Source organism: Acinetobacter sp. KB005, from assembly GCF_049949095.1.
GTDB lineage: Bacteria > Pseudomonadota > Gammaproteobacteria > Pseudomonadales > Moraxellaceae > Acinetobacter > Acinetobacter calcoaceticus.
Genome location: NZ_CP188191.1, coordinates 3228203 through 3285201, shown reverse-complemented (window position 1 = coordinate 3285201; position 56999 = coordinate 3228203). Strand labels below are relative to the sequence as shown.

Annotated in this window: 59 protein-coding genes and 3 pseudogenes (2 of these 62 running past the window's edge); 39 read left to right on the top strand and 23 right to left on the bottom strand. The window is 37.0% G+C overall.

Annotated features, from left to right (window positions below; translation table 11 throughout):
- Positions 1-713 carry the 5' end (the start) of an ethanolamine permease gene (gene eat / locus ACPF64_RS15735; protein ID WP_426454419.1) on the bottom strand. The gene continues 724 nt to the left of window position 1, outside the view, so 713 of the gene's 1437 nt are visible here — the first part of the coding sequence; the start codon lies at positions 711-713; the stop codon falls past the left edge of the window.
- A 221-nt stretch (positions 714-934) separates the two neighbouring features.
- A complete protein-coding gene (gene exaC / locus ACPF64_RS15730) occupies positions 935-2446 on the bottom strand; it encodes an acetaldehyde dehydrogenase ExaC (RefSeq protein ID WP_426454417.1) in 1512 nt (503 codons plus the stop codon).
- A gap of 142 nt (positions 2447-2588) precedes the next feature.
- Between exaC and ACPF64_RS15725 the strand changes: the two genes are divergently transcribed.
- On the top strand, positions 2589-3779 hold the full coding sequence (locus ACPF64_RS15725) for a transcriptional regulator (protein WP_426454415.1): 1191 nt from the start codon (positions 2589-2591) through the stop codon (positions 3777-3779).
- On the opposite strand, the gene ACPF64_RS15720 is transcribed toward ACPF64_RS15725, so the two are convergent.
- Together ACPF64_RS15720 and mdh are read right to left on the bottom strand one after the other, a co-directional pair.
- Positions 3776-4744, bottom strand: coding sequence for an alpha/beta hydrolase (locus ACPF64_RS15720; protein WP_426454413.1), 969 nt, complete (start codon positions 4742-4744; stop codon positions 3776-3778). The two genes, ACPF64_RS15725 and ACPF64_RS15720, sit on opposite strands and share 4 nt — an antisense overlap.
- Positions 4745-4938: 194 nt before the next feature.
- Positions 4939-6111: an iron-dependent methanol dehydrogenase gene (gene mdh / locus ACPF64_RS15715; RefSeq protein WP_086399548.1), complete on the bottom strand. Its 1173-nt coding sequence runs from the start codon at positions 6109-6111 to the stop codon at positions 4939-4941.
- Between the two features lie 230 nt (positions 6112-6341).
- On the opposite strand from mdh, the gene ACPF64_RS15710 reads away from it, so the two are divergent.
- From ACPF64_RS15710 to ACPF64_RS15700, 3 genes are all read left to right on the top strand, one after another.
- The gene (locus ACPF64_RS15710; RefSeq protein WP_426454411.1) at positions 6342-8054 is read left to right on the top strand and encodes an AAA family ATPase; all 1713 of its coding nucleotides are present in this window, start codon (positions 6342-6344) and stop codon (positions 8052-8054) included.
- 52 nt (positions 8055-8106) lie between these two features.
- Positions 8107-8466 carry a 5-carboxymethyl-2-hydroxymuconate Delta-isomerase gene (locus tag ACPF64_RS15705; RefSeq protein WP_005039756.1) on the top strand — a complete coding sequence of 120 codons (360 nt, stop codon included), beginning with the start codon at positions 8107-8109 and terminating at the stop codon, positions 8464-8466.
- A gap of 81 nt (positions 8467-8547) precedes the next feature.
- Entirely contained in the window at positions 8548-9399 is an 852-nt protein-coding gene (locus ACPF64_RS15700) for an AraC family transcriptional regulator (RefSeq protein ID WP_426456159.1), read from the top strand.
- A 32-nt stretch (positions 9400-9431) separates the two neighbouring features.
- Here ACPF64_RS15700 and thiM read toward each other — a convergent pair whose 3' ends face one another.
- The 3 genes from thiM to ACPF64_RS15685 all read right to left on the bottom strand — a co-directional run bounded on the left by thiM (position 9432) and on the right by ACPF64_RS15685 (position 11861).
- Positions 9432-10259, bottom strand: coding sequence for a hydroxyethylthiazole kinase (gene thiM / locus ACPF64_RS15695; RefSeq protein WP_426454408.1), 828 nt, complete (start codon positions 10257-10259; stop codon positions 9432-9434).
- Positions 10260-10294: 35 nt separating this feature from the next.
- Positions 10295-11452 (bottom strand): hypothetical protein, encoded by a 1158-nt coding sequence (locus ACPF64_RS15690; protein ID WP_426454406.1) that lies wholly within the window; start codon positions 11450-11452, stop codon positions 10295-10297.
- Between the two features lie 151 nt (positions 11453-11603).
- Positions 11604-11861, bottom strand: a complete 258-nt coding sequence (locus ACPF64_RS15685; RefSeq protein ID WP_004643236.1) for a hypothetical protein — start codon at positions 11859-11861, stop codon at positions 11604-11606.
- A gap of 318 nt (positions 11862-12179) precedes the next feature.
- Here ACPF64_RS15685 and pepN point away from each other — a divergent pair, with 318 nt between their 5' ends.
- The 9 genes and pseudogenes from pepN to ACPF64_RS15640 all read left to right on the top strand — a co-directional run bounded on the left by pepN (position 12180) and on the right by ACPF64_RS15640 (position 23185).
- Positions 12180-14786 carry an aminopeptidase N gene (gene pepN / locus ACPF64_RS15680; RefSeq protein WP_426454404.1) on the top strand — a complete coding sequence of 869 codons (2607 nt, stop codon included), beginning with the start codon at positions 12180-12182 and terminating at the stop codon, positions 14784-14786.
- A gap of 594 nt (positions 14787-15380) precedes the next feature.
- Positions 15381-15911, top strand: coding sequence for a Csu type fimbrial protein (locus tag ACPF64_RS15675; protein ID WP_056480907.1), 531 nt, complete (start codon positions 15381-15383; stop codon positions 15909-15911).
- Between the two features lie 74 nt (positions 15912-15985).
- Positions 15986-16693: a fimbrial biogenesis chaperone gene (locus ACPF64_RS15670; RefSeq protein ID WP_426454401.1), complete on the top strand. Its 708-nt coding sequence runs from the start codon at positions 15986-15988 to the stop codon at positions 16691-16693.
- Positions 16694-16702: 9 nt separating this feature from the next.
- Complete coding sequence (locus tag ACPF64_RS15665; RefSeq protein WP_426454399.1) at positions 16703-19162, top strand: fimbria/pilus outer membrane usher protein; 2460 nt, start codon at positions 16703-16705, stop codon at positions 19160-19162.
- The gene (locus tag ACPF64_RS15660; protein WP_426454397.1) at positions 19153-20172 is read left to right on the top strand and encodes a Csu type fimbrial protein; all 1020 of its coding nucleotides are present in this window, start codon (positions 19153-19155) and stop codon (positions 20170-20172) included. The genes ACPF64_RS15665 and ACPF64_RS15660 overlap by 10 nt, the downstream gene beginning before the upstream one ends.
- 229 nt (positions 20173-20401) lie before the next feature.
- Complete coding sequence (locus ACPF64_RS15655; protein WP_426454395.1) at positions 20402-21088, top strand: glutathione S-transferase family protein; 687 nt, start codon at positions 20402-20404, stop codon at positions 21086-21088.
- Between the two features lie 7 nt (positions 21089-21095).
- Complete coding sequence (locus ACPF64_RS15650; protein ID WP_426454393.1) at positions 21096-21857, top strand: SDR family NAD(P)-dependent oxidoreductase; 762 nt, start codon at positions 21096-21098, stop codon at positions 21855-21857.
- A gap of 9 nt (positions 21858-21866) precedes the next feature.
- Positions 21867-22550, top strand: a complete 684-nt coding sequence (locus ACPF64_RS15645) for an SDR family NAD(P)-dependent oxidoreductase (protein WP_426454391.1) — start codon at positions 21867-21869, stop codon at positions 22548-22550.
- A gap of 77 nt (positions 22551-22627) precedes the next feature.
- A pseudogene (locus ACPF64_RS15640) lies at positions 22628-23185 on the top strand (chorismate mutase).
- 160 nt (positions 23186-23345) lie between these two features.
- Here the strand turns inward: ACPF64_RS15640 and ACPF64_RS15635 are convergent.
- From ACPF64_RS15635 to ACPF64_RS15620, 4 genes are all read right to left on the bottom strand, one after another.
- Entirely contained in the window at positions 23346-24227 is an 882-nt protein-coding gene (locus ACPF64_RS15635) for a copper resistance D family protein (RefSeq protein ID WP_426454389.1), read from the bottom strand.
- 70 nt (positions 24228-24297) lie between these two features.
- Positions 24298-24669 carry a copper resistance CopC family protein gene (locus ACPF64_RS15630; RefSeq protein WP_419297647.1) on the bottom strand — a complete coding sequence of 124 codons (372 nt, stop codon included), beginning with the start codon at positions 24667-24669 and terminating at the stop codon, positions 24298-24300.
- A gap of 251 nt (positions 24670-24920) precedes the next feature.
- Positions 24921-26297: a heavy metal sensor histidine kinase gene (locus tag ACPF64_RS15625; protein ID WP_426454386.1), complete on the bottom strand. Its 1377-nt coding sequence runs from the start codon at positions 26295-26297 to the stop codon at positions 24921-24923.
- Entirely contained in the window at positions 26290-26970 is a 681-nt protein-coding gene (locus tag ACPF64_RS15620) for a heavy metal response regulator transcription factor (protein WP_056480886.1), read from the bottom strand. Before ACPF64_RS15620 ends, ACPF64_RS15625 begins: the two co-directional genes overlap by 8 nt.
- A 150-nt stretch (positions 26971-27120) precedes the next feature.
- On the opposite strand from ACPF64_RS15620, the gene ACPF64_RS15615 reads away from it, so the two are divergent.
- Together ACPF64_RS15615 and ACPF64_RS15610 are read left to right on the top strand one after the other, a co-directional pair.
- Positions 27121-27387: a hypothetical protein gene (locus ACPF64_RS15615; protein ID WP_426454384.1), complete on the top strand. Its 267-nt coding sequence runs from the start codon at positions 27121-27123 to the stop codon at positions 27385-27387.
- A 665-nt stretch (positions 27388-28052) separates the two neighbouring features.
- Positions 28053-28604, top strand: a complete 552-nt coding sequence (locus tag ACPF64_RS15610; protein WP_426454382.1) for a TetR/AcrR family transcriptional regulator — start codon at positions 28053-28055, stop codon at positions 28602-28604.
- 54 nt (positions 28605-28658) lie between these two features.
- On the opposite strand, the gene ACPF64_RS15605 is transcribed toward ACPF64_RS15610, so the two are convergent.
- Positions 28659-29180, bottom strand: a complete 522-nt coding sequence (locus ACPF64_RS15605; RefSeq protein WP_426456158.1) for a hypothetical protein — start codon at positions 29178-29180, stop codon at positions 28659-28661.
- A gap of 312 nt (positions 29181-29492) precedes the next feature.
- Between ACPF64_RS15605 and ACPF64_RS15600 the strand changes: the two genes are divergently transcribed.
- From ACPF64_RS15600 to ACPF64_RS15575, 6 genes are all read left to right on the top strand, one after another.
- Positions 29493-29717 carry a hypothetical protein gene (locus ACPF64_RS15600; RefSeq protein ID WP_426454380.1) on the top strand — a complete coding sequence of 75 codons (225 nt, stop codon included), beginning with the start codon at positions 29493-29495 and terminating at the stop codon, positions 29715-29717.
- 149 nt (positions 29718-29866) lie between these two features.
- Entirely contained in the window at positions 29867-30241 is a 375-nt protein-coding gene (locus ACPF64_RS15595; RefSeq protein WP_426454378.1) for a TonB C-terminal domain-containing protein, read from the top strand.
- Positions 30242-30533: 292 nt separating this feature from the next.
- On the top strand, positions 30534-30803 hold the full coding sequence (locus ACPF64_RS15590) for a hypothetical protein (RefSeq protein ID WP_426454376.1): 270 nt from the start codon (positions 30534-30536) through the stop codon (positions 30801-30803).
- A 142-nt stretch (positions 30804-30945) separates the two neighbouring features.
- The gene (locus ACPF64_RS15585) at positions 30946-31146 is read left to right on the top strand and encodes a hypothetical protein (protein ID WP_003652344.1); all 201 of its coding nucleotides are present in this window, start codon (positions 30946-30948) and stop codon (positions 31144-31146) included.
- A 186-nt stretch (positions 31147-31332) separates the two neighbouring features.
- Complete coding sequence (locus ACPF64_RS15580) at positions 31333-31845, top strand: hotdog fold domain-containing protein (RefSeq protein WP_132069317.1); 513 nt, start codon at positions 31333-31335, stop codon at positions 31843-31845.
- Between the two features lie 11 nt (positions 31846-31856).
- Complete coding sequence (locus ACPF64_RS15575; protein WP_426454373.1) at positions 31857-32432, top strand: lysozyme; 576 nt, start codon at positions 31857-31859, stop codon at positions 32430-32432.
- A 90-nt stretch (positions 32433-32522) separates the two neighbouring features.
- On the opposite strand, the gene ACPF64_RS15570 is transcribed toward ACPF64_RS15575, so the two are convergent.
- The gene (locus ACPF64_RS15570; protein WP_132070243.1) at positions 32523-32939 is read right to left on the bottom strand and encodes a carboxymuconolactone decarboxylase family protein; all 417 of its coding nucleotides are present in this window, start codon (positions 32937-32939) and stop codon (positions 32523-32525) included.
- Positions 32940-33049: 110 nt separating this feature from the next.
- Here ACPF64_RS15570 and ACPF64_RS15565 point away from each other — a divergent pair.
- Together ACPF64_RS15565 and ACPF64_RS15560 are read left to right on the top strand one after the other, a co-directional pair.
- Positions 33050-33366 (top strand): annotated as a pseudogene (locus tag ACPF64_RS15565) (winged helix-turn-helix transcriptional regulator).
- Between the two features lie 596 nt (positions 33367-33962).
- Positions 33963-34226, top strand: coding sequence for a hypothetical protein (locus ACPF64_RS15560; protein ID WP_426454371.1), 264 nt, complete (start codon positions 33963-33965; stop codon positions 34224-34226).
- Positions 34227-34283: 57 nt separating this feature from the next.
- Here the strand turns inward: ACPF64_RS15560 and ACPF64_RS15555 are convergent, their stop codons facing one another.
- Positions 34284-35138 (bottom strand): DMT family transporter, encoded by an 855-nt coding sequence (locus ACPF64_RS15555; protein ID WP_426454369.1) that lies wholly within the window; start codon positions 35136-35138, stop codon positions 34284-34286.
- A 234-nt stretch (positions 35139-35372) separates the two neighbouring features.
- On the opposite strand from ACPF64_RS15555, the gene ACPF64_RS15550 reads away from it, so the two are divergent.
- From ACPF64_RS15550 to ACPF64_RS15535, 4 genes are all read left to right on the top strand, one after another.
- On the top strand, positions 35373-36242 hold the full coding sequence (locus tag ACPF64_RS15550) for a LysR family transcriptional regulator (RefSeq protein ID WP_426454367.1): 870 nt from the start codon (positions 35373-35375) through the stop codon (positions 36240-36242).
- A 152-nt stretch (positions 36243-36394) separates the two neighbouring features.
- Entirely contained in the window at positions 36395-36526 is a 132-nt protein-coding gene (locus tag ACPF64_RS15545; RefSeq protein ID WP_004643213.1) for a hypothetical protein, read from the top strand.
- A gap of 273 nt (positions 36527-36799) precedes the next feature.
- The gene (locus ACPF64_RS15540; protein ID WP_005039828.1) at positions 36800-37087 is read left to right on the top strand and encodes a hypothetical protein; all 288 of its coding nucleotides are present in this window, start codon (positions 36800-36802) and stop codon (positions 37085-37087) included.
- Positions 37088-37333: 246 nt separating this feature from the next.
- Positions 37334-37696, top strand: a complete 363-nt coding sequence (locus ACPF64_RS15535) for a NirD/YgiW/YdeI family stress tolerance protein (protein ID WP_426454364.1) — start codon at positions 37334-37336, stop codon at positions 37694-37696.
- 87 nt (positions 37697-37783) lie between these two features.
- On the opposite strand, the gene ACPF64_RS15530 is transcribed toward ACPF64_RS15535, so the two are convergent.
- Entirely contained in the window at positions 37784-38290 is a 507-nt protein-coding gene (locus ACPF64_RS15530; protein WP_426454362.1) for a GNAT family N-acetyltransferase, read from the bottom strand.
- Between the two features lie 391 nt (positions 38291-38681).
- Between ACPF64_RS15530 and ACPF64_RS15525 the strand changes: the two genes are divergently transcribed.
- The 3 genes and pseudogenes from ACPF64_RS15525 (at position 38682) to ACPF64_RS15515 (ending at position 40398) form a co-directional block, all read left to right on the top strand.
- A complete protein-coding gene (locus tag ACPF64_RS15525; RefSeq protein ID WP_426454360.1) occupies positions 38682-39794 on the top strand; it encodes an OmpW/AlkL family protein in 1113 nt (370 codons plus the stop codon).
- Between the two features lie 55 nt (positions 39795-39849).
- A pseudogene (locus ACPF64_RS15520) lies at positions 39850-39936 on the top strand (hypothetical protein); the annotation flags it as partial.
- A 33-nt stretch (positions 39937-39969) separates the two neighbouring features.
- Positions 39970-40398, top strand: a complete 429-nt coding sequence (locus tag ACPF64_RS15515) for a DNA breaking-rejoining protein (protein ID WP_426454358.1) — start codon at positions 39970-39972, stop codon at positions 40396-40398.
- A 65-nt stretch (positions 40399-40463) separates the two neighbouring features.
- Here the strand turns inward: ACPF64_RS15515 and ACPF64_RS15510 are convergent, their stop codons facing one another.
- Positions 40464-42050 carry an ATP-binding cassette domain-containing protein gene (locus tag ACPF64_RS15510; protein ID WP_426454356.1) on the bottom strand — a complete coding sequence of 529 codons (1587 nt, stop codon included), beginning with the start codon at positions 42048-42050 and terminating at the stop codon, positions 40464-40466.
- A 257-nt stretch (positions 42051-42307) separates the two neighbouring features.
- Positions 42308-42751 (bottom strand): universal stress protein, encoded by a 444-nt coding sequence (locus ACPF64_RS15505; protein WP_004643207.1) that lies wholly within the window; start codon positions 42749-42751, stop codon positions 42308-42310.
- Between the two features lie 290 nt (positions 42752-43041).
- Between ACPF64_RS15505 and ACPF64_RS15500 the strand changes: the two genes are divergently transcribed.
- From ACPF64_RS15500 to ACPF64_RS15490, 3 genes are all read left to right on the top strand, one after another.
- On the top strand, positions 43042-43269 hold the full coding sequence (locus ACPF64_RS15500) for a hypothetical protein (protein WP_092707156.1): 228 nt from the start codon (positions 43042-43044) through the stop codon (positions 43267-43269).
- Positions 43270-43445: 176 nt separating this feature from the next.
- Complete coding sequence (locus ACPF64_RS15495) at positions 43446-43619, top strand: hypothetical protein (RefSeq protein WP_045430822.1); 174 nt, start codon at positions 43446-43448, stop codon at positions 43617-43619.
- Positions 43620-43887: 268 nt separating this feature from the next.
- Positions 43888-44331 (top strand): RDD family protein, encoded by a 444-nt coding sequence (locus tag ACPF64_RS15490; protein WP_092706924.1) that lies wholly within the window; start codon positions 43888-43890, stop codon positions 44329-44331.
- Between the two features lie 58 nt (positions 44332-44389).
- Here ACPF64_RS15490 and ACPF64_RS15485 read toward each other — a convergent pair whose 3' ends face one another.
- Positions 44390-45565 carry a benzoate/H(+) symporter BenE family transporter gene (locus ACPF64_RS15485; RefSeq protein WP_426454353.1) on the bottom strand — a complete coding sequence of 392 codons (1176 nt, stop codon included), beginning with the start codon at positions 45563-45565 and terminating at the stop codon, positions 44390-44392.
- A gap of 186 nt (positions 45566-45751) precedes the next feature.
- On the opposite strand from ACPF64_RS15485, the gene ACPF64_RS15480 reads away from it, so the two are divergent.
- Positions 45752-46225, top strand: a complete 474-nt coding sequence (locus ACPF64_RS15480) for an Lrp/AsnC family transcriptional regulator (protein WP_004643202.1) — start codon at positions 45752-45754, stop codon at positions 46223-46225.
- Between the two features lie 49 nt (positions 46226-46274).
- On the opposite strand, the gene leuE is transcribed toward ACPF64_RS15480, so the two are convergent.
- The 3 genes from leuE to ACPF64_RS15465 form a co-directional block, all read right to left on the bottom strand.
- Positions 46275-46925 (bottom strand): leucine efflux protein LeuE, encoded by a 651-nt coding sequence (gene leuE / locus ACPF64_RS15475; RefSeq protein WP_003652317.1) that lies wholly within the window; start codon positions 46923-46925, stop codon positions 46275-46277.
- A gap of 74 nt (positions 46926-46999) precedes the next feature.
- On the bottom strand, positions 47000-47989 hold the full coding sequence (tal, locus tag ACPF64_RS15470) for a transaldolase (RefSeq protein WP_426454350.1): 990 nt from the start codon (positions 47987-47989) through the stop codon (positions 47000-47002).
- A gap of 130 nt (positions 47990-48119) precedes the next feature.
- Positions 48120-49013, bottom strand: coding sequence for a LysR family transcriptional regulator (locus ACPF64_RS15465; protein ID WP_005039849.1), 894 nt, complete (start codon positions 49011-49013; stop codon positions 48120-48122).
- An 89-nt stretch (positions 49014-49102) separates the two neighbouring features.
- Between ACPF64_RS15465 and aceI the strand changes: the two genes are divergently transcribed.
- A complete protein-coding gene (gene aceI, locus ACPF64_RS15460) occupies positions 49103-49537 on the top strand; it encodes a chlorhexidine efflux PACE transporter AceI (RefSeq protein ID WP_045430845.1) in 435 nt (144 codons plus the stop codon).
- Positions 49538-49603: 66 nt separating this feature from the next.
- Here aceI and ACPF64_RS15455 read toward each other — a convergent pair whose 3' ends face one another.
- Positions 49604-51175, bottom strand: coding sequence for an acetyl-CoA C-acetyltransferase (locus tag ACPF64_RS15455; RefSeq protein ID WP_416658205.1), 1572 nt, complete (start codon positions 51173-51175; stop codon positions 49604-49606).
- Between the two features lie 235 nt (positions 51176-51410).
- Between ACPF64_RS15455 and ACPF64_RS15450 the strand changes: the two genes are divergently transcribed.
- From ACPF64_RS15450 to ACPF64_RS15440, 3 genes are all read left to right on the top strand, one after another.
- A complete protein-coding gene (locus ACPF64_RS15450) occupies positions 51411-52802 on the top strand; it encodes a 3-oxoacyl-ACP reductase (protein ID WP_017392163.1) in 1392 nt (463 codons plus the stop codon).
- A gap of 77 nt (positions 52803-52879) precedes the next feature.
- Positions 52880-53734: a MaoC family dehydratase gene (locus ACPF64_RS15445; protein ID WP_426454347.1), complete on the top strand. Its 855-nt coding sequence runs from the start codon at positions 52880-52882 to the stop codon at positions 53732-53734.
- 71 nt (positions 53735-53805) lie between these two features.
- On the top strand, positions 53806-55065 hold the full coding sequence (locus ACPF64_RS15440) for a serine hydrolase domain-containing protein (protein WP_426454345.1): 1260 nt from the start codon (positions 53806-53808) through the stop codon (positions 55063-55065).
- Positions 55066-55116: 51 nt separating this feature from the next.
- On the opposite strand, the gene ACPF64_RS15435 is transcribed toward ACPF64_RS15440, so the two are convergent.
- On the bottom strand, positions 55117-55695 hold the full coding sequence (locus ACPF64_RS15435) for a TetR family transcriptional regulator (protein WP_017388168.1): 579 nt from the start codon (positions 55693-55695) through the stop codon (positions 55117-55119).
- 125 nt (positions 55696-55820) lie between these two features.
- Between ACPF64_RS15435 and amvA the strand changes: the two genes are divergently transcribed.
- A protein-coding gene (gene amvA / locus ACPF64_RS15430; RefSeq protein WP_426454342.1) for a multidrug efflux MFS transporter AmvA crosses the window boundary here: on the top strand, positions 55821-56999 show its 5' portion. 300 nt of this gene lie beyond the right edge of the window; the window shows 1179 of its 1479 coding nt (coding positions 1-1179); its start codon is at positions 55821-55823; its stop codon lies off the right edge, out of view.

Below are 56999 nucleotides of genomic sequence, written 5' to 3'. Positions count from 1 at the left end.
GCTAAAGGAACACCTTCAACTGCAAGGAAAAACCAGATTGCAAAAGGAACTGCTGCCCAGATACCTAAGTAACCATGAGGTAGAAAACGACTTGCACCAGCTGCTGTGCCAACAGGAATATCTAACAGGTTTTGTGCATTAAAATGCGGGATCATTGCTGCAATAAATACAATAAGGGCAACCGCTGCGACAAGTGTAATTGCGAACATAATTTTTAAGGCTTCGCCAGCGCCTTTCAAATGTATGCCCATAAAAACGGCATAGCAGGCGAGGTAAATCATCCAGCCATTAATGCCAAATAAAGATTCACAATAACCACCAATAAATACGGCAATAGCAGCAGGGGCAATTGCGTATTCAATTAAAATGGCTGTTCCTGTTAAATAGCCACCAAAAGGACCAAAGGCAGCACGCGCAAAACTATAACCACCACCTGCTGTCGGCATCATGGTGGACATTTCTGACATAGAAAGACATAGGCACAGGTACATGATTGCAGCGAGGGCAGTGGCAATAAACATGCCACCCCAACCACCTTGGGCTATGCCGAAGTTCCAGCCAGCAAAATCACCCGATATCACATAAGCTACGCCTAAACCAATCAGGAGTAACCAACCAACCGTACCTTGTTTAAGTTGACGCTGAGCAAAATATTCTGCTGATGAAACTTCTGCGCTTGAAGCAATAACGGAAGCTGTTTCTGGTTGATTCATACAATACTCCTGCGAGTGGGTTTGTATGAATCAATGCAAAAGCAATGCCTAAATGAAGCACTTTAGATAATAGATGGCGCTTTTTTATTCCAAATGATAAAAACTTGAGAACTAACAGCACTAAATAAAGAAGCCAGTAATCTAAATTACTGGCTTCTTACATAATTAATGAGCTTACTTCTTTCTAATGTTGATAGTCTGGTATCAACTTGGTGCAGAACTTAGAAGAAGCCCATAGGTTTAGTTGAATAACTAACCAACAAGTTTTTAGTTTGTTGATAATGATCTAGCATCATCTTGTGGTTTTCGCGGCCAATACCAGACTTCTTGTAACCACCAAATGCAGCATGTGCAGGGTAGATGTTGTAGCAGTTTGTCCAAACACGGCCAGCTTCAATAGCACGACCAGCACGATAAGAAATGTGAGCTGAACGTGACCATACACCTGCACCTAAACCATACATGGTGTCATTGGCAATTTTAATTGCATCGTCAAAGTCTTTGAACGTTGTCACAGCAAGTACAGGTCCAAAAATTTCTTCTTGGAAAACTTGCATGCCATTGTGACCTTTAAAAATAGTCGGATCGACATAGTAACCATCGCCTACTTCTTTACGGCCGCTACCACCAAGTAAGAGTTCTGCACCTTCTTCACGACCAGTGTTAATACAACGTAAGATTTTCTCTTGTTGTTGTAGAGATGCTTGAGCACCAATCATCGTTTCAGTATCAAGCGGATGGCCAGTTTTAATACGTTTTACACGCTCTACAGCCAACTCCAAGAACTGATCAGCAATACTTTCTTGTACTAAAGCACGAGAAGGGCAAGTACATACTTCACCTTGGTTTAAGGCAAACATCGCAAAACCTTCAAGTGTTTTTTCTAAGAAGTCATCTTCTTTATCCATGATGTCTTCAAAGAAAAGGTTTGGTGACTTACCACCAAGTTCTAATGTCACTGGAATAATATTTTCGGTCGCATATTGCATCACCATTTGTCCAGTTTGAGTGGAACCTGTGAACGCGATTTTTGCAATACGTGGGTTTGTTGCTAAAGGACGGCCGACTTCTGAACCGAAACCATTGACAATATTAAGTACACCCGGCGGTAAAATGTCTTGGATCAGTTCAGCAACCAGTAAAATACCTACTGGTGTTTGTTCTGCTGGTTTAATCACGACACAGTTACCAGCCGCTAGAGCAGGAGCAAGTTTCCATGCTGCCATTAAAATTGGGAAGTTCCATGGAATGATTTGGCCAACCACACCTAATGGCTCATGGAAATGGTAGGCAATGGTATCTTCATCAATTTCAGAGATGCCACCTTCTTGAGCACGAATACAACCTGCGAAATAACGGAAATGGTCAATCGCAAGTGGAAGGTCTGCTGCTAAAGTTTCACGAACCGCTTTACCGTTATCCCAAGTTTCTGCAACAGCAAGCATTTCAAGATTTGCTTCTAAACGATCAGCAATTTTTAAAAGTATATTAGAGCGTACCGTTGGTGAGGCTTTATTCCATGTTGCTTTCGCTTTATGTGCTGCATCTAGAGCGAGTTCAATATCTTCGGCACTAGAGCGTGGAATACGGGTGAAAGCTTTTCCGTCAACAGGAGATATATTATCAAAATATGCACCCTTTACAGGTGCAACCCATTCACCGCCAATAAAATTTTCATATTGTGATTTAAATTGAACTTTTGAGCCTGGTTGATTTGGATCGATATAGCGCATATAAATATTCCTTTGCTTTTTAGGACTAAAGACTAACAAGAACCCTGTCAGTAGGTACTTTCGTACTTTGTATAATTAGGATATAAAGAAGAAGGTTGGAGAAAGGTTGGAATAGAAATGTGGATATATAAGGAATTTACAAATGTTCACAAAAAAGGATTTATTGCAGCAACGGACGTTGATTGATCAACTGCGTACGCAAAATAGTCTCTCTCCTCAAAATGCTGCCAAACTGGGTCAAAGTATTGCAAGCTCATGGGAACGGTCAGCCTCTGCTGCGATTCCTAAAGAGCGTTTTGCGGCTCCATTAGTCGAGAAAAAATCTGCTTCACAAAATGCTTTGGATATGGCTTTAAGCCAGTGTGCCGATGATTTACGTCATATTGCTGAACAATCCTCAATGGTGATTGCCGTTGGTGACATTGGTAGTACGATTATTTGGACGGCAACAAGTGCTCAAATGCAAAGTGCAGCTGAGCGTGTTCACTTTGTGCAGGGTGGGCAATGGCGTGAAGAGTTTGTTGGCACCAATGCATTGGCTTTGTCTTTAAAAACTCAACAATCAAGCTGTGTTTTTTCTAATGAACATTATATGGAATCGATTCATGATTGGGTGTGCTATGCCGCACCAATTATCGATCCATACTCAAAACAAACTCTAGGTGTCGTTGATTTATCGACTACTTGGAAGAACCATAATAGTTTAGGAATATTGGCTGCCGAACGTTGTGCATCCATTATTCAATCTGCCTTGCTAGAGCAGCAGCGTCAGCAATTACATATTCGTGCATTTTCAACGCCACAAGTTAAATTTAATGGCAAAAGTTTGTTATTAACACCGCGCCAAATTGAAATTTTGACGATATTGGCGTTATGTCTACATGGCTTAACTTTAGAGCATCTTTATCAGGCGCTCTATGGCGAACGTAAAGTGAGTATGGGTACGCTTAAAGCTGAAATGTCTCAACTTCGAGATATTTTGGGTGGTTTACTTGGATCTCGGCCATATCGTTTGCTTGTACATGTTGAAGCCGATTTTTTACAAGCTGAACAAGCACTGGATGCGGGATATGCGGCTTCTGCTTTGCAGCTTTACACAGGTGTTTTTCTGGCAAAAACGGAAAGCCCGTTTTTATGTGCATGGCGTGACTGCCTTGAATCACGCTTGAGCGATGCAATTTTTAAAACGCAAGAAACAGATTTATTACTTAAGCATTTAGCTCATTTCCCTGAAGCAATCGATGCAGTAGAACGTCTTATGGAGTTAGTACCGAGTGAACATCCCGCGCATCAATTGCTGATGAAATACCTTGACTCACCTAAGCTCAGTTAAGTGATTTTTTGATCCAGCCACTGGAACAATTGTTGATAGACTTGTTCTCGTACTGGCTGGGCTGAAAGGACCAGATCATGCAAGCCATTGTGAATAGAGACAACAGAGACATCACCTTTGATTTTTTTGCCAAATTTTTCAATGTCTTTAACGTCTAAAATTACATCGCTTTGAGTCGCATCGGCTCCCCATTTTTTAGGGTTTTTAGTCTGATGAGAATGCATAATCAGTGCGGGAACATTCAGTTTAACTCCGCGATGTATTTCTTTTTGTGCTGTATGAATCGCATGTAGAAAGCTGAGTTGAACCGTAGGGGCAGAGGTAGGTTTCCAGTCCAGATTAAAGTCCCATTCGCCCTTGAGCTGTTTGTGAAGGCTCGCGGTGTACCATTTGTTCAGTTGGCTTGGGAATTTAACTTTAGGTAGATATTTTCCTACTCGACTGAGCATTGGAATACCAAACTTCTTTTCGACCAAGCTTAAATTAAAGTCATAAAATGGACTATTCGTCCATAGCGCTTTAATAAGAGGATGGTTCGGGTGATGGGCAGCATAAAGCGTTGCTGTCAAACCGCCAGTCGAATGGCCTGCAAGCAATACTTGTGTGTGCTGTTCTTTAGCAATGATATCTAATGCTTGAGTAATTTCGGCATCGTATTCACTTAAATCAAGCACATTATAGAAGATTTGATGGGGTAGCTTGGAACGACCATATTTTCTTAAATCCAAGGCATAGAAGTCATAACCATGCGCGTTGAATTGTTCAGCCATTTCAGTTTGAAAGAAATAATCTAAAAAACCATGAATATAAAGCACAGCTTTTTGAGTAGATTGAGCGGCCTTTTTACGAACCAATGTGGCAACAACTTTACCTTCATAATCATCAGGAAAGTTGAGTGTGAGCTGTTGGTAGCCAGTACCTAAAATATCTGGAACATAATTTTGAGTAGCTGAAGATGTATTCATTTTTATCGAGCTATTGTAATTAAGACATGCTGAGTATCCTTCAATGAAATGGGCGAATTGTCAATCAGGTTTAGAGGTTGGATTGGAATAGAGGTTTAAAAAAGGGAATACCGCTGGAGCTAAGTATTCCCCAAAAAGTAAGTCAACGGTCGGAGGGGTTTGACTTACTAGAGGGATGTGCCATTACATCAAGATTAAAGTGCTGCTTTGAAAATCTCCACAACTTGTGCATGATTTGCTTTACGTGGATTGGTCAGCATACATGCATCTTTTTGAGCATTATCGGCCATAACCGCAAGGTCTTCAGTTTTTACCCCTAGCTCTGTTAAACCAGATGGAATACCAATGGATGAAGACAGTTTACGAATGGCATCAATTGCAGCATATGCAGCTTCCATCACGGTCAGTCCATGAGTTTTTACACCCATTAAATCTGCGATTTTTGCGTAGCGATCTGGACAAGCAATTAAGTTAAATTCGCACACGTGTGGTAACAAGATTGCGTTACATACGCCGTGAGGTAGGTTATAGAAACCGCCCAACTGATGCGCCATTGCATGTACATAGCCTAGAGATGCATTGTTAAATGCCATACCAGCCAAGTACTGTGCATAGCTCATTGCATCACGCGCTTCGATGTTTTCACCATTTGCTACAGCAGGTTGTAACCATTGACTAATCATGGTGATGGCTTTTTCTGCACAGGCATCGGTAATTGGGTTGGCCGCCGTAGAAACATAGGCTTCAACAGCATGGGTTAAAGCATCCATACCTGTTGCAGCCGTTAAACCAGCCGGTTTTGCAATCATGAGTTTCGGGTCATCAATTGCAATGAGTGGGGTACAACGCCAGTCGACAATTGCCATTTTTACGTGAGTGTCTGTATTGGTAATAATACAGAAACGGGTCATTTCAGATGCTGTACCAGCGGTTGTGTTGACTGCAATCAATGGCGTCATTGGTACCTTACTTTTATCGATACCTTCGTAATCACGAATATGACCACCACCAGCAGTGACTAGGCCAATCCCTTTTGCACAGTCATGAGATGAACCACCACCTAGCGATACAATAAAGTCACAGCCATTGTCGTTATAGGCATTTACACCGTTATGAACATTAATATCGGTTGGGTTGGGTTCTGCACCCGGAAAAATATGGCTCGCAACGCCTGCTTCAGTTAAATAGTTTGCGATAAGATCTGCAACACCAAATTTAAATAAACCTTCATCGGTCACAATTAATGCTTTTTTTGCGCCGAGGTTTTGTGCCTTTGTACCAATTTCTTTGGCACATCCTGGTCCAAAGAGTGATACGCATGGAATATAAAAACCGTTTGTTTGATCTGCAATATTTTTAAAAGCCATGGAGTGATTCCTTCTTCCATAAATCCATTGTTTGTTATTACAGGTGAGCCTCACCATGGCCTTAGTATTGTGATGTGAAGATTATTTTCCTACCTACCAAAAACCTACCAAATATTATTTTAATGTTAATTATTGATTTATATTGATTTTACAGAAATTCTAGCTCATTCATTTAATTTTTTCGGGAAAGTCGTTAAGCTATGGGCTGTTGAAGATGTACTTATGAGATTATGAAACAGGAAACTGCGCTTAAACTGCTTAAAGCAGGTGAAAATGTCTTTTTAACCGGTTCGGCTGGTGCAGGGAAAACCTATACACTCAATCAGTACATCCAATACCTAAAAGCACGTAAAGTGCCTGTGGCTATTACGGCATCTACAGGTATTGCTGCAACACATATGAACGGCATGACGATTCATACATGGGCAGGCATCGGGATTAAAGATCAGTTAACTGATGATGACCTAAAACGTATGAAAGAGCGTAAATATCTCAAGGAACACCTTGAAAATGCGCAAGTTCTCGTCATCGATGAAATTTCGATGTTACATGCGAAGCAGCTTAATCTGGTGAATCAGGTTTTAAAATATTTTAAAGAAAGCGATGAGGCATTTGGCGGTATCCAAGTCATTGTTGCCGGAGATTTCTTTCAGTTGCCACCAGTTGGACGTAATAGTGAAGCCAACCGTGACAAGTTCTGTTTTATGTCTGATGCATGGGTCGAAGCTAAATTTCGCGTATGTTATTTAACAGAACAACATCGCCAAGATGATGAAATTCTTAACCAGATTTTAAATGCGATTCGTGCGCAAAATATTCAATCAGATCATTTACACGTATTACGTCAATCACGCTCGCATGATATTGGTGAGACCTTTACTCGTCTCTATACGCACAATATGGATGTCGACAATATCAATTATCAGCACTTAAATGAAATTGATAATGAAGGGCATCAATTCAATGCGGTTTTAGATGGTAATGAAAAACTGGTAGAAACTTTAAAATCTTCGGTTCGTGCACCAGAAGAACTCACCTTAAAGAAACATGCAAAAGTCATGTTTGTAAAAAACAACTTTGATATGGGCTATATCAACGGGAGTTTAGGGGAAGTCATTGGTTTTGAAGAAGATGATGAAAATGGTTTGCTACCAAAGGTGAAATTGACCGATGGCACGACATTGCTGGTTGCGCCTGAAACTTGGTCAGTTGAAAATGATGCAGGTAAAGTGATTGCCAGTTTCCAGCAAATTCCACTTCGTTTGGCATGGGCGATTACCATTCATAAAAGCCAAGGGATGACGTTAGAAGCTGCCGAAATTAACCTCATGAACACCTTTGAAAAAGGTCAGGGCTATGTTGCGCTCTCGCGTCTGAAATCTTTAACTGGATTAAAGTTATTAGGGATTAACGAGCAAGCTCTAGAGCTAGATAGCTTGGCTGTAAAAGCAGATCGTCGTTTCCAAGAGTTGTCTAAAGAAGCAGAAGACAACTTTGCAGATGTAGATTTAACTGCTCAGCACAAAGCATTTATTCGTCATTGTGGCGGAACTTTAAATGAAACTGAGATTTCTCGTAATGAGAAAAAACTCTCAAAAGGTGCGAAACAAAATTATGCCTCGGCAACTCTAGACGAAACACGTGCGTTGTTTGAAGAAGGCTATGAGATTGAAGATATTGCGCATGAACGTGGACTAACCCCAGCGACAATCATTAACCATTTGGCTCGACTTCATAAAGAACAAAAACTGGATATTTCGGTTGCCCATCCTGGAGAAGAAGTGGTCGAAGAAATCCGAAAAATTTATAAGAAACTGAAAAAGCGCCAAAATCCAGATCATTTTTCTGATGATGGTTCGATCAAACTACGACCAATCGTTGAAGCAACCAGCCCTCGAATGGGATATGATCAGGTTCGATTAGCTTTATTATTTATTGAGTAAAGTTTAATTAGCTTAATTAGCTTAATTACTTATTACATAAATTGAGGTGGCTATGCCGCACATTGTAGTTGATTATTCAGATAACTTAACTGGATTAAACGCAAAACAATTACTTGAAGAAATTAATACAACGCTCATTGAAACAGAGTTGTTTAGCCCAGAAGATATTAAAAGCCGTGCGCGTAAAGATGATGTTTTCCTAATTGGTCTGGGACTAGAACAGGCTTATATTCATGTAAAAGTTTATATTTTGTCGGGAAGAAATGCAGAGCAAAAACAACTGATGGGTGATCAGTTGTTAGCGGCACTCAGCAATAAAAATTATCTACAACAAGAGTTTAATAAAGAAATTCAATTGTGTGTTGAACTTGTTGATATGCCAAAAGAAGATTATTTTAAGCAAGTTGTATAATTTTAAAAAGCGCAATTTCGATCAAGAATAGAGATCAGCACTATGTAAAAGTAGTGCTATCGAATGAACAGACATAAATGTATGGCTGTATATACACAAAAGCTGCAACTGGTTTGCGATTATATTCAAAGACATTTAGATGAAGATTTAGATGTTGATCGATTGAGCCAGATTGCAGCCTTATCCAAATTTCATTTTCATCGTATTTTTGCCGTTCATATTGGTTTAAATGTGATGAAGTTTATTCAACTTTCTCGTTTAAAGCGGGCCTCTTTTCAATTGGCTTTTGAACCCGATCTCAAAATTATTGAGATTGCATTACAAGCAGGGTTTGACAGTCCAGAGGCATTTACTCGTGCATTTAAGCGTTCATTTGATCAAACTCCTCGGGCTTTTAGAGATAAACCGGACTGGGAATCTTGGCACCAGAAGTTTGTTTTTACACTTCCGAAAAGTGAGCTAAAAATGAATGTAAATATTGTTGAGCATCCTGCCCAAAAGATTGCGTATCTGTCGCATCTGGGAAGTCCAGATAAAGTTTTTGAAACTGCTGCACGTTTTATTGCTTGGCGTAAAGAAACGGGTTTATCACCTGTGACTAAATCAAGAACGTATGGCATTCCTTTTTCTGACCCTGAACAAACGCCATCAGATGCGTTTAGATTTGACATTGCAGGGTCAATTGAAACGGCTGTACCTGAAAATATTTATGGCGTACAAACAGGGGAAATTCCTGCTGGACGTTACGCGACTGTAAGACATTTTGGTAGCCATGACCAGATTAAAGAAAGTGTGTATTACATTTTTAAAAACTGGTTACCTGAGCAGCCTGAAGAAGCTGGAGATTATCCAGTTTTCTTTCACTATCATAACTTTGTGCATGATGTGAAAGAATGCGATCTTATTACAGATATCTACTTACTTTTAAAGTAGTCAGTTACCCACAAAGGCATAACTTCTTGTGGTTATGCCTTTAAACCAAACAGCTTGATATTTGCATATTGCTCAATCAGGTTGGCATCTAACATATGAATATAGTCCATAAAAATGGTACTAAAACTTCCCATGGTTTGTGCCTGATTGGATGCAAGTTTACCCGCAATTGCAAAATGTATATGAGCTGAAAGCGCTGCAATGGTTGGAGTCGTTACCGCACTATATGCAGCGATTAACGCACCCAAAGCACATCCTGTTGCTGTAATTTTAGGTTGTAAGGGGCTGCCGCCGTTAATTTGGATAACGACATCTAATTCTTTAGACAGAATGTAATCTGACTCACCTGAAATTGCGATACAGTCTGTATGTACTAATAGCGCGTAAGCCTGTCGATAGACATCATCACTACTTAGGGTGCTATCTACACCTTTAGATTGAACCTGATTACCTGCAAGCGTACTGATTTCTGAAGCATTACCACGAATAACGCTTGGCTTAAATTGCAAAAGCTCATCTGTCATTTGACTACGCCAAGCTAAAATTGGCCCATAGCCAACTGGATCAAGTACCCAAGTAATATCATTTAGCTGAGCTGTTTTAGCTGAGATCTGCATGGCTTGCATTTGCTCAGTGGTGGGCGTACCTAAATTAATGCTTAAGGCCGATGCGATTTTGGTAAAGCTTTCTGCTTCATAAGGATTATCAATCATCGCAGGTGAAGCACCAGACGCGAGTAATACATTGGCCGTATAGTTTGCAGCAACGCTATTGGTAATACATTGTACAAGAGGCGTTTTGGCTTGCATGTTCTGCCAAGCCTCAATGACCTGTTCAATCAAACTAGATGTCGATGTCATATTATTATCCCTAGTAAGCCAAAGTGATTATAAATTTAGTGGGTAAAATAGTGATCTTGATGCTTACATTTTTGGCAAATCAAAGAAACATAATCTGCTGCATCATAGTCAACGGTTAAATCATTTGAACCACAATACATACAACGTTTGACAGAATAAAAGTTTAAACGTGGTTCAATTTTTCGCCATGCTTTCCATACAGGTTGCACAAATATCTGTTCGTCGTAACCCAAGAAACGATTAAGCAAAATATAACTCATTTTACTGTAAGGAATATTGTGAGGACGGGGGAGCATAGAGGTTTCCCACTTTTCGGTCACGGCTCTTTCGCGATATTGTTCTAAAGTCTTCTTTAATAGATTGGTATTAATAAATTTATCATTGCGAGGCTGTAAAATTTTTTGTTTATACAGATATTCGAGTGCAGTTTGTACCAGATAATAAATCTGTCCAATTGCGAGTGAATCCATTAAACGATAGCAAAAGCTTTGAAAATTTGAATTTCCGGCAATCTGGATACCCCAAGTTCGGCAGTAGAACTGCATGAACTGGATAATTTCTTGATAGAGCACCTGAAAAAGTACGTCTTTAACTTCATCTGCACTACGAAAAGGAATACCAAAGCTTAAATTTTCATAGAACCAATTACGTAACTGTTGAGCCACACTAAATAAACTTGGATCGCTGTAGCCATCTAAACGAATATTTAAGTGAAAACATTGTGGGTCATCAGTTTGGTCATTTGCATTCAAAATGCCATCTTTATGCAACTGTTTAATTAAATAGCTCTGAAACATCCAGTTAGGCGTGATGTGATGGTATTTAATTTTGTCCCAATGAATATATTCATCATGAGCGATTTCTTCACGGGCATAGTCGTCTAGGAGACTTAGCAAGAAAAGTTTATGTAAGAAGCTGAGCTGTTCCAGACTACGTTGTGGCTGCTCTTTTGACTTAAATTGGCGTTGTTCTTGTAGACGTGTTTGTTGTAGAAGCTTTTTCCGTTGTTTTGTGCATGTATCACAGTGGCAAGTCATTCTTTGATCTTTAAATAGACGGTGCTGACAATGACTGCATTCATGGAATTGAATGTCTTGTTCAAATTGCTCGGCATCTACCCAGTACATTGAGGCTTGGCAGAGAGGACAATGGCTACTTTCATCTAGCTGTTTCTGTAGAATTTGTAAGGCCATTTTGCTCCGAACATAAAATAAAAATGATGGGGCTATTATACACAGCCGCGCTGTAGATGGCGGAGATTGCTACTTTCGTTTGTTGTTAAAATAGAAAAACCTAAAATCTATGTTTCGATTTTAGGTTTTCATAGTGGGCTAAAAAGTTGAATTAAACAGGGCACGGCAAGCTCTCATCATTTTGGCCAAGCTTTTTGGCCTTAATAAGCGCCTGTACTTTTTTACTTGGTAATTTCAATTTCCCTAACGCATCGTAAGTATTAACAATAGAAGTAACCTCCTGAGTTGTAATAGAAATACCTTCCGCAGATAAGAACACGGCAATCACATGGTGATCGAGTCCTGCTGCTGATAGATCATGAATAGCTTTAATGTTCTCTAGTCGATGAAAATGTGCTTTAAATTCCATGCTGACACCTCTTGTTCTAATTTAGATACCCATATTGGTATATTTAATTAGGCAAGAACCATGCCCAAAATGTAAGCTGACTCTAAAAAATGTTAAAAGCTAAAGGTGTTTTATTTTTATTGTATAGATTGCTTATATAAACAACGATTATAGTAAATTTGGTCTAATCTGTGCTAATAAAACAGGATTCTAATTTGAAATGTATAAATGAAGTCCCATTAATTTCATAAAGGTAATCAAATACAGTGTGTATGACTTGGCGTATGATATTTCATGACGACTCATACTACCGTTTAGACGAGTATATAAGGAATAAAGATGAATATTGCGGCGCAGCCTCCAGTTCAGGCAGATCAGACAGTTTATTTAAAAGATTATCAAAAACCTGCGTTCTTGGTTGAATCAATTAATCTTGATATCCAAGTATATGATGATAAAACAATTGTTGATTCGACATTAGTGATGAAGCGTCAAACTGCTGGAGATCTGGTGCTATTAGGCCGTGACCTAGAATTACAGTCTGTTCAATTAAATGGACAAATTCTCACTCCTGCACAATATTCACTCGATAGTGAACAACTGGTGATCACTAATGCACCAGATGAAGTCATTTTACAAACGCAAGTCATTATTCATCCTGAAACGAATACTCAATTAGAAGGCTTATATAAAGCAGATGACTTGTTTGTAACGCAGAACGAACCTGAAGGTTTCCGTAAAATCACATTCTATCCAGACCGTCCAGATGTACTTTCTGTCTTTACGACACGCGTAGAAGCAGACAAAAAATACCCAGTATTACTTGCCAATGGTAATTTGCTAGAAACAGGTGAGGCTGGTGAAAACCGCCACTTCGCGATTTGGCAAGATCCGACCAAAAAGCCAAGCTATTTATTTGCTTGTGTCATTGGTGATTTAGCAGTTCTTAAAGATCGCTATACGACCTCTGAAGGACGTGATGTTGCTTTAGAAATCTATGCAATTGAGAAAGATATTCCAAAATGTCATATCGCGATGGAAGCCTTAAAGCATTCTATGCGTTGGGATGAAGAACATTATGGTCGTCCTTATGACCTCGACAACTATATGATTGTTGCTGTTAGCCAGTTCAACATGGGCGCAATGGAAAATAAAGGTTTAAATATCTTTAATACCGCATGCGTACTTGCTGATGAAGAGTACACGACTGATGCTGCGATTATGCGTGTACAGTCTGTGATTGCTCACGAATATTTCCATAACTGGACAGGGAACCGTATTACTTGTCGTGATTGGTTCCAGCTCTGCTTAAAAGAAGGCTTAACGGTTTTCCGCGATCAGTCGTTCTCTGAAGATTTACAATCTGCTGCGGTTCAACGTATTGATGATGTAGCTGTGCTGAAATCACATCAATTCCCTGAAGATGCAGGTCCATTATCGCACCCGCCGCGTCCAGATCACTTTGTGGAAATTAATAACTTCTATACGGCGACTGTCTATGAAAAAGGTGCGGAAATTAACCGCATGATGTCGACCTTGTTAGGTAAAGAAAAATACCGTCAAGGGACCGATGAATACTTCCGCCGTCATGATGGACAAGCCGTGACTGTAGAAGACTGGGTTGCTGCATTAACTGCGGGTTCGGGTGTTGATTTATCTGCATTCTTAACTTGGTATAACCAACCAGGTACGCCAAAGCTTGAAGCAAAAGGTGAATATGATGCAGCAGCGCAAACTTATCGTTTAAGCTTTAAACAAAGCCTAAAAGCACATCCTAAATATCCAAATTTAAAAGCTGTTCCGATTCCTGTGGCATTGGCCCTATTTAATGCTAAAACAGGCGAGCAATATACATTGCATAGTGAAAGCTTGTTTGTAAACGATGTTAAAGATGGCGTGTATTTGTTTGACCAAGATGAGGCAACTATTGAGTTTACAGGTGTGACTGAACAACCAGTTGTTTCGCTACTCCGTAATTTCTCTGCACCCGTAAATCTTGTGTTTAATTATACTGATGAAGAATTAGCTTTCTTAATTCAGCACGAAACAAACGGCTTTAACCAATGGCAAGCAACGCAAACTTTGCTTGAACGTATTTTGTTAGAAGACCATTCTGCGGATGCATACATTCAGGCAATTCAAAGTACTTTGCCTGAATTAGTTGGTCACGACCCGCTATTGGCATCGCGTTTGTTTGATGTACCAAGCGAAGGTTATTTGGGTAGTCGTATCGATCAGAACTATGCACCAGCTGATATTCATGTAAAACGTGAAGCATTGCTCAATCGTTTGGCACAAGAGTTGGGTTCATTCTGGAAAGATACTTACCTTACACTTGACCCTGATCTGCAAAAAGAATTTTCTTTGGCAATGGGTGTGCGTGCGTTAAAAAATATTATGCTCATGATGATAGCTCGTCAGGGGGATCAAACTGCATTTGAACTTGCGCATGTGCAATATCAGAACACAGGTAATATGTCTGAACGTTTAGGTGCACTACGTGTACTGGTTTGGCAAAATGCGCCTCAAGCTCAAGATGTACTTGCTGATTTCTATGATCGTTTTAAAGATGAAGCTTTATCTTTAGATCAGTGGTTTATGATTCAGGCTGCAAACCCGAATGCGACAACTGAAACAATTGAATACCTTACTCAACATCCAGATTATGATTTAACAACTCCAAACCGTATTCGTGCGGTGAGTGGAGGATTATCAAATAATCCTGAAAACACGTGGGGCTTTGGTGTAGCTCACTTTATTAACCTTGCACAATATCTAGATGAGAAGAACCCAATTTTAGGTTCACGACTGTTACAGGTATTGTCACGTTGGTACACGTTAGCAGAACCTCAGCGGACTCAAGTGCAACAGGCTTTGCAAGCATTGCAGCCTAAAGTGAAATCGAAAAATGTCTCTGAAACTTTAAATAGTATGTTGAGTGTTTAATTAGACTTAAATATAAAAAATAAAGGCCTCGTAAGAGGCCTTTATTTTTTATATGTCTCTATAGAGATTTAATGCTTTAAAAAATAAAACTTTCCTTATAGTGATTCATCTTTAGCTCTACTACTCATCATTTTACTTTTATTTAAATTATAATCTTTAATAGTTTGTTTGAAATTTATCTTTAAGTAAGCATATACAATCAAAATTTAAGAGAGCAATAATATAAAAATAAGTAAGTAACTCTGTAATTAGTATTTAGTTTCATAAAATTAGCTAAATTTTTGACATATTTATTTAAATTTTACTTAATAAATTTTATGAAGGTTTTATTTAAATTATTTAAATCAATGGGTTGGTTTTTGGGTGTGTTAATTTTTGTATCTATGGAGTTGGTTTGAGTAATTATATTTTGTTAATTAGAAATTAAAATAATAATAAGATCATGCATTTTAATTGTTTTTATGTATGATGTTAAAAAATAGGGTAAAAAAATAAACTTTAAAAGGAGCAGTCAAATAAAAAATGATTGTAAGAATAAGTGATAAATTTTTTATATCTATTAGTTTTAACAATTTAATTTAAAAGGTTTTGACTATGAAAAAGACTTTTTTTCATTTATCAGTAATTGCCGTAGCATTATTTTCTCTCAATTCAGCAAATGCAGCTACAGCAACGGGTACATTAACTGTTAAGGCAACAGTAACGAATAGTTGTGTATTGAATACTTCCGCTACAGGTACAACAGCGAATGCAGTTTTAGACTTTGGGACTTTAAGTTCTCTTGCTAGCAACGTCGATGCAGACACTACAACGACAGGTGGTACCTCAATCAAAGTCCTTTGTAACAACACTGTACCGTGGACCTTGGCTTTCGATGCTGGGCAAAATGCTCAGACGACTCAACGTCGTATGATTGGTGGTGCAACAAGCAACGAATATATTCCTTATAATCTCTACTCAGATTCGGGGCATGCCACAGCAATCGGCATTGCAACGACTGCCTATAGTGGAACTGGTAGTGGTGCAGTACAAACAGTGAATGTATATGGCCGTATTCCTGCTGGTTCAACGCTGCCGAGTGCGGGTAGCTATCTTGATACAGTAACAATAACAGTAACTTATTAATTTTTATAAATTAGAAATATTGTTAGCCCTTTTGAAAGGGCTAACACATTAAAAAAGTTATATTTGAGTAAATCATGAAAAAAAATATCTTTATTATTACGGGATTATTCTTATCTTTATCATCTAGCATTATTAACGCCGCTACAATTCGTCTTTCACCTGTGAATGTAGAAATATTAAGTAATCAAAACGCGTCTTCAATTAGTTTATTTAATCAGTCAAATGAAAGTACTGATTTGCAGATTCGCGTATTTGAATGGACTCAAAAAAATGGACAGGATCAGTTAACACCTACAGATGAGATCGCAATTAGTCCACCATTTTTAAAATTACAGTCTAATGATTCTTATAACTTGCGTGTAGTTAGAATTAATCCAGCACCCGTTTCTGGTGAAAAAACGTATCGCATTATTATTGATGAACTACCAAAACCAATTGATAGCCGTAAAGCAGCTCAAGGGGTTAATGTGCTTTTACGCTCGTCATTGCCTGTATTTGTAGTAAATAAAGACGCGATTACTCAATTGAATTGGAAAATTGATGCTAATCAGGAGGTGCCTTCCTTAAATATTAGTAATATTGGAAACCGGCATGCACTTTTAAATGACTTAACGCTTGTGGATACCACAACAAATAAAAGCTATCCCATTAAAGTAAATACCGTGAATGGTTATATTCTTGCGGAGCAGGCACGAAGCTACTCTATTAATAATTTTACATATCAGCCAAATCATAAATACAGCGTTTCTCTGACAGTTAATGGTAAGAAAACCACACTTTAAGAGGCTTATATGAAATACATTATAGGTGTCTTATGTGTTGCATATCTTCCGGCGTATTCTTTTGCTGAGCAACTCCAAGATAATACGAACACTCCAATTCCCAGTGTTCCTAAATCTATAGATAGCAATAATAAATATACACAGGGGAATATAAATGAAGAGGAACAATATCTTAATTTTACTCAGCTTTTTTTAGTCGTTTCTATTAATTCAAATGCTGCTGAAGACTTGGTTGCTGTGAAGCAATCTAAGGATGGAAAGCTATATATTCGCTCTGGGACCTTAAAAACTTTAAGAGTGAAAATGGATGAGCATGTTGCTGATAGCCAATGGGTGTGTATTAACGAGCTAAAAGGAATTCAGTTTAAATATCTAGAGAATGAACAATCTCTAAACTTACAAGTTCCGTCCAGCATGTTGGCAGGCTATGCAGTTGACTTAAATGGTCAACAGCTCACAAGCCCTCATTTACTGAAAATGAAACCCTTAAATGCGGCCATTTTGAACTATAGCCTGTATCACACCGTGACCAATGACGAGAATGTTTTCTCCGGTTCGGCAGAAGGGATCTTTAACAGCGCAATTGGTAACTTTTCATCAGGCGTTTTATACAACGGAAGTAATGAAACTAGTTATAGCCATGAAAAATGGGTACGTCTGGAAAGTAAGTGGCAGTATGTAGACCCTGAAAAGATCAGGATATATACCTTAGGGGACTTTATTTCCAATAGTTCTGACTGGGGGAATAGTGTACGTCTTGCTGGTTTTCAGTGGTCGAGTGCCTATACCCAACGTGGTGATATTGTCACTTCGGCACTACCACAATTTTCAGGCTCCGCTGCACTGCCTTCGACATTAGATTTATATGTCAACCAACAGAAGATTTATTCAGGACTAGTGCCTTCAGGCCCATTTGACATTAAACAGCTCCCGTTTATTTCGGGTAATGAGGTTACGCTTGTGACCACCGATGCAACGGGTCAGCAGAGCATTACCAAACAGGCTTACTATTTTTCATCTAAAATTCTTGCAAAAGGCATTAATGAATTTTCAGTAGATGTCGGGGTTCCTCGTTATAACTATGGGCTGTATTCGAACGATTATGATGATGCCACCTTTGCTTCGGGTGCGATCCGATACGGCTATAGCAACTCACTAACCTTAAGTGGTGGTGCAGAGGCTTCTACAGATGGGCTATCAAATCTGGGCACTGGCTTTGCCAAGAACCTGTTTGGTTTTGGGGTAATTAATGCTGATATTGCAGCGAGCCAGTATAAAGATGAAAACGGTTATTCTGCCTTGGTTGGTTTAGAAGGACGGATTAGTAAGAATATTTCGTTTAATACCAGTTACCGCAAAGTATTTGATAACTACTTTGACCTTGCCCGTGTGTCTCAAATTCGATATTTAAAAGATAACCAGATTACTTCTGAGCCACAGAACTATCTGAGCTACAGTGCACTGGCAGATGAGATTTTTAGGGCGGGGATGAGCTATAACTTTTACGAAGGGTATAGCGCCTATCTGGGTTATAACCAGATCAAATTTAGTGAGAACTCTTATAAGTTAGTCTCTGCCAATTTAAGCGGAAGCCTGAATAAGAACTGGGGATTTTATACCTCAGCGTATAAAGATTATGAAAATCACAAAGACTATGGCATTTACTTTGCACTGCGTTATACACCATCTACTAGAGTTAATGCGATTACAAGTGTATCTAATGATGGTGGCAGGCTGAGTTATCGACAAGAAATATTCGGTTTATCAGAACCTCAAATCGGTTCATTTGGATGGGGAGGCTATGTTGAGCGTGATCAGGATGCCAATCAAAACAATGCATCGATTTATGGCTCTTACCGTGCTCGGGCGGCTTACCTGACGGGTCGATATAACCGAATTGGAGATAACGATCAGGTTGCAGTTTCAGCGACAGGATCGTTGGTTGCGGCAGCAGGGCGGATTTTTGCGGCCAATGAAATAGGAGATGGTTACGCTGTTGTAACCAATGCTGGGCCACAAAGCCAAATTATAAATGGCGGAATCAACTTGGGCGTAACTGATAATTCTGGAAGATTTCTGATTCCTAGTCTAATGCCATACAAAGAAAACCATATTTATTTAGATCCATCGTATCTGCCTTTGAATTGGAGCGTGAAGTCTACAGATCAGAAAACAGTTGTAGGTTATCGCCAAGGTGGTCTTATTGACTTTGGTGCTCATCAGGTCATTTCTGGATTAGTCAAACTTGTTGACCAGAATAATTCACCTTTATTACCGGGTTATACGGTTCGAATTAATGGGCAACAAGATGGGGTAGTTGGCTACGACGGTGAAGTATTTATTCAAAACCTATTAAAACAAAACAAGCTTGAAGTCGATCTTCTGGATCATGGTTCATGCCAAGTTGACTTCACTTATAACAGTAATCAGTACTCAACTAAGAAATTGGGACCTTATGTATGTCATTAAATATTATGAATAAGGCTCAAATAGAGAGCTATAAGAAATTTTCATTGGCTTTAAAATACTTTATAGGCATTTGCTTATTTTATCTCGTTTATGCTTTTTTTAGTCCAGCACATGCTGCTTGTACAGTAAGCGGAACTACTAATAGTACTTTTACCTACACGGCAGCAAATATTAATAGTGATGCAACTGTAAACCTTTCAGGCACAATTACTTGCACGAATTTAGGACTCCCCCAAATTTCTAATTTCATGTGTATGAAAACCGTATTTACAGGAGCAACCACTGCGAATAATAGTGTGACTTTACCATATACGGTCACTGCAACTGTAGGTGGAGCTGGGTCTTCTACCACCAACCAAACCTCCAATGTGTGGTATGGTCCAGTAGCAACAGTGGCATCAAATAATATTGTGAGTTACTCGGTAAATGTGAAAGTTCCAGCTCGAACGGGGTCACTCATTGCATATCCTAAAGGAACATATACGGCTTCGGTTCGGTTGTATTGGGATATGGATCTTTTGGGTTTATCATGCGGTGATTTAATTGGTGGCTGGGATTCAGGTGATGCATTACTAACAGCAAACTTTGTGGTACCAAGTATGTGTCAATTAAACTCAACCTCAACTGTAGATTTCAGCAATATTAATGATATTAGTACCACTAGTCGTGATTACACAACGCAAGGAGCTGTAAATTCGACCTGTAATTATGGAACACCATATAGCATTTATTTAGGCGATGGCAATAACCGTATTCCTGGCGGATTTAGGCGTATGACCAATGGTAATAATGAATATATTCCCTATCAGTTATATAAAGACTCTAACTATAGTACGGTGTGGGATGCCACAGGTGGCGTAACCAATGTTGGGGGAGCCGGTGGAGTGTCTGGTACGGGAACAGGTAGCGCTCAAAGTACACCTGTCTATGGAAAAATTCCACAAGGTACTTCCATCGCAAGTACACCAGGAAACTATTCTGACAGTGTAGTTGTTACAGTGACTTATTAATTTATCAAATATACGCGGTTCTATTTTAGTAAAAATGGTTCCGCGTAATTTTAATTATATTCATTAAAATTGGCTGAGCATAAAACGATATAAATCAAATGATCTTAGTTTTTTGAAACTTATCCGTCATCAAAAACAGTTTGACTTAAAAATACATACTGTATATTTATTGATTAGTTCCAAAAAAGAACTAGCAAGCAAAACAGGCAATTAAAATAAAGGTGAATAAATGTCGGATATTATTTTGCATCAATGGGAGATTTCGCCATTTTGTCAGAAAGTTTCAAGAATTTTGAAATTTAAAGGAATTTCATTTGAAACAGTTAACTATAACGGTATTTTGGGAGCTAAAGTTCCTTTATTGAGTAAAGTGGGCAAGGTGCCTGTAATTGACCATAATGGTCAGCGTATTCAAGATAGTACTCGAATTGCTCGTTATCTGGATGAAACTTATCCAGATACGCCTCGGCTCTATCCAGAAGATCCAAATCAAAAGGCACTTGCAGAGTTATGGGAAGACTGGGCAGATGAGTCTCTCTATTTTTATGAAGTCTATTTACGCGTAAATGACTCAGAAGCTTTAAAAGAAGCAATTCGCATTAGCAGTATTGGTCGCCCAGCGTATGAAAGACCAATGGTAAAAGGATTTATTTTAGCCGAGTTAAAAACACAGCTTTTCTTTCAGGGCCTTGGCCGAATGAAAGAAGAGCATGTTGAAGAAGAGTTTAGAAGACACTTAGGCCGCATTGAACAAGTTTTATCACAAAGTGAGTGGTTGGTTGGAGACTATCAGACAATTGCAGACATTGCTGTTGTCGCTCAACTTGGTGAAGTGATTCGCACAAGCAAAAAATTTCGTAAAGAAATTTTGGATCGTCCGTTTATTGCATTATGGTATAAAAAACAAACAGGGTGAAACGATTATGACATTAGCAACACCAGATAAAAAATTAGATTGTGTAGTTGTTATTGGCGTTGGGGCATCACAAGGTATTGGTGCAGCTGTGTGCCATCGTTTTGCAAAAGAAGGCTTAAAAGTTTATGTCGCTGGGCGTACTTTCCAAAAAATTGAAGCAGTGGCTGCCGAAATCCATTCGAAAGGCGGTGACGCTGTTGCATTTCGTTTAGATGCAGAAGATGTAAAGCAAGTACAAGCCTTGTTTGACACAATTACTAGTCAAAATGAGCGCATTACTGCTGTAATTCACAATGTAGGAGGGAATATTCCCTCAATTTTTTTACGTAGTCCATTATCGTTTTTTACTCAAATGTGGCAATCCACTTTTTTATCGGCGTATTTAGTTTCTCAAAGCTGTCTAAAAATCTTTAAAGATCAAAACTACGGTACGCTTATTTTTACTGGGGCGAGTGCTTCTTTGCGCGGAAAACCTTTTTTTGCAGCTTTTACGATGGGTAAATCTGCCTTGCGAGCTTATGCACTAAATTTAGCTCAAATCTATAAATCACAAGGCATACATATTGCTCATGTGATTATTGATGGAATGGTCGATGGCGATAGAGTGAATAAAGCATTATTTGGCCTAGGGCGTTTAGCTCGTCTTACGCGTGGAACGGGTGGGCTCAATATTGATGCAATTGCAGAAAACTATTGGATGCTTTACCAACAAACGCCTGAGCTTTGGACACATGAGTTGGATTTACGCCCTTATCAAGAAAAATTTTGAGAGACTAAAATGCTAAAAAAAATATGTCAGAGATTTCAAAAAAAGCAGGGCTGTGTTGTCGTTGCTGGTCATGACTTACACTTGATCGAGCGTGGCTTTGTAATTCTAGATAAAAATGCACATTCTCCATTACATCTTTATCAAGTTGTGCATGATTCAGCCGTGCAGAATATACAAGTGCATTCTATAAATGATGGTGTGACAGCAGTTCATTTGAACTTGGTGAATGCAGATCATTTAAAAAGCTTGTTGAATTATATTTCCAGTCACAGACATACAATTGAACTATGTGTGTTTCAGCCCAACTTTTCATCTTCACCAAATATTGAGGCTTTATCTTTAGAAGAGATTGAACACCATTGGCAGATCACAGGTTTAAGTGCAGTGAGTGTAGCGCAAGCTGTGATTAAGCCTATGTTAAAACAGCAGAGGGGCACAGTTATTTTTCTTGGAGCGCCATTTAGCAACTCGACTCATTATGATGTATTAAGCCAAAGCATGTTTGCGGGCGTTCGTGCTTTAGCGCAGTCATTGGCAAGAGAGTTTCAACCTAAAGGCATTCATATCACCTATTGTATGGTTGAGAAATGGGATGGACAAAACCAGCACTTTACCTCATCTCTTAAGCAAGTATGCCAACACATCTATCAACAACCTGATTCGGCATGGAGCCAAGAACTTAGCCTATCTTGAAATTTTACTTTTGCATGTTGTTAAAATACAGTACTGATCTGGAATGATGACAAAACAATAATTTCGATAGGTATTACATGGCAAAAATTAAGCGTGTTCAGCAAGCTATTAAAGTGGTTTGTACGTTGGCAGTTTTCATGGGCTTTTCTTCATTAGCGCAAGCATATCAATATGATCAAACTGCCCGTTTAATTAACGAGCGCTTATCTTATATGAGGGATGTGGCGGGTTATAAAGCAGAGCAGCATTTGCCGATTGAAGATTTAACTCAAGAAAAGAAAGTTCTCGATCAATCTGTTTCCTAAGCTGAATCTTTTGGTTTAAATAGCGAAACAGTGAAGCCATTTATTGTGACTCAAATGAATGTTGCTAAGGCAATTCAGTACCGATATCGAGCAGACTGGTTATCGAGTCCGGAAACCAATTGGAAGCCCCAAGATTTAGCAGAAGTACGTTTAAAAATTAGTACGCTAAATACTGAGCTTTTAAAAAATATTGCCTATGAACTTAAGAAAAATAATAACAAAGCACCTCATAGCTGTGGCTACATGTGGTCTGTTCAGCATCCTCAACTTAAAGAGGCCGACAAAAAAGCCTTATGTATGACACTAAATAAAATTAAGTTAAAACAATAGGTTTTTTAAACCGATGCATATAACTTGCTGATTCAAGCCAAATTAAATCAGCAAGTTCTTCAAGCTTAAATTTGTTGAAGAGTAGTTGGATGAGTGCAGAAATACTTTAAGTTGTAAACGCTTTTAGCTTAAAAGCGTTTTCTGGAATTTTTATTAATCTCTATTCAATACCAACAACAGTCGTAATGTAGCTCGTTGTTAAAAGGATGGCTAGGCCTAATGATATTTCAAATAAAATGGCGTAACCCAACTGATTTGCAAATTTTGGATGCTGTAAACGAGGAGTGAAATACCATTTATTAAAGGCTGCTAGTAATAAAATAGATAGCACAAAGAGCAGTTTGATAATAAACCCATGCCCGTAAGGAGTATTGAGCAGCGCATTGAAATTTTTAAGTAACAGCAGGGCAATAGTAACACCACAGACAAGTAAAACTCCGACAATAAAGGCTGCAATTTTTCCAAACAGATGCATACGTTCTTTTAACGGTAGGCCTTGAATTACTCTGCTCGTTTTCCATAAGGGATAGAGTGAACCCATCCATAAAGACATTGCAAGTACATGTGTTGATAGTAAGATTTGCGCAAATAAGGATAAATTTGTGACATGACCTAATTGAGAAAAACTGAAAACAATGGGTATTAATAGTAGAGCGAAAATCGATCCTTCAAATTTAGAAATCTGACTATTTCCACTGCTTAATTTTACGAGCATAAAGAGCAATAAAAGCAGAAAGCTGATTGATCGAATGATGTGGACGTGACCAATCGGCGTGTTAATGAGCAGATTGATATAGTTACTATCCCACATACCTGATAGGCCAGTATTGGCAAAACTTCCGATGAGAATGAAGAAGCCTAAAGTACTTGAGACAAACCCCAACCCTGCACCAACAGTGATGTATTTGATAATAATTTTTTTAATTTCTACATAGTGTCCAAGCAAGAAATAACAGAAGGCACCTCCAATAACAAATGCGGTCCCCAAGTATAAAAAAGCTTTAACAAGCCAAGTCGCATATATCCAAGTTTCAGGCGCCATATTCTTCTCTCTATACAATATGCCAGCTCATTGCTGGCATGGATTAGCGATACTTTTTTATTTTTCTGGTTTATTTAATAGTGAAAGTATATTCGCCACTCATGTTGTGACCATCAGAGCCCATTGTGGTCCACACTACGGTATATTTTCCTTTTTTTAGCTTTGGCACAGCGACTTCAAATGATTTTTTTAAATCATGACTCACTTGGTAATTTAAAGGAATGTCTGTACGTTGAGCATCAAGCAACTTAACGTTCATTAACATGACTTCGCCGCCAAAATTAAGCGTTATATTTTTAGGTTGACTCACTACCGAAGCATTAATACCAGGGTTTGCGCTAACTAGGCTGACATGTGCAAATACGTTTGAAGCAGCAACCATCATAGTTGCTCCTACTAGAACATTCCGTAGAGCGGTCATTTTGTTGTGAAAAAGCTTCATATTTTCATCCTCGTAAAATGAATATTTGACTAAGTAATGACTGAATTAAAATAAAGGACGTACTTTATTGGTCACACTCTTTGTATGCCTATTATTCAAGATAGAGAGAAACGCGTTGATGACTTCAAAATTACATTTTTGTCATCTTAAAAAATCGAGAATTTATCAGTACCAAAGACTTTTTCTGTTTTGATAATATTTTCCAGTTAGATCAATTCAACCAATAAATGAATGAGAGATCAGAAATACACTTAATTTTGAAAGATGATTTTAAAAGTAATATGCCCATTCTCATAGTTCGCCTGAATAGTAGCTCCATGTACATCAAGAATAGATTTGGTAATTGCTAAACCTAACCCTGTACCTTCTTCAGCTCGTTGTCTTGACGCATCTGTACGGTAAAAACGATCAAATAATCGAGTGAGTTGTTCTTGTGATAGGGGGGAGCTTTCATTTTCAATGGTTAGTTCAGTTGTATCACTATTCTGTTGGCATTTAATTTTAATGATCGAATCTGATTTACCATATTTGATTGCATTTGATAAAAGATTGCTAAGCGCCCGGCGTAACATTGAAGGATCACCTTCGACATAACCTTGGCCAGTTTGTTTTAGTGACATGCCTTTTTCAGCAGCAATCGCATCATAAAAATCAAATAATGCCGAGACTTCTTTGACTAAATTTACTTGTTGTAAGTCTGCTCTATGTAAGCCATGTTCTGCTTTCGCAAGAAATAGCATATCGGACACCATTCGGGCTAAACGTTCAAACTCTTCCAAGTTGGAAAATAGAATTTCTTGATAGGTAGAGATATCTCGACTACGCGATAGACAAACTTGGGTTTGAGTCATCAAGTTATTAATCGGTGTTCTAATTTCATGTGCAAGATCAGATGAAAAATCCGAGAGTTTTCCTACGGCTGTTTCTAGTCGATCTAACATATCGTTAAATGCGATAGCTAACGATTTCAGTTCAGTTGGTGTGTTGTCGACTTCTAAACGCTCGGAAAGATGTTGAGCTGAAATGCCTTCTGCAACCTTTGCCATGTTTTGAACTGGACGGAGCCCACGCCAAGCAGCAAACCACCCCAAGAGCATCAAACAAATTGTACCGATAACGCCGATATATAAGAGCTGACGTCTAAAATCGTTTAAGAAATGTAGGTGCTCAGATGTATCAATACCCACAATAATTTGAGCTGATGGAATAGTGCTATTTTGATCGAAAGACTTTTTATAAATTAAGCCATGATAAATTTTATTTTGGACTTTCCATTCAAGCCACGGACCATGTTTAGATTTTACTAATGTTTTACTCTTAAGCGCTGTTGGTGATGAGCTAAAAATAATTTGACTGCTCGGGCGCTCTATTTGCACGATCAGGTCGTGATGTCCAACTAAGGCATCTTTTAAATATAAGTTTAATTCAGAAGGATTGTGATGATTTTGCTCAAGTAGGTTTTCTACAAGTTGAATTTTACCTTCTAATTGAGTTCTATCTTGAGTTTCAAAATGATGCATGACGAGTTGGTGAATGACTAATCCCATAATCATTAAAATAATAACCGTAGAAAAAGAAAAAAGAATTGCAATACGAAAGCTGATCGCATTAAACAGTTTGTTAGGCATCTTCAACCTCTAAAACATAGCCCATTCCTCGTATGTTCTGGATCAGCTTAGGGCTGAAGTTACTATCTATTTTATTTCTTAAACGTTTAATAGCGACTTCTACAACATTGGTATCACTATCAAAATTCATATCCCATATTTGAGAAGCAATGAGGGTGCGAGGTAAGATTTCTCCACGTCTACGCATGAATAATTCCATCAATGCAAACTCTTTAGCTGTTAAGTCAATACGTTGACCCGCTCGAGTGACACGACGCTTACGAAGATCAAGCTCAAGATCGGCAATTGTAATAATATTACTATCTTCTTTTTGTTGCCCACGGCGGAGTAGGCTTTTTATTCTGGCAAGCAGCTCAGCAAAAGCAAAAGGTTTTACCAGATAATCATCGGCCCCAAGTTCTAGACCTTTAACTCTGTCTTCAATTTGATCACGGGCTGAAAGAAAAAGAATGGGCATAGTTTTCCCGCTTTTTCGGATATCGTTAATGATGTTCCAACCATCTAACTTCGGTAACATCACATCCAGAATAATCAAGTCATATTCTTCTACAAGTGCTTGATGTTTACCTGATAATCCATCAGTCACCCAATCGGTAATATATCCAGCTTCAGATAAACCTTGTTTAAGGTAATCACCTGTTTTTATTTCATCTTCAACCAATAAGATTCTCATTTATAAAAATCTCATATCATTCATTGAGAATATAATAACGTTATAAACACATGATTCGGCGTAGATTACAAAAATGTCATTTTCAGGTCACCTAGATGTCCGTTGGAAGCCTATAGGGTATTTATATAAAGTTAATTTTTGGATCTAAAAATGAAAACTCTATTTCGCCGTAGTTTAACAACGCTTATGTGTGTTGGTGCTTTAATCACTGGAACCCAGTCTTGGGCAGAAGATGCAAAACAAACAACGGCTGCGAATGCGGAAATCAAGCCAAATTCTAAAGCACAAGAAAAATGCACAAAACCTTGTAGCATGAAGAATGATGGAAAAATGCAGCAAGACCATACGCAGCATGGCAATATGGCAGATATGTCTCAAATGGATCACTCTAAAATGATGAATATGTCTGATAAGTAAAAGAGTAAATATATATGAGAATAAAGAGCATTGTTTTTAGTAAGTATAATTAAACAGTGCTCTTTGCATATACTATTGTAATCCAATGAAAAACAATAATTATTTAACTGTTTTCTAGCCAATATCACATTGACACTCAAAACCTCTCCGATTATTCTTTGCCTGCTGGCCACATTGCCAGTCGGTTTTAGCAGACCGTTTTCATCTAGCACATCAAAAAAGCAATTTTTTGGTGTCGAACTCGTTCGTCTCCCTTCGTAGCGGTAGGACGGAGGAGGGACGCCCTCGGGCGTGCCGGTTCCTAGATGACTGGTCTGCTAACCCTTCTTCGTTCTGCCACCATAATCATTTAGCAGTGATTTGGCAGAACTTCTATTTCATCTAGGAGTCCGCTATGCGTACTAATTCTTCTTATTTCTTGGCCTTTGCCAAATTCTCTCTACTCATACCATTTAAACAGTTTTTAAAACGGTTTAATCGACTATAGGTTTTCTACACCTTTAGATCATTACGACTAAAAAATCATAGCAACAATAAAACCTGAGATAGGCAAACACACCACTTTTGTGTCGTTTTCACATGCCTGTTTTTAGCACTCATTTTAAGAGTGACGGCATTTCTATCTCTTTTATATACAACAAAAAATTATTTTAAACGGTATGTCTATGCCAAATTTAGAAGCTTCATTTAGAGCACTACAAGTGCTCCACGTGGCAAAAGATTTATTTAATCAACATGGGTTTCACGTCGGTATCGACCGAATTATTAGTGAAGCCAAAATTCCAAAAGCCACCTTTTATAATTACTTTCACTCTAAAGAAAAACTGGTTGAGATGTCTCTGACTTTTCAAAAAGACGCATTAAAACATGAGGTGTTTTCTATTATTCATTCGTACCAAGAACTTATGGTTTTCGATAAGTTAAAGAAAATCTACTTTTTACATGCAAACTTAAACGGCTTTTATCGTTTACCATTTAAAGCGATTTTTGAAATTGAAAAGCTTTATCCAGAGGCTTATAAACTCGTCATTGACTACCGAAATTGGTTCATTAACGAAATTTATAAGCTACTTTTAACGGTAAAAGTTACTGCCACAGTTGAAGATGCCTACATGTTTTTATTTGTGATTGATGGAGCAATGGTTCAGCTTTTAAGTGCAAATAAGATCGATGAAAGAGATAAGTTATTAGAATATTTTATGTCGATGCTTGTTTAAATTTGCTAAGACTTTTAATACTTAAAGAAAAGCCCTCTAGCGAGGGCTTTTTACTTATTTAAAAGAAGGTTGGCTTAAGATTTTGTAGACTTTTTCTTTATATACATCGTTGGAAATGACGCCTTTATCTCGCTGTTGTTTGAGCGATTTAAACTGCTGACCATGAATTTCTCTTTGAATATTCACATTATCATGATTTCTAATGTAGTAAAGACTACGCTCATGATCACTCATATTGACTGTTTCATCAGTAGAGTAGGACGGCTTAGCTTCATTTTCTTGATACTGTTTCGCAATTTCAAAAAAATCTACATTATGAGGAGAAGTGCTAGAATTTGAAAACTCTGTGGCTTGCCCATTAAATTTATGGTCTTGAGAACTCGCGTTTACCGCAAGCATGCTCTTATGCTGATTAAAGTTAGGGTGATTATATTCTTGTTTCATTTGAAACGTGTTTGTTTCAGAAAAAGCTACGGGAGAAAAAAGACTAATATTTAAAAATAAAAAAGTTAATAACAATCTATTCATTTCTTTTGAAGTCCAATTGAAATTGAGTAAATCACTGTATTGTAACATTAAAGTTGGTTTTTTGAAGATTAAATTTTGAGTGGATTTGATCATCTGGTCAATAATAGGGTGAATCGACAGATATGTGTGAAGTTCTATTGAAAGCTTCACACAAAGAATTTTATATAAAATAAAATCTAAAATTCTTAACTTTAGAGTGTTTGTCCATTATCTAATTTTAATATTTGTCCCGTAACAGATTCTAATTTTTTAAAATACTTCTTTATAAATTTGTTGTTAAGTTTAGCTAAACAGTGTTGGTGTGACAATGGTGATTTAATTTGTTAAATTGCGTGGTTTTTATAACAGTGGGCGAAATTTATGAAGACGTTTTTAGTTATATCTTTATTGGGTTTTTGGCTGATTGGCTGTGCTTCATCTACATATAATTCTCAAGAAAATTACTTAAATAAACCTCTAATTGTTCCAGAAAATAAAGCCTTTAATAGTTTTAAAACACCTGAATACGGAATTTTTACCGATCAAGATATCTATAATATTCCAGAAAATTCAAACATGAATATCCGTTATGAAGTCCCTTTTTAAAGAAAAATAAAACATTAATTTAAGCAAAGGTGAAATAAGGGGAGCTTACCACCTTTGCTGACGAGGAATAATTAATGATTAATATCGCCTTCGGGTGGTTTTTTAAATTTTAAACTGTTAAATTTTAGTTATTGAAAAGGGTATTTAAAATGAAAAACTTCACTATTATTGCTTCTTTATTTTTATTAGTTGGGTGTACTACTGGTCACAAGCAAGTTACTTCTGCTCAAGTGACTGATAATAAAATCACTTCTGAGGCTGATAAATATAAAAAACAATATCAAAAGAAAATTTATAAAATATGGGATGTTCCAGAGTCTTCTACAGGGATGAGTGCAAGCGTTAAAGTATTTTTAAGTGATAGTGGGGAAATCGAGCAAATCATCTTTTTAGATAAAGAAGAACAAAAATTTAAAACAAGTATTGAAAAAGCGATCTGGCGTGCAAGTCCATTTGCTTTGCCTTCCAACCCAGAAGTAAGAAAACAAGCAAGAAAATTCAATATGAAATTTCAGGCGAAATAAATGAGTTTTTCTTAATCATTAGGGGCGAATTTAAAACTGTTAAGGTATATTAAATTTGCTCTCTAGTTTCATGAAATATCAAAAATGATTAATTTAATTGCTATAAAGATTTTCTTTAAAATAAAAAAGCAATATTTTATTCTAGAGAACAAATAAGACATTTTACTTATTGGTAAACAAAATATAAAAATTAGTTACATTACTATCAAAACGTAACATAAACAAAACTTTAAAAGGTTGTTAAAATATTATAAAAAATATGTTAATCCATAAATATGTTCAAAGAAAAAGTATGAATGAAGCAAAGAAATCTGTTAAAGAAAGTAAGGCAACTTCAATTGTAGCGTGGGGCGTAATTTTATTTGGAATTGTTGCAGGAATTGCCTTTATTTTGTCATATGGGCAAGTTGAAACAAGAAATGATAATCTAGATATTATTCAAATCTGGTCTAAAGAAATGATTACAGTGGGTCTCTTCATTATATTTAATGGACTACTGTTCGGTTACTTACTTTTAAAAATTAGTAGTATTTTGAACCATCTTGAAAATAATAAAACCTAATTCGTAAGAGTTTATTAACGGCTTTTTAGTGGGATAAATGTATCTTAAAGTGTCAGTTACACAAATGGTGATTGTTTGGTGTTGAATGTATCCGTTAATTATTTAAGCATGGAGTGACACAAGTTAAGTAAAGGATGATCTCATGATAGATGAAGAAAAGCCCTTAAATTTTGACGATGATGAAGAGCCTCTCGATTTTGCCGATGAAGAATTTATCGATGATAAAAAAGAGGATGAGTTATATAACAGCATTACAAAAGATGGCTCAAGCGTAGATCCCGCAGATGATGGTGAGCGACACATTCGCCCTGAAGATGGCGATCCCATCGAAATCGAACAATAACTCAAAGCCCAATTCAATATTGGGCATTTTTAATAGGTTTGATTTTTTTATCTGAACAGTACGATATGCTAGAGGTTATTCAATCATTATCATTAATGACTCAAAAAATTGATACCTAAGCAATGAGTGTAGAGATGTGTACATATATATTTATTGAATGATTTATTCTCGAATTGAAGTAAAACTATGAGTAATTATATTTCTACATTTACCAACAAAATCAAAAATAAAGCAGTTCCACCTGTCAATGATGTTTTGATCGCTTTTAGGACTTTGAAGACCGTACCGGGCGGATTAACGCTATTATCAAAAGTCGTTAGCCGAGTTGCTCCATATTTTCAGACTGTAAATCCAATTATCCAAAAATTAGATGTAGACGTGTGTGAAGCCTCGATCAAAAAAAATAAATCAATCGAAAATCATATTGGGACGGTACACGTGATAGCGATATGTAATGGGCTGGAATTTGTCATGGGTGTGTTAGCTGAAGCATCTGTGCCTCAACATTTAAGATGGCTACCTAAAGGCATGAGTGTAAATTATGTCGCCAAGGCAGATTCTGATATTAAGTTAGTGGCAACAATTGATGAGGAGTGGAAGGTGGGAGATATGCAAATAAAAGTTAATGCTTATAGAGCGGATGGGCAGCCTGTAGTTCAAGGATATATTACGCTTTGGGTTACAGAGAAAAGTAAATAACAGGGCATTAAATGCAAAAAATATTGGATTATCTCCGCAAAATTTTTACTCCTAAGCCTCAGCAAGATGCTACAGCAGATCACCTCATTGCTACGGCAACTGATCATGGCGATGACTTAATAGGTATCGCTGTTGATGAGATGTCTCTTAGTGTGGATGGTGTAAACCAAATCTGTAATTTTGAAGGGTTAAAACTTAGTGCTTATGATGACAGTACTGGCGTCTGGACTATTGGATATGGCACGACACGATACCCTAATGGTAAGCGTGTAAGTGAAGGAGACCGATGCACTCTTGAGCAGGCTAAAGCTTATATGCAGCATGATTTAAAGATATTTGAGCGTGCAGTAAATAGTTCTGTAAAAGTGCCTTTAAAACAGAATCAATTCGATGCATTAGTCTCTCTAGCTTATAACATTGGGGTAGGTGCCTTTAAACATTCGACCTTACTCAAAAAGTTAAATTCAGGTGATTACACAGAAGCAGCAAACCAGTTTGATGTATGGGTAAATGCAGGTGGTAAGCGTTTGCAGGGGCTGGTTAATCGCCGTGCAATGGAAAAGAAATTATTTTTATCATCAAAGTAGTTGTCTCAATTTTTTATTAAACTTGGTTAAAAAGTCATGAAAAAGCCTCGAAGGGTCAGGGCTTTTTCATATGGAAATTGAATGAATGGATTAACTTTTATCCCCTAAGGTGATTCTGAGCCTGTTTAATGCTCCCATGAGTGAAATGCTGGTGGTCAACTCTACAATCTCTCGTTCATTAAAATACTCGGTTAAATGAGCTTTTACAGTTTCAATTTTTTCAGATAGAAAAGTGACTGCCTCTGCAAGCTCAAGAGCAAGAAGCTGCTTCTTTGAAAAGACATTCGAGTGTTTATAGCCCGGAATTTTATCAATGACTTCTTGGCTTACTCCCATATCTCTTAATTCTTGAGCATGAAAAGCACAGCAGTAAGCACAGCCGTTGATTTGTGATACATACAACTCAGCTAAAGCAACTATTTGAGGATCAATGCCAGAGGTTCGTATAGATGCATGTGCTGAGTACAAATGATTAATCGTTTTTTTAGCAACTTCTTTATATTCCATCATATAGACCAGTTTTTTCGTAATAAAAAACTATTATTCATTACTAGGTATAGATTGTAAATTAGGCACTATTTTGTTATATAGGTATATTTTTTATACTTAATTAGACAATGAAAGATAATATTTCTGGCTGTTCTGTAGAAGAGGCAATGACAGTATTATAGGTGGTCGTTGGAGAATGTTAATTATTTCATTTCTCATCGAAAGACCTATGCGTTTTAATGAGTTAAGACGAGCAATTCCTAATATTTCTCAAAGAATGTTAACTTTGGAATTACGTTTTCTTGAAGAAGAAGGTTTTCTTAACAGAGAAGTTTTTGCGGAAGTTCCTGTTAAAGTTGAGTACTCATTGACTGAAGATGGTAAGAAATTAAACGGTTTAGTTGAGGTGCTAAAAGAAGTTGGCTCTTGGCTAAAAGTAAGATAGTGCAGTTTATTTTATAGTTTTATTTACTTTGTTTCAGGTCACGCCGAGATCTTATGTCATCATTTTGACTGGATCATTTATACAAGTTTTAGACGTAAAAAAGCCTGATGCTACGAATCAGGCTTCAGTATTCATCGACAATAGGAGTTGATGAACAAGACCAATCTAACAGACCTGCTCTATAAAGGCAAACCAATGGTCGACCGAACAGTTCATATAGGCATAATTTTCTCAAATTATAGGCATTAAAAAAGCCCTTGCTCGAAAGCGAAGGGCTTAGTCGTTCATTGATCTAGCAATGAACTATATAAGGCTCATCTCATACTAAGTGCAGTATATCTGAAATTGAAGCAAGAAAGAAGAAAACTTATGACAGTTATTTGATAACTTCTTAATTATTCATATAGTCTTTCAATAGACTTAACTAAAGTGTTTGAAAGGTGCTTAATATTTGATTAGCTTTTTTATCTTTAAAAAATATTCTAGTTTTAACCAAATATACACACTTAAACAATTAGTTGAAAAAAGTTTCCATAATCTAGTCAAATAGCATGTTAAGTTTTTCTCAATCATAAAAATTTAAAAAGGATGGAAGTATGAAATTTTCATATCAGGATCTTGATGGAAAGAACGTTGAAGTAGTGTGTGAAAGTTATATTCATATACCGTCAGGAACAGCAATAAAATCTACAGAAGCTGGCAATTATCATCTTACTGAAAACTTCAGTTTCTTTAAAAAAACTGAAGCTGATTCTATACCTATCTACCGATTTGCCATTGACCGAAACTTTAATGTTTTTAATAGCGATGAATTACCCGCATTAGCTCAAATCGGCACTGACTGGAAAAAAATGGTTTAAGTTTATATTCAAAAATAAAACCCTCAACCGAGGGTTGCACCCTAAAATCTTTAAGAATTATTTCTTTTTAAATACGAGCATTAAGCCTAGCAAAATTGCAATCATCCCAATTAAACCTGCCAGTGGTAACTTATTTTTTAAAATTAGAAAATCTAAAAGTGCAGTCACGATAGGAACCAAATAGAACAGGCTTGTCACATTTACAATATTGCCCTGACTTAGAAGTCGGTAAAGTAAAAGCTGAGCAACTACAGAAATTAAAATTCCAAGAAATAAGACTGAAATAATCAGTTGTGAATTCCACGTTATTTCAAAATGTTCAAAGGGAACTATAAATAAACAGACGATAAGACTGATTACATATTGTAGCGGTAAGACATCTGTAGGGGCTTGTTGAATGTTCTTTTGCATGATGGCCCCCAAAGTTATACAGATGAGGGCAGCCAAGGCAAACAGCACACCAATTGGAGCAATAAAAGACATTGTCAGGCTTTTCCATACTAAAAGTATGAGCCCTGCTAAAGAGATGCATAATCCTAACAGTCTTTCTTTTTGCCAATTCTTTTCCATAAGGCAAAGCGTGAGTATAGGCTGTATTCCCATAATTGTTGCCATTAAGCCAGGAGTGACCCCATGGGCCATGGCTTTAAAATAGCATATTGAATAACCTGCAATAATAAGTAGCCCAGTGAGCAAAACTTGTTTTCGAGTTCCATGTTTGGGTAAAAGTCTTTTTCTAAATAGAGCAAGTAACGACAGAACAATCAAAGCAGTAGAAAAACGCAGAATTAATAATGCTATGGGTGAGGCATTATCTAATCCCCATCGAGTAAAAATCGCGGCACTACCCCAGAGTAAAACAAAAGCGGATGTTGCACTTTGTGATGCAAGCATCTGTTTATTTAGGCGCATAAAACCTCCTCCTAGTGTGTAATACCTAAGAAATACGAAGTGATAAAATTGTTAGTAAGTGCAGCTATTAATGTCTTGTTCAGTCATTAATCATGTACTGATATTGGTTAAAATTGTGAATAGGCAAATAAATCGCTTTGAACTTATTATGATTTCAGTATGGAAGAGAGAATAGGTAAAGAAAAGCGCATAATTCTTTTATATACTATTTGAAAATCGAATAGATAAATTGTAATGAATTTAAAAAACCTACAGATTGATTGGCTGAAGTGTTTTGTCACAGTAGTAGATACCGGCTCATTGTCAAATGCAGCGCCTGAGCTATATCGTTCGCAATCTGCTGTTAGTATGCAATTGAAAAAATTAGAAGAAGCTCTACATTGCCAACTTTTAATACGAACGCATCGACAAATTGAATTAACTTCTCAAGGACAACTACTTTTAGGTTATGCACGCCGTATTCTCGATTTACATGCAGAAGCACAAATGGCATTTCATGGAGATGAATTGAAGGGACGTATACGCCTTGGAGTGCCCGATGACTATGCTGCTAAATATTTAACACCTGTACTCAAGCGTTTTGCACCGCGTTATGGAGGGGTTGAAATCGAATTGATCTGTGAGCAATCTACATCTTTAATTCCGCGGGTAGAAAGTGGTGATATAGATTTGGCATTAATTTCGAGAGACAACACTCGTCAAGGAACACTTTTATTCCATGAACCGATGGTGTGGGTAGGGTCTCCACAGTTTGAACTTTGGCGAGAAGACCCACTTCCAATTGCAGTTTATGAAAGTACGAGCCAAGCCAAAAAGAGTGCTATTCATTCTTTAGCATTACAAGGGCGCCGTTATCGTGTGGTCTACAACAGTTCAAGTTTAGCGGGCCAAATTGCAGCAGTTGAAAGCGGTTTAGCAATAGCCGTGTTTACGCAATGTAGCGCACCTGAGCATTTAACCATATTAGGTGCAGATCATGGCCTCGGACCTTTAGAGCCGATGGAAGCTGCGGTTTATCGGAGTAGGTCATCGTTAGCGTCGAAGGCTGTAGATCACTTATATGAATTACTCATTAAAACGCTCAGACACTCAGTTAATGTTTAATGGTCAAATCTTAAGTTGATATTTAAATGTAAAACTAAAGAGCTTTACATTTTTGCGCTAAATCTACAAAAAAGCCTAGAAACCTATGCTGATCGTAAAACTAATAAAAAGTATTTATTAACTCACTATCTGAACAATTCATGAGGCGAAGTATGACAAAAATTATGGCTACCTTAGGTTTGGCTGCGATTATTTCTTTAAGTGTGAGCGCTTGCCAAGGTGAAAATGATACAAAACAGCAAGATAAAACGACAACACCCCATTCAATGGACAAAGATTCATGATCTATATGAATGCTTAGGCCCATCGTAAGATGGGTTTTTTTATATCTTTTTATTTTTACTCTAAAGTGTGATTTGTAACTCACAATATTTATTTTTAATGTCACTGTTCAAAATATGTTGACTAATATGCTAGGTTTTAAATATATTTAAATCCAACACCAATCATTTTAAATATAACTCTATATTTAAAGTAAATTGGTTCAAATGCTATCAGATCAGAAATTTAACCTTTAAATTTGATTATAAAAATATTAATTAATCAAGGAGGTGGGTATGGACGCTAAATTTCATTCTGAAAATGAATATGGTTTTATTCTAGACATATTGAATACTTATGTTGTGGTAAAGAAGACACTAAAAAATGATCATTATCCTTATGATTCATTTGGTTATCTTCTTGCTCTTTATCAACCCCTAAAAGTCTATATTCCTCAGCTTCCACATCCGAAAATTTATATTGAAATTGGTGGAATTTCATATGACCGAATGATTGTGATGCAAACAACAGACGAGACAGAAGCCATGAATGTTTTATTGGATTTAGGGCAACTTGTTGTTTAACCATTAAATGATATTTTTAGTGCTGAGTTTAATTTACTTAAGAAAAACGCTTTCTTAAGTAAATTAACGACACAACTAAAGGCTCAAATGGTTGTTGAAAGAGAAACTTAAAGAAAATATTTGGTGTTTTTATTCATCCTCATTAAACAAAGACTCTAATAAGATACAAAAAGCCACAAAAGCTAAATCTATAACTTTAAAAGAATTTGTTTATATAACTAAGAACATTAAAAGTAGGTCATCGTAATGAAAAAAATATTCTTAGCAACACTTACTGGGTTGGCTTTATTGGGTAGTAATGCGGTATTCGCTAAACCCGATGCTACATTAATAAAAGAAGCGACAAAAAATGTAGTCACAGTGTCTAAAGCAAAAACTTTGGCTGATGAATCTGGAGTAACTTTGACGGGTACGATCGTAAAGCATATTGCTGCTGATCATTTTGAGTTTAAAGATGCAACTGGGTCAATTGTAATTGATATAGATGATGACTTATGGAAACCTTTGCAACTAAAAGCCGGAGATAAAGTCCGTGTTGTGGGAGAGGTGGACACCCATAGAGTTAAGCCTACGGATATTGAGGTTTTTAAGATTGAGCGTGTTAAATAAAACTAGATCATTTATATAAATATTGCTCAGAGAAAAAAAAGAAAACTCCTATTTTTAGGAGTTTTCTTTCGAAAGACGATATTTTTATTATTGTGTTGCATTAAATGCTTCATGATAGTGTACGTTTCCTTTAGGAATATTGCCTGAGAAGCTTAAGGCTTGAAAATATTCACTTGGCACATCTGGCAAAATTAGCTCAGGATAGGTTTTAAAACCAAATCGGCTGTAATAGTTGGGATCGCCCAGTAAAACACATCCTTTTGCACCTAATTTCTTTAATTTATCTAGTGATTTATTCATCAGAAGCGAGCCAATACCAAGCCCCTGTTTATTTGGATGAACAGAAATAGGGCCTAAACCATACCAACCCATTTCCCCTGAACTCATTTGAACTGGAGAAATAACAACATGTCCTATAACAGCGCTATCTTCAATCGCGACTAGAGAGATGGTCAATTGTCCGTGGTCTCTTAAACTATTAACAATAAAATGTTCTGTATGACTGGTGTGCTCAGCATTTTTAAAAGCTGCTTTCGTTAGTTTTTCTATTGCTTCAACATCCTCATTTCGCTCATCACGAATCGTAATATTCATTAAAATTCTTCCTTATTTATTGACCAATCATACGCTTTAATTTTTTAAATTAAGTTAACTTCTTTAAATTTTATCGAAATAGAGATAAGGCGTGGAGTTAAATTTCGACCTCAATTCTATCTAATTGGTTCAATCACAAAAGCGGGCGAGTATTAAAATTCGACTATTTAAACCTTTAAAGTATTTTACCGATCGTTAAATTATTTATTTGCATAATTTTTCCATTTATCAGAAAAATTAGATAACTATTTCATGTAATTAACAGCATAAATTGATGGGTTTATCTAAATTAATTATATTTTAAAATATACCAATTGATAAAAAAGACAACTTGTCTATATTCCATACATATATTGCAAAATCAGCAATATATTTCTAGGATGGAATAAAAATGAAAAAAATAGTAATAAAAATAGCAATATTGAGTTCATTATCTGTAATCACAAGCATGAGTTATGCGCAGGAATTTAAAAGATTCTCTGTATCTGCTGGTTGGTTACATGTAATGCCCCAAGGTAATGCTAATCCATTTAATATTAATACAGCTGTTAAAAATGGAACTGCAGCTAAAGTCGGTACTATTTCAACCACAAGCTTTTTAAATTCTGTTGATCCGAATGCCACAGAAGTGGATTTAGGAGGAGAAGTCTTTAATCAAAAGGAGTTTCTAGAGTTAGCTCTAAAAGATGAATATATGCGAGAGGTTATGCTTGATGCTGATGGCAATATTAAATCTGAAGTTTCCGGTATTGCGACAGTTCGTGGAATAGAAAACTGGCAACAAAATGATGCAGGTCTTGAGGTTGATGATGCAGATACGTTGGGTTTAACCTTTAACTATTATCTTAATGATCATGTGTCTTTACAATTTATTGGCGGAATTCCACCTAAAGTAGATATTAAAGGAAAAGGAGAAATCTTAGCGCCATTAAGTGGAGTCGCAATGTCTCCTAATGACTTGGTGAAATATCTTTTTCCTAATGGGATTACCTTGGGTCAAGCGATTCCAATTACCAACCTAGGGAATAAATCTAAAGCTGCATCTATTCGAGCATGGACGCCAACCATAGAAGCACAATATCAGTTTGGTAAAAGTGGGGTAAATAAGTTTAGACCCTATATTGGAGCTGGTTTAATGTATGCCCATTTTAATGATATTAAACTCAATGATGGGATTCGTTCTGATTTAGTCTCCGCAGGCCACATGATTCAGAATGTGTTAGATGGTAAAGCAGGAGCAGCTTTAGACCGCAAAGAATCGAGTGGAAAAATGGTTGTTAATGTTGATGCTGATGATGCGATAGCGCCTATTTTTACTGCTGGCTTTACTTATGATTTTAATGATTCATGGTATACGGTTGCTTCCGTATCTTATGCGAAGTTGAACAATAAAGCCCAAATTGATGTGGTTAATCAAAACACGGGAACTCGCTTAATACACGCAACAACAAAAGTTGATATTGATCCACTGATTACCTATTTAGGGGTAGGTTATCGGTTCTAAAATTTTAATTATTTAAATGGAGTATCTCAAAGAGAAAGTAAAACTGGAACTTTGAGATATCCTATTTGTTACTAATTATAAAAAACAACTACTACTCATCAAAATCATACATAAAGTAAAGTTTTATAAAAATTATTTTTAATATAATAATTTAAAATATTTTGAGGATTAAAAATTGAAAAAAATCATTAAAACTTTATTATTATCTACACTGATTTCAACTACATCATTCTCTATTTTAGCTAAAAATATTGAGCAAAAAGTTAATTTTTTACAAGGTTCAACACATACCACATTAACTGGAAAATTTCAGGGCTATGATGATGTAAGGTACAGGGTTTATGCAAAGAATGGACAAGTATTAAAATTTAATATTAATAGTCTTGGTAATTTAGCCTATGTCAATATTTTTGCACCAGGTAAAAAACCAGGTAAAGATAATGCATTATTAATTGGCTCAACTGTAGGATCGAAAGGAGAACTTACTTTGCCAGTTGACGGCGATTATATTGTTCAAGTTTATCAAATGCGTAATAGTGCTCGTAAAAATAAAACTGTGAAATATAGTCTAGATGTCGAATTATTAGATAAAGTAAAAAAATAATATTTTATAAAATTTACTAGCTTTCATATGAGAGCTAGTAAATTTGAAAATGATAGAGATAGTCACTAGTCGGTTAAAGAAAATGACTCGTAAATACCACAACTTTCAACAAAAATTTGATCATGTGAAACTAGTAATACAGCACCTTCATAACTCTGAATGGCATGAGCGAGTAACTCCCTTGATTCAATATCTAAATGATTTTCTGGTTCATCTAATAACAGGAGTTCAGGTGTAGGTTTTATCTGGCTAAGCGCTAATAAAGCTACTTTGAGTTTTTCACCACCACTTAGCTGAGACAATAGTTGGATACCTTTATCACCGCGAATTCGCAGTTGACCTAATAAATTTCGCCATTCTAGTTCTGAAAGCTCGTTATTCATGTGAGTTAAATTTTCAATAACAGACATTTCATCACATAAAAAGCTAAAGTTTTGATCGAGATAAAAGCACTCTACAAATAATTGAATGCTGTTACAGGACTGATTCTTCTGTGCATTGATTGCTTTAAGCAGCGTTGACTTTCCAATACCATTTTGACCCGTTATGTGAATTTTTTCGGCTGCATGTACAGCTAAATCTATTGCTTGTTGAGTTCCATAGTTCAGTTTGAGTTTCTTAATCCGAAGAATCTCTCCAGATTTTTTATGAAAAGTGGGGAAGACAAACTGTTGTGGTTTGACGGTTTCAAGAAGCATTTTTTTGTCTTTTAAGTCATTTTGACTATTTGTAATTTGTCGTTGGTGCTGAGACTGTATAGCCGCAATACTTTGGCCTGCTTGTTCCTTTTTAAAGTCGAGCAAAATTTTGGCTTGAGAATTTGATTCACGTAATTTATTGCCAGCACGTTCACGTTTTTGAGCTTTCATTAATACATCATGTTGCTTTTGCTTCATATGCTTAACATCGCGTTGGCTTTGTTGAACAGATTGTTCTAAAGCTGCAACATGAGTTTGATATTGCTCATCAAATTTCTCATAGTTTCCGGTTGTGTGATGTAAGCCATGTTCATTTAAGTGATAGATATGGTCTACCTCATTTAACAAAGTTCGGTCATGACTAATGATCAGTGCACCTGATGGGTGTCTTTTCAAATGATCAATTAACCATTTTCTAGAGTCTTGATCTAAATGATTGCTAGGTTCATCAAGAAGTAAGTAGTGATCTGATTTTAAAAATAAACAGCTTAAGGCTAACTTGGTTTTTTGACCTTCACTTAAGTTTTTAACTGGAAAGTCTAAATCTGTTGGTAAACCCGCAGACTCCAATAAATTATTCCATAAGGTGGGGAGGTCCCATTTACCGTCTAATAAATCATAATCATCAAAGTTGGCAACACCTTGCTCAACTCTTTTAAAAGCTTGATAAATGTCTACGATATCTAATGCTTCAGCTATGGTCAGTCCCGTTAACCGATGTAGTTGAGGTAAATAAGCATGTTTTACATGCCAAGATATTTGTCCTGATGTAAGAATTGAATCTGCTTTAAGCGTCTGATTTAACATTTGCATAAGCAAAGATTTACCTTGACCATTACGGCCAATTAAGGCAGACACCTGATTCGATTCAAGGCTAAAATTTAGTTGTTTAAACATGACTTTAGATGAAAGCTCTAAAGTCAGCTGTGATATTACACATGCCTGCTGAGTCATAAAAACCTCATAAATACAGGATGTACAAAATAGGAAAAGCAGTTTTAAGCAGAGACGTTAAATCACAAAAAATAGTCTATTTTGCACATCAAAAAAAGAAAAAATGATGAGAAAAAAGACTTACTTCATTGGCGTGACTCACGAAATTGAAAGAATAAGAAACTATTCTATCTGGTTTTTGGGCTAGTGTAAAATTTATACAATCTACTTTGTTGAAAAACCCAATCATTGGATTGGGTTTTTACATCTAAAAAAGTTTATTCTTTTACAACCAATACCTGAATTTTGGTACTGTTTAAAACATCTTGAGCAAAACTACCCAAAATAAGTTTTTGGAAGCCTTTGCGACCATGAGAACCAATTACAATCAAATCGGAACCTAAGCCTTCTACAGCTTTTAAGATACCATCTGAAGAAATTTCACCTTGGATAATCTGAGTTTCGGCATCAATACCTTCTTCAGCGCATAAAGCTTTTACTTTTGCGAGAGTTTTTTCTGCATTGGCACGTGCTTCAACAAAATAATCTTTTACAACAGGTGAGATGTAATAAAAATCTACGCCGCTAAAAGGATCTACCGCAACTAAGCTAATAGCGGTCAATTTACTCCCAAATGCCTTTGCAATATGAGCTGCTTGTCTTGCTGCTGCTAAAGAAATTTCAGAACCATCGACAGGTACAATAATATGTTGGTAATTCATAATGTTATTCCTCTTATTTACAGTTGTTATATGTATGAAGCATTTATTAATTAAAGATTAACATATTTCATTCTCGGTAAACATCTATTCGACTAAAGGAAAGAAAAATTAAATAAAATTACTTTAAATCAATTGGTTGTGTTTATTCTTATATTGATTGTGATGGAGTTTAAGAGCTATTGCTGAATAATTGATAATATTTACATGAAAATTACAAAAAATTACCGTTCATATTTCTGTCATATAGAAAACGTATAACAAAATAGTGAACTAAGGGGAGAGTGATGAAGATGGCTGATTTAACAGCAAAGAAAATCAATAAACTCATTGAAGAGTTTCGTCAAACAGGTAAAGAACCCGAAAAATTAGTCGTTGGTTATAAAACGTATGCCAGACTGATGACCGAAGATAAATTTGCAGAAAAAGTTGTCCCTTCATTGGAAGATTCAAAAGAGCGGTTATATAAAAATTTAAAAATTAAACTTGTGACTGAAAAGCATTACTTTGAAATCAAATAAAATTTATGTGAAATACATCACTGTTTATTAAAGTAAAGTAACACTAAATAAGTTTAATAACATGATTATTGTATGATGAAACAAATTAATAGTGTAACCAACATTTGAAAACAGCAATCGTTTATAAACTCGATAGAATAAATTGATTTTATTTTTAAGTAGTGGAATAAATCGAGATGCCAACACTCAGTGTAATTATATTTTATGTTTTAACTATATTAGGTAGTGTAGCTATTGTTTATGGATTAGTCAGTTTAATTGTTTTTTTAATTTTTATTGGATTAGCTCTATTATTTGCAGCATTATTATTAAAAACAGAATTTAAATTAGATATTTTGTTCTGGAGATAAATATAATATGTATTTATATTTTTAATTGTCTATAAAACTATTTCAATAGAGCTGAAACGAAAAATTTCAGTTCTAAAAATATTAAATTAGTTTTTATGGTGAATATTGATGTAATAACGTTTTTTTGATCGAAATTATTACAATAAAATATAAAAGTAGAAAATTTTAAATTTATTTAAGTATTTAAAAATAAAAAAGTTTCATTTAGGATAAAAGTAAAATTGTAAAAGCGTTTGTAGCTATTAAACAATAACAAAGCGAGGTGAGCATGACTTATAAGTATGAGTATGCAGGGTTCTGGTTAAGATTTGGTGCAATGATTATTGATACTCTTATTCTTTTTTTGGCAATTATTCCTGCGGCATGGATTTTTTATCAGGGGGATTATGACTTAGTCTTTGCCACAGGCTTAAGTGCGAAACCACAAAATTATGGGTTTGATTTAATCGTGAACTATGTATTTCCTTTATTGTATTCAATTTTATGTTGGCTGTATTTTGCAGGTACTCCAGGTAAACGATTGATGCGATTAAAAGTTTTAGATGAAAAAACAGGCAATAAGCTAACAGTCATGCAGAGTATTATTCGATACATTGGCTACATTCCATCAATTTTAGTATTTGGTATTGGTCTTTTTTGGGTCGCATTTGATGCTAAAAAACAAGGCTGGCATGACAAAATGGCGAAGTCAGTTGTAGTGAGAGAGCTATAAGAAATAAGACGAAAAAGCGTTCATAGCATTGAAAATAGGGACTATGAACGCTTTTTTATTAACTTTTTTTGACTTTAAGTTTTAAAATAAAATATACAACAATACCTACAATAAGTCCCCAAAAGGCCGATCCGATACCGAAAAATTGAATGCCCGAAGCACTACATAAAAAGGTAAATAATGCAGCTTCACGATCTTCAACCTGAGCAAATGCGATTGCAATGTTGTGGCTGATCGTACCAAATAATGCAATGCCAGCTAAAGCTACAATAAAGATATGTGGAAAAGACATGAGTAAGCTTGTCAGTGTCGCAGCAAACAAGCCCATTAAAATGTAGAAAAAACCACAGCTCATGCCTGCAATATATCGTTTACTTGGGTCAGGGTGGACTTGATCATCTAAGCTTACAGCAGCACTAATCGCAGCAATATTTACGCTATAACAACCAAAAGGGGCAAGCACAACTTGGGTTAAACCTGTCCAGCCAATCAGTTGATTAACATGCGGTTTATAGCCATAACTTTTAATCATGGCAATTCCGGGTAAATATTGCGAAGCCATGCTAATCACAAAAAGTGGTAGAGCTAAGCCCAAAAGTGCTGACCAGCTAAATTCCGGACTAATCCAAACAGGTTTAGCAAAAGACCACTGAAGTGTAGGCATATGAAATTCTAAAAAGACAGGGCACAGGGCAATACCCGCAAGTGCTGTGAATACAATGCTATAGCGGGGCCATAATCTTTTTGTAATTATATAAATGACTAGTAAAGATAAAACGAATTCCCAATCATTTTGCAAACTAGCGAACAGAGAAATACCAAATTTGAGTAAAACACCTGCAAGCATGGCACTGGTTAAGCTTTGAGGAATATATGAAAGAGCTTTTTGAAATATACCTGAAAAGCCTAAAATAGCAGTCAGTAAACCACCCACTAAAAAAGCACCAATGGCTTCATTTATACTATAGCCACTGCCTGTCGCCATAATTAAAGCCAGGCCTGCGGTTGACCATGCCGTCGCTACAGGATATTTAAATTTCCAAGAAAGTATGAATCCTGATAAACCAATACCTAAACCTAAAGCCCAAAACCATGAGGTGATTTGCTCGGGCGAAGCTCCTAAAGCTTGAGCCGCCTGAATTACTAAAATGGCCGAAACACTAATACCTATTAAAAAAGTGATAAAGCCAGCAAATACGGCCGGAATTGAAAAATCTTGAAGAATCTTTTGCATAGCTAAATGTTCTAAATCCCTGAAAAATTAATATGTTTCTGTCTTTGCTTTCAGCTAGGTAAATCTAACAATTTTTTTTAAGAAGGTGCTTTCTATTTTTAACTTAAAATAGAAATAATATTTCCAAAATATTGAATAATGCTATTATTCCTTTCGGAAGTGACACTGAATTTGGGATATTATGTTATGGAAGAACAGACTGAAAATTTGACAGTACTTGAACTTAAAATTATGCGTGCTTTACAAGAAAATGGGCGCTTAAGTAATGCTGAACTAGCCAAACTTGTAGGTATAAGTACTTCATCTTGTTGGAATCATACACAGCGTCTTTTTAAAATTGGGGCAATTCTAGATGTGCGTGCTCGGATCAATCCGAGTATGGTGCAGCGTGATACGGTGGTGCTAGTCGGTGTGGTTTTGGACCGTTCAACGCCTGATAGCTTTCAAGCATTTGAACAGGCGGCGGGTGATTTGGAGAATGTTCTAGAATGCTATCTGGTTGCTGGAGAAGTCGATTATTTTCTAAAAATTCGTGTTAAAGATTTAGCTGCTTTTAACCGATTTCATAGTGAAAAAATTATTGCTTTACCGGGGGTAAGACAAGTCAGAACATTTTTTGTGCTCAATGAAGTTAAAACAGATGGCATGCTGGCATTTTAGCAGTTCATTATGTTTTAACTTTATAATGCAAAAACTAGGATAAAGATGATTAGATTGTTGAGGTTGCCAGTTTTAAACCGAATCCGAAAAATAGAATCCCGACTAAAAAAATACTACTGGCTGCAATTTTATGGTTCTGTTTAAAAAATGCTGAAAGTTTAATTCCAGAGAAGATTAATGCAGTTAAATAACTAAAGCTAATCACCTGTAAAATAATCGCTAAAATTAAAAAGCTTAGTGCTGGGTAGGCATAATCGGGTTCAACAAATTGAACAAAGAAAGATAAGAAAAATAAAATCGCTTTAGGGTTGAGTAAACTAATGCTTAATGCTGTTTTATAAGGATGAATTTTATCTAAAGCTGGTAAATCAGCCATTTCAGGTTGTGGTTGATTGCGTTGTTTCCAGCGTTGAATACTACCTTGTAAGAGCTTAAAGCCTAAATAAGATAGGTAAAGTGCACCTGTTAATTTAAGAATAACAAATACCCATGGGAATGCTTTTAATAAAGAGGCTGCACCCAGTACGGTACAAAGCATTAAAATGAGATCACCGGTAAAAATACCTAATGCACCCATATATCCAGTTTTAATACCATAACGTGAAGCAATTGACATCACATAAAGAGAATTGGGCCCCGGCAATAACACAATTAGGAATGTACCAATAATATATGTTGTTAAATCTGTTATGCCGAACACGATAAACCCAATAAAAAAACCGATTTTTGCCATGATAACAAAAATCGGTGATTTTGTATGAAAAGTGAAGTTTTTTAAGGTTTAATTTCCGCATCAATTCCAAAAGACTGACGTAATAAAAAACTTAATTGGTCACGAGCTTTAATAAAGCCATCAACACCACCTTGTAAAAGTTGGAATGCCATTAAGTCGTGGTTAAGTTCGTCTTTAAAACTTTGCTCATCTTGAGCGGGTCTAACAATAGCATCTGCTTGCTTTGATTTAGTTGCATCAAGAGCTGCATCAACTGTACGTGTATCTTGCTCAAGCTGTGTAAGTAAGCCCGGAGAGATCGTTAGCAAATCACAGCCAGCAAGTCCAAGAACTTGATCGATACTACGGAAGCTCGCACCCATCACTTGAGTCGGGATATTTTGTTGCTTGTAGTAGTTATAGATTTTTTTAACTGACACCACACCTGGGTCTTTTTCGATTGGGTAAGCATCTACACCTTCAGCTTTTTTGTACCAGTCTAGAATACGACCTACAAATGGTGAAATTAAAGTTACTTTTGCATCTGCGCATGCTTGAGCTTGATGTAATCCGAAAAGGAGAGTGAGGTTACAAGCAATTCCTTCAGCTTCGAGTACTCTTGCAGCTTGAATACCTTCCCAAGTCGACGCAATTTTAATAAGAATACGTGACTGATCAATGCCGTAACCTTTGTAAAGTTCACATAATTCATGCGCTTTTTGAATGGTCGCTTCGGTGTTATATGAAAGGGCAGCATCAACTTCAGTCGAAACCCGACCTTCAATCAGTTTTAAAATTTCTACACCAAATTTTACGGTTAAAATATCAATTGTTCTTTCGATTAATTCATCGTTGCTATAGCCTTCTTCTTTGGCTTGATAATAAGCATCTTCAATGAGTTCTTTACTTTCTGGTTGTTCTGCTGCTGCCGTAATCAATGAAGGATTAGTCGTCGCGTCTAATGGACGAAATTTACGAATTGCATCAAGGTCGCTACTGTCGGCAACAACGGTCGTTAGTGTTTTTAATTGGTCAAGTGCTGTATGAGTCATTGATATTCAACATCTTCAGTAATAAATCTTATATTTTCTTTATAGCACAAAGTCTATTCATACTGTCGATATATCAATTGTTATATTTCAAAGAAAAACGTTTAGATTCTGCATCTAAATTGAAATAATTTTAAGGGACCTGTTGCGTTCGTTGCTTACGGATATGTTCAATAAGGAATCTGGCAGCGGCACCAAGCTCACTTTCACGACTCCATACCAAATCTACGTAATATTCAAATCTTGGAGTGAAATCTAATAAATTCAATATTTTAAGCTTGTTTTTAAGTTCAGGGTTTTCTTTAAACATTTCTTGCGGAAGAACACCCCAGCCCAGATCACGTAAAATCATTAAGCAAGCAGAGTGGTGGTTATCTGTACGCCAGTAATGTTTCGAAAAAAGTAATTCTGGTTTTAATGTCTCATCTCGACTTGCCACAACAATTTGTCGTGTTGTGAGGATCTGTTCATAAGAAACCTGATTTTGGCTTGCGAGTGGATGGCTATTTGAAATAACTGGAATTAAAGCCTCAGGCTTGAGCTCTACAAACTGTTCTCTGTTATCTAGATGCTCACGTTCAAACATGAGTGCAAGTTGGGCAGAGCCATCTAACAACATTTGTAATGCATCTTCTTGAGGGGCAGAAACAATATTAATTTGTAGGTCAGGGAAACGACCCTCTAAAAGGCAAATATAATCGGTCCAGTTGGTGTGCAAGAGTTCAGATACAATCACAATAGTTAAGTTAGCTTCTAAACCTGTGCTTAACGCATGGGCATGTTGTTTCCATTGATTCATCTCAATCAAAAGTTGAGAAGTCTTTTCATATAACACCCGTGCTTCGTCAGTAGGGACGGGCTCACGACCTTTACGATCAAATAAGGTTAAGTCCAAATCAATTTCTAAGTTGGCAATAGACATGCTTACAGCCGAAGGAACTTTTCCAAGTTTACGTGCTGCTGCTGAAAAGGATCCAGTTTCTATAACGGCCTGAAACATGAGTAATTGTTCTTGATTAATATTCATCTGTCAAAAAAACTGAAAGAACCTGATTGGATTAATCAATATTATAAAAATAAAATGCACATTATCCAAGTATTATTGAGTATTTAAAAATGTTGATTTCCAAGAGAAGGATCATTCATGCAATCAGTTATGAAGGAATTTTATTGGTCATCATTGCGATTGCATTAAGTTTTATTTTTGATATGCCTATGGATGTAACCGGAACACTCGGTGTGTTTATGGCAGTGGTTTCAGTTTTCTGGAATATGATTTTTAACCACTATTTTGAAAAAGTAGAGCATAAATATAATTGGGAAAGAACAATCCCTGTAAGGATTTTACATGCGGTTGGTTTTGAAGGCGGTTTGCTGATTGCAACAGTGCCAATGATTGCTTATATGCTACAGATGAGTGTCATTGATGCACTTATTTTAGATATTGGTTTAACCTTATGTATTTTGGTCTATACCTTCATTTTCCAATGGTGTTATGACCATATCGAAGATAAGTTTTTCCCTGAAGCAAAAGCTGCCTCACTGCACTAAATTTATAAATCCTAAAATGAAATAAGCACCCAAATGGGTGCTTATTTTTGTAGTTAGATGTAGAAATTATTTCTCTACAATTGCAACTACACCTTCACCGCCAGCAGTACAGATAGAGATTAATGCGCGGCCTGAACCTTTTTGATTAATCAATTTAGCAGCAGTTGCCAAGATACGACCACCAGTTGCAGCAAATGGATGGCCTGCACCTAAAGATGAGCCATTTACGTTAAGTTTAGAGCGGTCAATTGAACCTAAAGGTGCATCTAAGCCAAGACGTTCTTTACAGAATTTTTCGTCTTCCCATGCTTTAAGTGTAGACAATACTTGAGATGCAAATGCTTCATGAATTTCGTAGAAATCAAAATCTTGAAGTTTAAGGTTTGCACGCTTAAGCATACGAGGTACTGCATAAGCAGGAGCCATCAATAAGCCTTCTTTAGGACCATTTTTACCAATGAAGTCCACAGCAGCGGTTTCTGAGAAAGAAAGGTAAGCTAAAACTTCATGACCATTTTCTTTTGCCCATTCTTCAGAAGCAAGCAATACAACAGATGCACCATCAGTCAACGGAGTTGAGTTACCCGCTGTCATTGTTGCAGTTTCGCCTTTACCGAAAACAGGCTTTAATTTAGCAAGTTTTTCAACTGTACTGTCTGCACGTAAGTTGTTGTCACGGTTAAGACCTAAGAATGGAGTGATTAAGTCATCAAAGAAACCGCGCTCATAAGCAGCAGCAAGTTTTTGATGGCTGCTTGCAGCGAGTTCGTCTTGAGCTTCGCGAGTAATACCCCATTCTAATGCAGTAATTGCTTGGTGTTCACCCATTGAAAGGCCAGTACGTGGTTCACCGTTGCTTGGCGCATCAAGAAGCTTTTTAAAATCAATTTTTGTTAATGCTTTAAGACGGTCTTTACCAGTTTTAGCAACATTGAGCTCAAGTAAAACTTTACGTAAGCCATCACCAACAGCGATTGGGGCATCAGAAGTGGTGTCTACACCGCCTGCAATACCTACATCAATTTGACCAAGTGCAATTTTGTTAGCAACCACAAAAGCAGCTTGTAAGCCTGTACCACAAGCAATCTGAATGTCGTAAGCAGGAGTTTCAGGAGCAAGATCAGTGCTCAATACAACTTCACGAGTCATATTAAAGTCACGGCTGTGTTTTAAAACAGCACCAGCAACGACTTCACCAATACGCTTACCTTGTAAGTTAAAGCGCTCAACCAAACCATTCAATGCTGCTGTCAGCATGTCAGAATTCGATGCTTTAAAATAAGCAGTATTTGAACGTGCAAATGGAATGCGGTTGCCACCAATAATTGCAACGCGGCGAACAGTATTTTGGCTCATGGTTTTATCCTGTTGAACAGAAGTTTTGGTTTTTGTTGCTTTTGGTGCTGCAGCTACATTATTAGAAGATGTAGATGGGGGTGCAGAAGCAGCGCTCTTATTACGAGGGCTTCGTGCAGGTGCAGTCGTTGAACGAGTACGTGTCGTTTTTGGTGTATTAGTTGCTGCTTTAGGAGTTGTGCTGTTACGCTTAGCCGTGTTAGAAGCCGGCTTTGATGTATTTGACACTTTTTCCTCAGCAGAATTCTCGACTGCTGGATTTTCTTGAGTTGTCTTGCTCATAAGGCTTTTCCAAGCATATTAACGATATTCTTATAAGCTACATTAACACAATTCAAATAGACCTGTATTGACTAGAATGACATTGTAGATAGCATTCAGGTCAAGACATCCAAAGATGAACTCAAGTATGATTTGGAGTAACTCTAATGAACGACTGATTTCATATTGTTGCTATTCATCTCATAACATAATGAAGCCTGTCGTAGAAAATTCATTTCTTTGAGAGATAATAATCATGACTGATCAATACCAAGCATTTACACAATCTCCTATTGGTAAATTCGTTGTTAAAAATCTGGGTTTACCATCACCAGTTGCATTAGAGCGTTTTGAAAGTGCTCAGCCGGTAGTGAATGGGGCAGTATTGGTTGGCGCGGCGCCGTCAAGTGTATTGTCTGGTGCGATTGCACAAGTACTTAGCAATATTCATGCGGACAGCTATGTAGGCAATAATGTTGCATTACAACAAGACGCTGCAAAAGTTGGTTTAAATTTACGTCCATTCAATGCTGGCGATAAAGAATCAAAATTTAAAGCAGTTGTATTTGATGCTTCTGGTATTCAAAACTCAGAACAATTAAATGAGCTTTATAAATTCTTTAACCCGATTGCACGTCAAGTTGCGACTTCTGGTCGAGTTATTGTGATTGGTACAACACCTGAAACTGCAAAAACTGTAAAACAGGCAATTGCTCAGCGTGCTCTTGAAGGTTTTATCAAATCTGTAGGTAAAGAATTTAAAAAAGGTATTACCGCTCAAGTTGTCTATGTAGATGAAGGTGCTGCTGCAAACCTTGAATCAACTTTACGCTTCTTACTTTCTCCGCGTTCAGCTTATGTATCTGGTCAAGTTGTTCGTGTTTCTAAAGCAGATGTTGTTGATGTTGATTGGGCAAAACCACTTGCTGGTAAAACTGCATTAGTAACTGGTGCGAGCCGTGGTATTGGTGAAGCAATTGCACATGTGCTTGCACGTGATGGCGCTCATGTCATTTGTCTAGATGTACCACAGCAACAAGCTGACCTTGACCGTGTGGCTGCTGACATTGGCGGTTCTACATTGGCAATTGACATTACAGCTGCCGATGCAGGTGAAAAAATTAAAACTGCTGCTGCAAAACAAGGTGGTTTAGATATCATCGTTCATAACGCAGGTATTACTCGTGACAAGACTTTGGCAAACATGAAGCCTGAGCTTTGGGACTTGGTAATTAACATTAACTTGTCTGCTGCTGAACGTGTGAATGACTACTTGTTAGAAAACGATGGTCTAAATGCAAATGGCCGTATTGTTTGCGTATCATCAATTAGTGGTATTGCAGGTAACCTTGGTCAAACGAACTATGCTGCATCTAAAGCAGGTGTGATTGGTTTAGTTAAATTTACTGCACCTATTCTAAAAAATGGTATTACCATTAATGCAGTAGCTCCTGGTTTTATTGAGACACAAATGACTGCTGCGATTCCATTTGCAATTCGTGAAGCCGGTCGTCGTATGAACTCGATGCAACAAGGTGGTTTACCTGTTGATGTAGCAGAAACGATTGCATGGTTTGCATCAACTGCATCTACAGGCGTAAATGGCAACGTGGTACGTGTGTGTGGTCAAAGCTTGTTAGGCGCTTAAGCACTCTTAGCTAAAGATAAGGGGTGCTTGGGCATCCCTTTTTTATTCAAGAATCTATAAATTATAAAAGGTTAGGTATGAATACTCGTCATTTTAGCCAGCTACCAAAAGCGGCATTGGCTTATCCAAAAGTTGTGCAAGGTTTAATCTTTAAAAAGCCTAAAGGGCCAAAAATCTTGCCGCAAGTTGAATATGTGGTTGATAGTCTTGAGATTGATCAACAACATTTAAAAGCTTATAACGAAGTATGTGGCTTTAAAAATAATGGCTTTGTACCTGCGATTTATTTGGCTGTGTTGTCGCAAAGTTTGCAAATGCACATGATGACGGCAGAAGCTTTTCCATTTCCGATTTTAGGCTTAGTCCATATTCGTAACCAGATTAAACAAACCAGACCGATTGGTGTAACTGAAAAATTAACCCTGTCATGTAAATTTGGGGAACTAAAACCGCATGATAAAGGTGTTCAGTTTGACTTTATTACCACGGCAAAAGTTGGCAACGAAGTAGTTATGGAAGGCTTAACGACTTATTTATCTCGTCAAAAAGTCGAGAAAAGAGTTGGCGAAAAAGCCAAAGAAGAACAAGTGCCAGCTTATGTGCCAAAGGCCCAGTGGGATATTTTAGAAAACACTGGTCGCCGTTATGCGAAAGTGTCAGGTGATTTCAATTTAATTCATATTCATGCCATTACTGCGAAAGCATTTGGCTTTAAGCAAGCAATTGCACATGGCATGTGGAGCAAAGCTAAAGCACTAGCGAACCTTGAGTTGCCAAATGCTTATGAAGCAGATGTGTGGTTTAAGCTGCCAATGTTCTTACCTTCAAAAGTTGAGTTTTTAACTGCCAATGCAGACAAAAAGACTGATTTCTTGATTCGTAATACGAAATCACAAAAACCGCATGTTGCAGGAACTGTAAAAGCATTATAAAAATATCAGCAGCCTGAACAGATGTTTGGGCTGCTTTTGAGCAAAATAACAAAAAATGCAAGGAACTTCATGTGATTAAAGAGATTTTACTGGCCGATACCCAAAACTATCACGGTATTTTAGATGAACGTTTTATTGATTTAGCTCACCAGTTTAGCCGCCTTCAAGATGCCAGAACGGGACAAGGTGGAGCTGCATTAGCGGTTTATTTTAGAGGCCAGAAAGTTGTCGATATCTACACTGGTCTAAAATCACAAACTGAAGCTTGGCAACCAGATACCTTGGCAGTTTGCTACTCTACAGGTAAAGGTATACTTGCGACTTTAGCTCACATTTTAGTAAGTGAGGGTTTGTTAGAATACGACAAACCGATTTCGACTTATTGGCCTGAGTTTGCTCAAAATGGTAAAGAGCAAATGACATTGCGTCATGTGCTGAGTCACCAAAGCGGCATGTTTGATATTCGAAATACCATCGAAAGTGCGAGAGAAATGCTCGACTGGTCACACATGTTAGATGTGGTCGCGGCTGTTAAACCAAGATTTGTCGCGGGAGAGGGCAATGCTTATCAAGCTTTAACATTTGGTTGGCTTGTGGGTGGCGTGCTTGAAAAAGCAACTGGTCAATCTTTATATCAGCTCATGCAAAAATATCTGGTCGAACCGTTGCAGTTAGATGGCGCTTATTTTGGAACGCCTGCAAGTGAGTTAGATCGTGTAGCACGTCTAATTATTCAACCGAAACCAGAAAAACCAGCATCTACTCAAGTTGAAAAAGTAAAAAAGCCGCAGCCGCGCAAAAGTTCACTCTCTGAAAAAATGATTACGTGGACTGGACAAGACCCACAAGATTTTCAAGATGCCATGATTCCAAAAGGAATGAAGCACTTTAGTTTCTTTAGTGATGAAGGATTACAAGCCGTTATTCCGGCAGCAAATGGGACATTTACTGCGAGTAGCCTTGCCAAAATTTATGCGATGCTGGCAAATCACGGCGAATGGGATGGACAGCAACTGATTCGCCCAGAAGTATTTAAAGAATTGAGTACGATTCAAAGTTATGCACGTGATCGTGTTATGCCAATTCCAATGAATTGGCGTTTAGGTTATCACCGTATCATTACCATGGGTAAGCGTGCTAAAAATGGTTTTGGGCATATTGGCTACAATGGTTCAGGAGCATGGTGTGATCCTGAACGTGATCTTAGCTTTGCTTATACTCATAACTTTCAGATTGGTTCAATAACGGGTGACTATCGTTTGTGGGGCCTGACTCAAGAAGCCTTACGTTGTACCGACCAAATTTTAAAAGGCCGAAAAGGCTGGTTCTAAATTCTGTACTTTCAAAAATGCTGGTATTTGAATAAATGCCAGCTTCTACGTTTATAACAACTCTAAGCGAATCATCGCTTCTGTATGGCGCTTAAAGTCTTCTTCAGCCAGTCCTTGTAATCCAAGTTTATAAATACCTTCTAGACCGCATACAAAAGCAATCAAACGCCAAGCAATGTCTGTTGAGTTAGATAGAGTTTTAAACTCACCGTCTTTTTTGCCACTTTCAATCGCTTGAACAATCGTTTGATGCCAGCTTTGCATGGCCAAGTTATAAGCTTTTTGTATTTCTATATCTTGTTCAATCAAGAGTTCAGCTTCATTCCATAATCGTAAGTAAGGTTGAAGTCTGTCTATGTTTTCCGCACCTAATAAGATAAAGAGCCTTTGAAATTGGCTAGTGGTTTGTAGAGCTTGTTCAATTTCATCCAGCTGTTCCATAAGCTTTAAAAAAGCTTCAGCTTTTAAATGAGATGCCGACGAAAAGTGATGATGAACTTGTCCAGTAGAGGTTTGGGCTTCACTTGCGATTCTACGTACCGTCATGGCTGTAAAACCTTCAGCCAAAGCAACTTGCATGGCAGCTTGCAGAATCATTTCTCTGCGTTGATCACGATTAAGATAGGCCATGTTTATTTCACCTGACTGAATTCGAGACAAACTACATTAAAATTTAAAATTGGACAAGTGTCCAGTTGTGTATATAATAACCTTAATTTGAACACATGTCCAAGTTTTGGATATCGAAGAGCGTTATGCAAAAGAAATGGTTAATTCTGACAATCATCGTCCTTATTTATTTGCCGGTTACAATTGATGCAACAGTTATGCATGTTGCAACACCATCTTTAAGTGCAGCATTGAATTTAACTGCTAATCAGCTTTTATGGATCATTGATATTTATTCACTGATTATGGCGGGTTTGATTTTGCCGATGGGTGCACTCGGTGATCGTATTGGCTTTAAAAAATTATTATTTATTGGAACTGCAATTTTTGGAGTCGGTTCACTGGCAGCTGCTTTTTCACCAACAGCCTATGCCTTAATTGCTTCCCGTGCTCTTTTAGGGCTAGGGGCAGCCATGCTTATTCCTGCCACTTTATCAGGCATTCGTAATGCTTTTACCGAAGAAAAGCAAAGGAATTTTGCACTTGGCCTTTGGTCTACAGTAGGGGGCGGTGGTGCCGCTTTTGGTCCATTAGTGGGTGGTTTTTTACTAGAGCATTTCCATTGGGGAGCAGTATTCCTCATCAACATCCCAATTATTTTGGTTGTTCTGGTCATGATTGTCATGATCATTCCTAAACAGGAAGAGAAAACCGATCAACCAATTAACTTAGGACAAGCTTTAGTGTTGGTTGTGGCAATTTTAAGTCTGATCTATTCAATTAAATCAGCCATGTATAACTTCTCAGTACTTACAGTCATCATGTTTGTGGTTGGGGTAAGTGCTTTAATTCACTTCATTCGAAGTCAAAAAAGAAGTACAACTCCAATGATTGATTTGGAGTTGTTTAAACATCCAGTCATTTCTACCAGTATTGTTATGGCCGTCGTTTCAATGATTGCTTTGGTTGGCTTTGAATTACTCTTGTCTCAAGAATTGCAGTTTGTGCATGGCTTTTCTCCATTACAGGCAGCCATGTTTATTATTCCATTTATGATTGCAATTAGTTTAGGTGGTCCATTAGCAGGAATCTGTTTAAATAAATGGGGACTTAGACTTGTATCTACTGTTGGGATTTTAATAAGTGGCTTTAGTCTATGGGGACTTGCCCAACTTAACTTTTCGACCGATCATTTTTTAGCATGGACGTGTATGGTCTTTTTAGGTTTTAGCATTGAGATTGCTTTACTGGCTTCAACAGCAGCCATTATGTCTTCTGTACCACCAAACAAAGCGAGTGCAGCAGGTGCGATTGAAGGTATGGCC

Excerpts from the sequence above, each read along its gene's own strand:
- ACPF64_RS15670 (WP_426454401.1), top strand. The coding sequence starts at position 15,986 with ATGAAAAAAAATATCTTTATTATTACGGGATTATTCTTATCTTTATCA.
- exaC (WP_426454417.1), bottom strand. The coding sequence starts at position 2,446 with ATGCGCTATATCGATCCAAATCAACCAGGCTCAAAAGTTCAATTTAAA.
- thiM (WP_426454408.1), bottom strand. The coding sequence starts at position 10,259 with ATGACATCGACATCTAGTTTGATTGAACAGGTCATTGAGGCTTGGCAG.
- ACPF64_RS15660 (WP_426454397.1), top strand. The coding sequence starts at position 19,153 with ATGTCATTAAATATTATGAATAAGGCTCAAATAGAGAGCTATAAGAAA.
- ACPF64_RS15545 (WP_004643213.1), top strand. The coding sequence starts at position 36,395 with ATGACAAAAATTATGGCTACCTTAGGTTTGGCTGCGATTATTTCTTTA.
- pepN (WP_426454404.1), top strand. The coding sequence starts at position 12,180 with ATGAATATTGCGGCGCAGCCTCCAGTTCAGGCAGATCAGACAGTTTAT.
- ACPF64_RS15490 (WP_092706924.1), top strand. The coding sequence starts at position 43,888 with ATGACTTATAAGTATGAGTATGCAGGGTTCTGGTTAAGATTTGGTGCA.
- ACPF64_RS15575 (WP_426454373.1), top strand. The coding sequence starts at position 31,857 with ATGCAAAAAATATTGGATTATCTCCGCAAAATTTTTACTCCTAAGCCT.
- ACPF64_RS15465 (WP_005039849.1), bottom strand. The coding sequence starts at position 49,013 with ATGAATATTAATCAAGAACAATTACTCATGTTTCAGGCCGTTATAGAA.
- ACPF64_RS15685 (WP_004643236.1), bottom strand. The coding sequence starts at position 11,861 with ATGGAATTTAAAGCACATTTTCATCGACTAGAGAACATTAAAGCTATT.
- ACPF64_RS15500 (WP_092707156.1), top strand. The coding sequence starts at position 43,042 with ATGGCTGATTTAACAGCAAAGAAAATCAATAAACTCATTGAAGAGTTT.
- ACPF64_RS15720 (WP_426454413.1), bottom strand. The coding sequence starts at position 4,744 with ATGAATACATCTTCAGCTACTCAAAATTATGTTCCAGATATTTTAGGT.
- aceI (WP_045430845.1), top strand. The coding sequence starts at position 49,103 with ATGTTGATTTCCAAGAGAAGGATCATTCATGCAATCAGTTATGAAGGA.
- tal (WP_426454350.1), bottom strand. The coding sequence starts at position 47,989 with ATGACTCATACAGCACTTGACCAATTAAAAACACTAACGACCGTTGTT.
- ACPF64_RS15435 (WP_017388168.1), bottom strand. The coding sequence starts at position 55,695 with ATGGCCTATCTTAATCGTGATCAACGCAGAGAAATGATTCTGCAAGCT.
- ACPF64_RS15570 (WP_132070243.1), bottom strand. The coding sequence starts at position 32,939 with ATGGAATATAAAGAAGTTGCTAAAAAAACGATTAATCATTTGTACTCA.
- ACPF64_RS15560 (WP_426454371.1), top strand. The coding sequence starts at position 33,963 with ATGAAATTTTCATATCAGGATCTTGATGGAAAGAACGTTGAAGTAGTG.
- mdh (WP_086399548.1), bottom strand. The coding sequence starts at position 6,111 with ATGGCTTTTAAAAATATTGCAGATCAAACAAACGGTTTTTATATTCCA.
- ACPF64_RS15605 (WP_426456158.1), bottom strand. The coding sequence starts at position 29,180 with ATGTTACAATACAGTGATTTACTCAATTTCAATTGGACTTCAAAAGAA.
- ACPF64_RS15610 (WP_426454382.1), top strand. The coding sequence starts at position 28,053 with ATGCCAAATTTAGAAGCTTCATTTAGAGCACTACAAGTGCTCCACGTG.
- ACPF64_RS15540 (WP_005039828.1), top strand. The coding sequence starts at position 36,800 with ATGGACGCTAAATTTCATTCTGAAAATGAATATGGTTTTATTCTAGAC.
- ACPF64_RS15620 (WP_056480886.1), bottom strand. The coding sequence starts at position 26,970 with ATGAGAATCTTATTGGTTGAAGATGAAATAAAAACAGGTGATTACCTT.
- ACPF64_RS15600 (WP_426454380.1), top strand. The coding sequence starts at position 29,493 with ATGAAGACGTTTTTAGTTATATCTTTATTGGGTTTTTGGCTGATTGGC.
- ACPF64_RS15485 (WP_426454353.1), bottom strand. The coding sequence starts at position 45,565 with ATGCAAAAGATTCTTCAAGATTTTTCAATTCCGGCCGTATTTGCTGGC.
- ACPF64_RS15595 (WP_426454378.1), top strand. The coding sequence starts at position 29,867 with ATGAAAAACTTCACTATTATTGCTTCTTTATTTTTATTAGTTGGGTGT.
- ACPF64_RS15625 (WP_426454386.1), bottom strand. The coding sequence starts at position 26,297 with ATGCCTAACAAACTGTTTAATGCGATCAGCTTTCGTATTGCAATTCTT.
- ACPF64_RS15495 (WP_045430822.1), top strand. The coding sequence starts at position 43,446 with ATGCCAACACTCAGTGTAATTATATTTTATGTTTTAACTATATTAGGT.
- ACPF64_RS15445 (WP_426454347.1), top strand. The coding sequence starts at position 52,880 with ATGAATACTCGTCATTTTAGCCAGCTACCAAAAGCGGCATTGGCTTAT.
- ACPF64_RS15665 (WP_426454399.1), top strand. The coding sequence starts at position 16,703 with ATGAAATACATTATAGGTGTCTTATGTGTTGCATATCTTCCGGCGTAT.
- ACPF64_RS15510 (WP_426454356.1), bottom strand. The coding sequence starts at position 42,050 with ATGACTCAGCAGGCATGTGTAATATCACAGCTGACTTTAGAGCTTTCA.
- ACPF64_RS15705 (WP_005039756.1), top strand. The coding sequence starts at position 8,107 with ATGCCGCACATTGTAGTTGATTATTCAGATAACTTAACTGGATTAAAC.
- ACPF64_RS15690 (WP_426454406.1), bottom strand. The coding sequence starts at position 11,452 with ATGGCCTTACAAATTCTACAGAAACAGCTAGATGAAAGTAGCCATTGT.
- ACPF64_RS15455 (WP_416658205.1), bottom strand. The coding sequence starts at position 51,175 with ATGAGCAAGACAACTCAAGAAAATCCAGCAGTCGAGAATTCTGCTGAG.
- ACPF64_RS15580 (WP_132069317.1), top strand. The coding sequence starts at position 31,333 with ATGAGTAATTATATTTCTACATTTACCAACAAAATCAAAAATAAAGCA.
- ACPF64_RS15635 (WP_426454389.1), bottom strand. The coding sequence starts at position 24,227 with ATGGCGCCTGAAACTTGGATATATGCGACTTGGCTTGTTAAAGCTTTT.
- ACPF64_RS15700 (WP_426456159.1), top strand. The coding sequence starts at position 8,548 with ATGGCTGTATATACACAAAAGCTGCAACTGGTTTGCGATTATATTCAA.
- ACPF64_RS15530 (WP_426454362.1), bottom strand. The coding sequence starts at position 38,290 with ATGAATATTACGATTCGTGATGAGCGAAATGAGGATGTTGAAGCAATA.
- ACPF64_RS15725 (WP_426454415.1), top strand. The coding sequence starts at position 2,589 with ATGTTCACAAAAAAGGATTTATTGCAGCAACGGACGTTGATTGATCAA.
- ACPF64_RS15480 (WP_004643202.1), top strand. The coding sequence starts at position 45,752 with ATGGAAGAACAGACTGAAAATTTGACAGTACTTGAACTTAAAATTATG.
- ACPF64_RS15655 (WP_426454395.1), top strand. The coding sequence starts at position 20,402 with ATGTCGGATATTATTTTGCATCAATGGGAGATTTCGCCATTTTGTCAG.
- ACPF64_RS15615 (WP_426454384.1), top strand. The coding sequence starts at position 27,121 with ATGAAAACTCTATTTCGCCGTAGTTTAACAACGCTTATGTGTGTTGGT.
- ACPF64_RS15550 (WP_426454367.1), top strand. The coding sequence starts at position 35,373 with ATGAATTTAAAAAACCTACAGATTGATTGGCTGAAGTGTTTTGTCACA.
- ACPF64_RS15535 (WP_426454364.1), top strand. The coding sequence starts at position 37,334 with ATGAAAAAAATATTCTTAGCAACACTTACTGGGTTGGCTTTATTGGGT.
- ACPF64_RS15585 (WP_003652344.1), top strand. The coding sequence starts at position 30,946 with ATGATAGATGAAGAAAAGCCCTTAAATTTTGACGATGATGAAGAGCCT.
- ACPF64_RS15645 (WP_426454391.1), top strand. The coding sequence starts at position 21,867 with ATGCTAAAAAAAATATGTCAGAGATTTCAAAAAAAGCAGGGCTGTGTT.
- ACPF64_RS15710 (WP_426454411.1), top strand. The coding sequence starts at position 6,342 with ATGAAACAGGAAACTGCGCTTAAACTGCTTAAAGCAGGTGAAAATGTC.
- ACPF64_RS15450 (WP_017392163.1), top strand. The coding sequence starts at position 51,411 with ATGACTGATCAATACCAAGCATTTACACAATCTCCTATTGGTAAATTC.
- ACPF64_RS15675 (WP_056480907.1), top strand. The coding sequence starts at position 15,381 with ATGAAAAAGACTTTTTTTCATTTATCAGTAATTGCCGTAGCATTATTT.
- ACPF64_RS15505 (WP_004643207.1), bottom strand. The coding sequence starts at position 42,751 with ATGAATTACCAACATATTATTGTACCTGTCGATGGTTCTGAAATTTCT.
- ACPF64_RS15650 (WP_426454393.1), top strand. The coding sequence starts at position 21,096 with ATGACATTAGCAACACCAGATAAAAAATTAGATTGTGTAGTTGTTATT.
- ACPF64_RS15555 (WP_426454369.1), bottom strand. The coding sequence starts at position 35,138 with ATGCGCCTAAATAAACAGATGCTTGCATCACAAAGTGCAACATCCGCT.
- ACPF64_RS15590 (WP_426454376.1), top strand. The coding sequence starts at position 30,534 with ATGAATGAAGCAAAGAAATCTGTTAAAGAAAGTAAGGCAACTTCAATT.
- ACPF64_RS15525 (WP_426454360.1), top strand. The coding sequence starts at position 38,682 with ATGAAAAAAATAGTAATAAAAATAGCAATATTGAGTTCATTATCTGTA.
- ACPF64_RS15630 (WP_419297647.1), bottom strand. The coding sequence starts at position 24,669 with ATGAAGCTTTTTCACAACAAAATGACCGCTCTACGGAATGTTCTAGTA.